The organism is Bacillus multifaciens, from assembly GCF_030756675.1.
Taxonomy (GTDB): domain Bacteria; phylum Bacillota; class Bacilli; order Bacillales; family Bacillaceae_G; genus Bacillus_A; species Bacillus_A multifaciens.
On the sequence record NZ_JAVBXD010000027.1, the window covers coordinates 1 to 52,500 of the forward strand.

Here is a 52,500-nt window from a genome sequence, read left to right on the forward strand (position 1 = left end):
GCCAGGATCAAACTCTCCAATAAAGTGTTTGTCTAGCATCATAAATAAAAATTGACGTTTCACGTTGTTTGTTTCGTTCAGTTTTCAAAGAACTCATCTGCCGCTCAAAGCGACTTTATCAATATAACATTTCGTTACTTCTCTGTCAACAACTTTTTTCATTTCCAAGTTGTTAACCTCGTTGCCGTTCGTGACAACGAATATAAATATACCAGTTCATAAATTAAAATGCAATAGCTTTTTTATAATTTTTTTCACCTTATAAAATAATATAAAAAAAGCTTTGGAGAAAACTCCAAAGCTTAGTCTTGTTTATGTCTCATTGCCGGGAATAATAATACGTCACGAATAGACGGCGCATTCGTTAATAACATAACAAGACGATCAATACCGATTCCTAACCCACCTGTAGGAGGCATACCATACTCAAGCGCTTCAATATAATCATCATCCATCATGTGTGCTTCATCGTTACCTTGTTCACGCTCTTTTAGCTGCGCTTCGAAACGTTCTTTTTGATCGATTGGATCATTTAATTCTGTAAATGCATTCGCATGTTCACGAGCAACAATAAATAACTCAAAACGATCTGTAAAACGTGGATCTTCTTCATTCTTTTTCGCAAGAGGAGAAATTTCCACCGGATGTCCATAAATAAATGTAGGTTGAATTAAATGTTCTTCTACTTTTTGCTCAAAGAACTCATTAATAATATGACCAACTTCCATTGTATCCTTAATTTCTACACCGTGTTCTTTCGCTAATGCACGAGCTTCTTCTACACTCATCGGGTTCCAGAAATCTGCTCCAGAATGTTGTTTGATTGCATCTACCATGTGCAGTCTTGTCCACTCTGGCTCTAAATTGATTTCATATTCACCATATGGAATCGTCGTTGTACCTAAAACTTCTTTCGCAATATGAGCAACCATGTTTTCTGTTAACTTCATAATATCCTTATAGTCTGCATACGCTTCATATAATTCAATCATCGTAAATTCAGGATTATGACGAGTTGACACACCTTCATTACGGAATACACGACCAATTTCGTATACTTTCTCTAATCCACCCACAATCAGGCGTTTTAAATGCAACTCAATTGCAATACGCATATAGAATTCCATATCTAACGCATTGTGATGTGTAATAAACGGACGCGCAGATGCTCCGCCCGCAATTGCATGCAGCATCGGTGTTTCTACTTCTAAATAGCCATTGTTATCTAAGTATCTTCTCATCTCACGAATGATTTTACTACGAGTTACAAATGTTTCACGACTTTCCATGCTCGTAATTAAATCTAAGTAACGTTGACGGTAGCGCTGTTCAACGTCTTTTAATCCATGATATTTATCAGGAAGCGGACGAAGAGATTTTGTTAGTAAAGTAAAACCAGTTGCTTTAACTGAAAGTTCTCCAACTTTCGTTTTAAATACTTTCCCTTCAATCCCTACTAAGTCGCCTAAATCAGCTGTATTAAATAGTTCATACTGCTCATCGCCAACTGTATCTTTACGAACATAAATTTGAACTTGGCCATGTAAATCTTGAATATGTGCAAAGCCCGCTTTTCCTTTACCGCGTTTTGTCATAATACGACCAGTAATCGAAACAGGGATTTCTTTCTCTTCTAATTCTTCTTTAGAAAGTTCTCCATACAAGCTTAACAATTCTTTCGTTGAATGCGTACGCTCAAAACGTTTACCAAATGGATCGATTCCTTGTTCACGTAAGTTATGTAGCTTCTCGCGACGAACGAGCAATTGGTCATTTAATTCTTCGTGGTTCATGTTATCCATAGTATTGATATCACTCCAGCTCTATTAAAATTTACAATATATACAGTATATCATTTTCTATCCAACTAGAAAAACTGCCAGCAACGTGCTGGCAGCTCTTATTTCTTAGACGTAATTATAGGTAGTAAAAACAGGAATGTCAAACACTCCTTCTACCACTTACTATTATCCAACTTGGATAGATTTTTGCTTCACTTCTATCTCTTCTACAAATGCCGTCAATAAAGAAGCAAGATCTTCACGTGTATTACAACCGTTAATGCCGTTACGTACTCTTGCATTACCACGAACACCCTTTAAATACCAAGCTGCATGTTTACGCATTTCTCGAACTGCGATGTCTTCATTTTTCAAGTCAATGAGACGATCTAAATGCAACATACATACATCAATTTTTTCACGCACAGATGGCTCTGGCATTAATTCACCAGTCTCTAAATATTTTACAGTACGGTAAATCATCCAAGGGTCACCAAGTGCCGCACGGCCAATCATTACACCATCTACACCAATTTCATCAAGCATACGTTTAGCATCTTGCGGCGTTTCTACATCACCGTTTCCGATAACAGGGATATTAACAGCTTGCTTTACTTGCTTAATAATATCCCAATCTGCTTTTCCTTCATACATTTGAACACGAGTACGACCGTGAACAGCAACCGCCTGACCACCCGCACGTTCAACTGCCTGAGCATTTTCAATCGCAAAAATGTGATCTTCATCCCAACCGATGCGCATCTTTACCGTTACTGGCTTCTCAACCGCATCTACAACTGCAGCTACCATTTCGTACACTTTATCCGGGTCAAGCAACCATTTTGCACCAGCATCACATTTTACGATCTTCGGCACTGGACATCCCATATTAATATCGATAATATCAGCTGTTGTATTTTTATCTACATATTTCGCGGCTTCGACAAGCGTTTCTTTTTCCCCACCGAAAATTTGCAGACTTAATGGTTTTTCTCTTTCATCAATATATAGCATGTCTAACGTTTTTTGATTGTTAAATAAAATCGCCTTATCACTTACCATTTCCGCACATACTAATCCTGCACCAAATTCTTTTACCGTTAAACGGAATGCAGAGTTACATACCCCTGCCATCGGCGCTAGTACAACTGGATTTTTCATTTCAATGTTTGCAATCTTTAACACTTAATTACCTCCCTTCTTTATCCCTACTTCGGCATTAATTCTTCTATTGAAACTTTTAACGTTTTTGCAACCTCTGCAACAAAATCTCGAGACGGAACTCGATTCCCTCTCTCAACTTCACCTAAAACCGATACAGATACCCCTAATTCTTTCGCAAATCCTTCTTGCGTATAGCCTTTTAGTTTACGAAAAGCGCGAATGCGTCTTCCCCATTTCTCTGCTTCCATACCGTTACTCCCTCTCGCCTTTTCATTTCTTCTACTTGTGAACGTGAAATGTTTCGGTTAATTTCTTGATTAACTTCCATCAACGGAACGATAACAAAAGCTCTTTCAAACATCCGCGGATGCGGAACAACAAGATTCTCTGCTTCAATATTTTCGTGATTATAGAGCAAAATGTCAAGGTCAATGGTACGCGGTCCCCATTTGACTTCCCTTTTTCTTCCTAGTTCATCCTCCACTTTTTGCGTCACCATTAATAATTCTTGAGGCAATAAATTGGTAGAAATTTTTATAACTAAATTTAAAAACTGATCTTGTTCTGTATATCCAACCGGGTCTGTCTCATAAACAGATGATACATCCTCAACCTCCATACCCGGATGTGACCGCAACAACTCTATCGCTTGTAATAAATACGTATAGCGATCACCCATATTCGAACCTAAAGCAATATAAACTACATTATTCATGAGCGCCCTCTCTCAATCTCCACCGCTACCGCACGGTAATGTCCTGGAATTGGCGGATCTGGTTTAATAACTTTTACAATACAATTCATAATACAATCGTACTGTTCTAATATATCCGCCGCAATATTTTCCGCAATACTTTCCACAAGTTTATACGTTTTCTCTTCTACCACACATCTACATAACTCGTATAATTCTCCATAGTTTACGGAATGCTCTAAGTTATCACTCGTTCCAGCTCGCTTTAAATCTAATTCTACAGTTAAATCCACTTTAAAACGCTGTCCTAATTTATTTTCTTCAGGAAATACACCATGGTAACCGTAGAACTCCATATCATGAACAAAAATTTTATCCAAATCTTTTACCCCCTTAACATAGCATCCATCATCTTCGCCATGCGGGACATCTCTTTCACATCATGAACGCGTACAATTTCAAAACCTTTTTGAATGCCAAGACAAACCGTTGCACCAGTTCCTTCTAAACGTTCTTCTACAGGCAAATCTAACGCATGACCAATAAATGATTTTCGAGAAGTTCCAAGAAGAAGCGGATACCCTAACACTTTCAACTGTTCTAGATTTCGCATTACTTCTAAATTTTGTTCAAATGTTTTTGCAAACCCTATACCTGGATCTAAAATAATATTCTCATCACGTACACCTGCACGTTTCGCAATTGTAATACTCTCATACAAATCAGCAATCATATCCGCCATCAGATTTCGATAATTAGTATTCTCGCGGTTATGCATTAAAATAATCGGTACATTATAATGCGCCGCTACTTTTGCAATTTCCGGTTCTGCTTTCGCTCCCCAAACATCATTAATAATATGGGCACCAGCTTCAATAGCTTGTTTTGCAACTTCCGCTTTGTACGTATCAATAGATATAGGAACATCTACCGCCCCTGATACAGCTTGAAGGATTGGTACAACACGTTGCAACTCTTCTTCTTCTGAGACTTTAGCAAAGCCAGGACGAGTAGACTCTCCGCCAATATCAATAATATGCGCGCCGTTCATTACCATCTCTTTTGCATGACGAACAGCTGTTTCCACTTCATTATAATTACCACCATCAGAGAAAGAATCAGGTGTAGCATTCAAAATCCCCATAATGAACGTCTTTTCATTTAAGTTCAATGTATATTCACCGCATTGCATATTAGACATCTCCTTTTCACAATTCATTTTTACTCCAAAGCTTTTCACGATACGTTTCATATACACGCAAAAGCTTGTTCGTAATCAATCCTTCTTTACCTGGGAAATGCGCTTCTCCAATGCACCCAATCGGGACAATTTCCTGAATGGAATTCGTAACAAATACTTCATCAGCTGCAAGTAACTCTTCATGTAAAAATAGTCCCTCTCTTACTTTGAGCTCCAGCGTTTCAGCTGCTGCTATTATAAAAGCACGAGTAATCCCATTTAAAATTCCAGTTTGTAGTGACGGTGTATACAATATGTCATTTTTCACAAAAAAGATGTTCGAAACAATCCCTTCCGCAACATACCCTTCTTTTGTAAGAAAAATCCCTTCTTTCGAAGTTGTATTTCCGACCTCACGTTTCCCCAAAATATTATTTAAATAATGATGTGACTTTAAACGAAACTCTCCTTCTGGCGTATTGCGTGTTTGTTTTAAAATGACTCCTTCTTTTTCTATTACCTCACAATCCGCTGGTAAAGACTTTATAAAAACAATAACAGAAGGCTCTTCATACATATCTGTCTGCAAGCCAATTTCTCCGCTACCTGCAGATACATTAAAACGAACATACGCATTTTGCAAATGATTTCTTTCCATTAACTCGTTTAAAATACTTTTCACATCTTCTTTTGTCATTTCCCACGCAATATGTAATGACGAAAGAGCGGTCATAAGCCGCTCATAATGATCATCTAGTAAGAAAGGGTGCCCATTGTAAATACGGAACGTTTCAAATACACCAAGACCATATAAATACCCATGATCATAAGGAGAAATTTTAGCTTCACTCGCCTCTACAAATGAACCGTTCACATAAATTAACATACAGAAGTACTCCGGCTGTAATGACGGATGAAGTTTTGCAGCAATCCCTTACCATGGGAAGTCATAATAGATTCTGGATGGAATTGTACCCCTTCGATTGGTAATGTTTTATGACGAAGCGCCATAATTTCTCCTTCCTCTGTCCAAGATGTTACTTCCAAACACTCTGGTAATGTTTCTTTTTTTACAATTAAAGAATGATAACGCGTTGCTGTAAATGGATTTGGAATATCAGTAAAGATTGTTTTCTCATCATGGTGCATTAGGGACGTTTTTCCGTGCATCAAACGGTCCGCACGAACAACATCCCCCCCAAATACTTGAGCGATCGATTGATGCCCTAAACAAACGCCAAAAATCGGAATCTTCCCTGCAAAATGACGAATCACATCCATACTAATCCCAGCTTCATTCGGACTACACGGCCCTGGAGAAATCATTAAGAAATCAGGCTGCATGTTTTCAATATCTTCAATTGTAATTTCATCATTACGTTTGACGATAAGTTCTTGTCCTAGCTCTCCAAGAAATTGCACTAAATTAAACGTAAAGGAATCATAATTATCAATCATTAATATCATTTCTCTCACCTAACCGTTTCTTCGCTACTTTCTTTCGCACGCCATAATGCTATTGCTTTCTTTAACGACTCTTTATACTCATTTTTCGGATTGGAATCAATAACGATTCCTGCACCTGCCTGTACATACGCTTGTCCATCTTTCGCAAGCAACGTACGAATGACAATATTTAATTCCATATCTCCTGAATAACCAATCCAACCAATTGAGCCTGTATAAATACCACGGCGAACTGGTTCTAACTCTTCAATAATTTCCATCGTCCGAATTTTCGGCGCTCCAGTAATCGTCCCACCCGGAAATACAGCCTTCACACCATCAAAAGCATCTTTCCCTTGCTGTAATTCCCCGCGTACATTTGAAACAATGTGCATAACGTGGGAATATTTTTCAATCACCATAAATTCATCCACTTCTACTGTCCCATACTCACAAACACGCCCTAAATCATTTCTCTCTAAATCAACAAGCATAACGTGTTCCGCGCGCTCTTTTTCATTTTCAATTAGCTCTTTTGCAAGCTTTTGATCTTCTTGTTCATCTTTCCCGCGAGAGCGTGTCCCCGCAATCGGACGTGTACTTACTTCATTATCTTGCTTTTTAATTAATAGCTCTGGTGAAGCACTTACAATTTGAAAATCTCCAAGCTCTAAATAACCCATGTATGGAGAAGGATTAATTTCACGAAGCTTCGTATAAATTTCCAGAGGATGCGTTTGCAATGTTTTTTCTTGTCTTGTAGACAAATTCACTTGAAATACATCTCCCGCGCTAATATAATCCTGAATTCGCTCAACAGCTTCAACAAACTCTGCTTCTGTGAAGGAAACTGCTTCTTTATTTGTTTTAGGTCGAATAAATTGCATTGTTACTTCTGGCACATCTTGTAACCAAAGCTCTTTTAATTTATTTAAGTGTTGCTTCGCTTGCTTCTCATCATTTGTATAATGCGTAATAATCCATAACATTTGTTCTTTCTGGTCATAAACAAATACATCATCAAACAATAAGAAAAATATATCTGGTACATTTACATCATCTTCTGCAAGAGAAGGTATTTTCTCAATATAGCGTATACAATCATAACTGAAATAACCAATTGCGCCACCTTGAAATGGCGGATACGCATCATTATGTTCTGTTTTCCATTGTTCCATATACTGTTGCGTTAGGTGCAATGGATTCCCCTTTTCTATTGTTCCCTCTCCATTTTCCCATATATGTAGTGTTTCATCTTTCCCGCGAACAATCGCTACAGGATCAAGCCCAACAATACTATAACGTCCCCCGCGGCCACTTTCTAAAATGATATGATGAGGTTTATTTTGCGAAAGGAACTTATACTGTTTAAAAAGGTCTAACTGATACGGAACTGAAATAGCTAAAGATTTTCGTCGCTGCATATAAACACCTCGTCTTATTTTATCCTGTTCTAACGATCGGTTAAAAATATTGAACCGTCCGCAGAAACCCGATTGGGTTCAACTAACACTTATTTTACATGAAGTTTTCTAGTCGTTCACTCTTTTCCTATTTTCAAACGAAAAAAGAAAAAGCATCCCTTTTTTAAGGAATGCTTTCCATATATTAAAACTTATGATTCAAACTGATAAAGCGGTGTACTTAAATAACGCTCACCATTACTCGGAATGATGACAAGTACTTTCTTGCCTTTTCCAAGTTTTTTTGCAACTTCTGCCGCCGCATAAATAGCTGCTCCAGATGAAATACCAACTAAAATTCCTTCTTCGCGCGCTACTTTTCTTGCATATTCAAATGCTTGTTCTGCTTTTACTTGAATAACTTCATCATATACATCTGTATCTAACGTTCCAGGAACAAATCCAGCACCAATACCTTGAATTTTATGAGGACCCGGTTTTCCACCTGATAATACCGGCGAATCAGAAGGCTCCACAGCATAAATTTTGATATCTTTATACGTCTCTTTTAATACTTCACCAGCACCCGTAATTGTTCCACCTGTACCAACACCTGAAACGAATGCATCTAATTGATCACCCATCTGCTCAACAATTTCCGGACCTGTAGTTAAACGATGAATTTCTGGATTTGCGTCATTTTGGAACTGTTGAGGCATAAAGTATCCATGTTCTTTCGATAACTCCGTTGCCTTACGAATTGCTCCGCCCATCCCTTCTGATCCTGGCGTTAACACTAATTCTGCTCCATAAGCACGCAATAAATTGCGACGTTCAACACTCATCGTTTCTGGCATAACTAAAATCGCATTATACCCCTTTGCTGCCGCTACCATCGCTAAACCAATCCCTGTGTTTCCACTTGTCGGCTCAATAATCGTATCGCCCTCTTTTAATAATCCTTGTTTCTCAGCAACTTCAATCATCGCTAAAGCAATACGATCTTTTACACTACTCCCAGGGTTCATGAACTCTAATTTCAAATAAATATCTGCACTATCCTCTTTTGCAATGCGGTTTAACTTAACAATCGGCGTTTTTCCGATTAATTCTGAAATTGATTGTGCCACTTGCATCTCCGTCACTCCTAACACCGAGTATTTTCATTGGATTTATGTACATTTTGTCAAAAAGAAGGTTATTTGTCAATCTATTTGGATGATTTAAAATAGACAAATAACCTTTTTCTTCCTTACAAACTTTCTATTAATTTTGTTATATCTTCTTTAGAAAAGTTATATCGTTCATTACAAAAATGACAATGTACTTCTGTCTCTTCTTCTTCATCACGCACTTGCGTTAATTCGGTTTTCCCTAAGCTTATTAATACGCCTTCAATACGCTCACGAGAACATGTACAATTAAATTGCACATCCATTGTCTCTAAAATTTTTACATTTTCCTTTCCTAACAACTCATATAGCAACTCTTCAGGAGTTAGACCTTGCTCAATAAGCTTAGAAACAGGCGGGATTTTTTGCAAACGCTCTTCAAGAGCCGAAATTGTCTCTTCTTGTGCACCAGGCATAATTTGTAAAATAAATCCACCCGCTGCTAAAACACTATCATCGCCATTAACAAGAACGCCAACACCAACAGAGGAAGGCGTTTGCTCAGAAACAGCAAAATAATACGTGAAATCTTCTCCTAATTCCCCTGAAACAAGTGGAACTTGACCAATAAACGGCTCACGCATACCGATATCTTTAATAATTGTTAAAAATCCTTCTGTTCCTACAGCCTGATATACACGTAGCTTCCCTTGTTCTGTTGCTTCAAAATCAACATGCGGATTTGTTACATAACCACGTACATCCCCATTTGCATGTGCATCTATTAAAATTGGACCGAGAGGACCGTTACCTTCAACTTTAATTGTAAGCTTCTGATCACCCTTTAACATCGCACCCATCATTGTACCTGCTGTTAAAGAACGACCAAGTGCTGCAGAAGCAGTTCTCCATGTATCATGACGTCTTTGTGCTTCGCTCACTGTATTTGTTGTGTGAACACTATAGGCACGCACTTCTCCATTAAACGCTAGCGCTTTTACCAAATAATCTTTCATTTTCATTTATTCACCTTTCTCTTGTTGTAAATTCGCATTACGCTCATATAACATATATAAACCTTTAAGTGTTAAAAATGGATCGACAATATCAATAACGTTCGATTCCTCTGCAATTAATTTCGCTAACCCACCTGTTGCAATAACAGTCGGTTCTTGTTTAGCTTCCTCTTTCATTCGCTTTACAATACCTTCTACTTGTCCAACATAACCATATAAAATCCCCGCCTGCATTGCACTTACTGTATTCTTTCCAATGACACTACTTGGTCTTGTAATTTCAATACGAGGAAGTTTTGCCGCTCTACTGTATAATGCTTCTGCTGAAATCATGATACCAGGTGTAATTACCCCACCCATATAATGCTTATTCTCGTTAATATAACAATATGTAGTTGCTGTTCCAAAGTCGACAATAATAAGAGGACTTCCGTATAACTGAATACCAGCTACCGCATTTACAATACGATCAGCCCCTACTTCACGTGGGTTCTCATACTTAATATTTAAACCCGTCTTAATTCCTGGTCCAACTACAAGAGGTTTAATTTTAAAATACTTCTCACACATACGCTCTAAAGCAAACATAATAGGCGGGACAACTGACGAAATAATAATTCCTTTTATATCATGAAAACTAATTCCTTCGTGTTCAAGCAATTGTTTTACGAGCATCCCGTATTCATCTTCCGTTTTATGACGATCTGTTTCCATACGCCAATGCTGAAGAAGTTTACCATTTTCAAACACACCAAGTACCGCATTTGTATTCCCTACATCCAATACAAAAATCATATTCTCACCACTTATCTTATTTAATGTATATTTGTGCAATATGTACAAAATTTATCCCGCTATTCGCGGGCAGTAAGATCCCCCACCTCATGATTCAGAGAAAAGCGAAGAAGATAGGTGTGGGACAACTGCCCGTAAAAGCCCGATTGGTTCAACTAATAATCAGTGGGGGATGAAGAAAACCCCCACTGATTAAAGTTTCACTTTATCCCGCTGCTAGAAGTTTTACTTTATAACCTCATCATACCATATTTATACACATGTTCAGCTTTCCTATCCTCACCATTTTACAAAAATCCATTTCCTTTTTTCAATGTTTAAGCCCGGCTATACCGCAAAGAAAAAAAGGAGCGACAATTGTCACTCCTTCGGTTCTTCTTTATCTTCTGGTACTTCATCTTCTTTTTTCATTGTGATGTTTACCTTTACATCACTTTCAGAAGATGTTTTACGCTCCGGTAATGTACCGTGTTCACATAAATGATTGATTTGCTCTGCATCTAACGTTTCTACTTCAAGCAACGTATTTGCGATAATATCAAGCTTATCACGGTTTTCAGTAAGAAGTTGTTTTGCACGAGCATAACATTCTTTCATAATGCTTTGCATTTCCATATCAATTTCATGTGCAATTGCATCACTATAGTTTTGCTCAGAATGGAAGTCTCTTCCTAAGAACACTTGACCGCCTTGTGAGCTACCGAATTGCATTGGTCCGAGCTTATCACTCATACCAAACTCAGTTACCATGCGTCTAGCTATTCCAGTCGCACGTTGGAAGTCATTATGAGCTCCTGTACTTACTTCTCCAAATACAATTTCTTCAGCCACTCGCCCACCTAGTAGACCCGTAATTTTATCAAGCAATTCTGGCTTTGTCATGAAGTAACGATCTTCTTTCGGAAGCATTACTGCATATCCACCAGCTTGACCACGCGGTACAATCGTTACTTTATGAACAATATCCGCTTCATCAAGCACTACCCCAATTACAGTATGTCCCGCTTCATGGAATGCAACGATATTACGTTCTTTCTCAGAGATAACACGACTTTTCTTAGCTGGACCCGCAATAACGCGATCCGTTGCTTCATCAATGTCACTCATATCGATCTTCTTCTTATCTTGTCTCGCCGCTACAAGAGCCGCTTCATTTAATAAGTTTTCAAGATCAGCACCAGAGAAGCCTGGTGTACGCGTTGCAATAGCACGTAAATTAATATTTTCATCTAACGGTTTATTGCGCGCGTGTACTTTAAGCACCGCTTCACGACCATTTACATCTGGACGATCCACTGTAATTTGACGGTCAAAACGTCCTGGACGTAATAACGCTGGATCAAGAATATCAGGTCGGTTTGTTGCAGCAATGATAATAATACCTTCATTTGCTCCGAAACCATCCATTTCTACAAGTAATTGGTTTAATGTTTGCTCACGCTCATCGTGGCCACCACCAAGACCTGCCCCACGCTGACGACCTACCGCATCAATTTCATCAATGAAAATGATACAAGGTGCGTTTTTCTTTGCATTTTCAAATAAGTCACGTACACGAGAAGCACCGACACCGACGAACATCTCTACGAAGTCAGAACCACTAATAGAGAAGAATGGAACACCAGCCTCACCTGCAACAGCACGTGCAAGTAATGTTTTACCTGTCCCTGGAGGTCCAACTAATAAAACCCCCTTCGGAATACGAGCACCAACCTCCGCAAACTTACGAGGGTCTTTCAAGAACTCTACAACCTCAACAAGTTCTTGTTTTTCTTCATCCGCTCCAGCTACATCTCTAAAACGAACCTTTTTCTTATCATCATTGTATAACTTCGCTTTACTTTTACCGAAGTTCATCACACGGCTACCGCCGCCTTGCGCTTGGTTAAGTAAGAAGAAGAATAAAATGAAAATAATTACAAAAGGAATGATGGAAGTGAAGAATGTTACCCAAGCACTTGTTTCTTCTGCAGGTTGATATTTCACTTCTGTACCTTGTGCTTTGTCATTAATTTTCTTTTGCAATTCTTCAGTGTTAGGTGCATAAGTTACAAACTGTTTTTCCTGACTATCAGTACTTAGTTGTCCTTTTACTTCAAATACACCATTTTTCGGTTGAAGTTGTACATTACGAACCTCACCCTTTTCAAGTTTAGCAATGAATTTATCGTAGCTAATTGGCGTTGTTTTTTGAGTTGAACCATTAAAATAGCTCACAATACCAATTACCACTAAAAATATAAGTAAATAAAAGATGGTATTACGGAAGATCCGATTCATCCCTAACCTCCTCTCACAGCATACAAACTATAATAGTAAATAGTACCATAGAAAAACTTTCCTATCCAATTGTAATGCTTAATATTATTAATTGGAATATACGCTTGGTTTTAATACACCGACATAAGGAAGGTTACGATATTGTTCCTTATAGTCTAATCCATATCCCACAACAAATTCGTGTGGAACAGTAAACCCAACATAATCCGCTTTAAGATCCACTTTTCGACCAGTTGGCTTATCTAATAACGTTACAATCTTCACAGATTTTGCTTTACGATATTTAAATAAGTCTACTAAGTAGCTTAATGTAAGGCCGCTATCGATAATATCCTCTACGATTAAAATATCGCGCCCTTCTACAGAAGTATCTAGATCTTTTAAAATTTTCACTTCACCAGTTGAAACAGTAGAATGACCGTAGCTAGATACAGCCATAAAGTCCATTTCAAGATATGCATCTGTGCGCTTTAATAAGTCCCCCATAAATGGCATTGCACCTTTTAGTACACCGATTGCAAGAGGTACCGTGTTTTTATAATCCTCTGCAAGAATTGCACCTAGTTCTCTTGCTTTTTCTTGTATTTGTTCTTCAGAAATTAATACTTTTTCAATATCTTGATTCATCATTTCATTATCCTCCTGGAAGACTCCTTGCTTTTGTAATGAATAATAATATATGTATCCTTATCTACTGTTTCTCGCGAAATAGCAAATGCAGATCGTTTCAACAACGGAATCCAAATAATATTTCCACTCGCATCACAAACAATTGGCCAGTTTGACCTTTTTTCCTTCGGCACTTTTGCCTCAATAAAAATAGACTTTAACTTCTTTGTACCATTCATACCTTGAATTGACATTCGATCGCCATCTTCCCTCGGACGAATAATAAGTGGAGATGTTATTTCATTATATTTTGCAACAAACATCATCTCATTCACCAGATTAGGTACACAATCGCTAATTTCTACTTCAAACTCATCACCGTTTACTAATGTTACCTTTCCTGGCACTTGTAAAACACGAGGAGAAAAAATAACTTTTTCTTCCACAAACCGAAAAATACACTCTTCGTATGTACGAACAACCTCTAATCCACCTGGAAAATGAAGTACACCAGAAGGATGCGTTCGTTTAAGAAAATCGATCACCTTGTCAATATGTACAGAAGAAAGCGAAGATGGGATTTTATATTCATAAAGATAGTTTAATATTAGTTGAATCCCTCTCCTTTGTAAAGGTATAGGCGTAGATTCAAATGCAGGAATTGATACGACAACTCTTTTTGTATCCTTTTTCTTAATTACTTTATTCATTTTTTCAAAAGCTAATTCCTGCAAATACGCTTCATCCTCTTGCATAAACTTACTAAAAGCTTGAAAGCGTTCATGAACATTTGGATTCTCCTGCTTTAAATGAGGAAGAACATACTTTCGCAATCGATTCCTTGTATACGTTTCTTTTGTATTACTAGGGTCAATACGAGGGACAACATCCTTTCTCTTACAATAAGCAAGAATCTCTTCTTTCGTTACTGCCAGCAAAGGTCGAATCAAAAAACCTTTATCAAAAGCTCGTTTCGCAGAAATTCCAGAATAACCTTTTGAAGTGCTACCACGCACAAGACGCATTAAAACTGTCTCAATTTGATCGTCACCATGATGACCAAGAGCTACATATTGTGCATTATGTTTTCTCATTATTCTTTCCAAAAATGCATATCGACATTCTCTTGCCGCAACTTGCGCACTCATTCGATTTTGTTTCTGATACTGCCTTACATCAATTTGTATCACTTCACAGATAACATTAAGATTTTCACACAATTGTTTCACAAATCGTAAATCTTCTTGCGATTCCTCACCGCGAAACATATGGTCAACATGAGCTACTACAATTTGCAATTTCTTCTCTTCACGCTTCTCTAACAAATAGAAGAGGAGCGCTAAAGAATCAGGTCCTCCTGATACACCAACAACAACCGTAGAATGTACCTCTAATAAATTATGCCTTTCTACAAAAGCATCTACCTTTTTAACAAATTCATCTTTCAATGCTGCAATCACCTTTCATTGAGCTAAAACGATAGCATACCTTGATATAATGGTACAACTTTTACAAGTTTTCTGCAAAACAAAGATGTATAAATTTCACAATTTATCTTACATATGCATTTGTTGTTTGAATACAGAAATAAACAAAATTAAATATTCCATGTATAACAAATAGGCCTCAGGTATATTCCTAGGCCTTATCATTTCCCTCTTTTAAATCAAAAAACAGTAAGAGATACTGATATTTCTACTTTTCAAAATTATAACAAACGAAAAGAGAAACGTAGAGAATAACTATCCACACTTTTCATCAAGAGAGAATGGAGTCCAGAGGAGCTTAATTGGTCCAACTAATAATCAGTGGGGGATGAAGAGCCCCACCTCAAAATTCGGCGAAAGCAAAGAAGTTAGGCGGGAGATAAACTGCCCGTAAAAGCCCGATTGGTTCAACTAATAATCAGCGGGGGATGAAGAGCCCCCCACTGATTAAAGTTTCACTTTATTGCGCTTGTTTACTAACAATAGGAATTGTAGCCCACTTCGGCATATTCTTTTTTACTTTTGCGACCACAATTGTCATGTCATCATTAATATATCCATTATCGGTACGAATAACATCTTCCATAATAATATCAGCAATTTCTTGTGGATCTTCCGTTTCTAATTCTTTAATCTTCCGTTTCATCCACACCTCATGATTCTCTACATGTTTTGCACCTTCAAAAATCCCATCGCTCATCATGATTAAAATATCACCAGATTTTAATTGTTCACCTACAACATCTACTTCAAAGTCTTCAATAATTCCCATCGGTAAATTACTCGCCTCTATTTTAAACACTTGATTGCCACGCTTTACAAAACTTGGCGTAGAACCAACCTTTAAAAACTTAGCATTTGCATCACGTAAATCAATCATCGCTAAATCTAATGTTGTAAACATTTCTTCAGTTGTTCGCAGCGAGAGAATGGAATTAATCGATTTTATTGCAATCTCCTCATCAATACCTGATTGCAATATTTTTTGCAACAGCTTCACTGTCTCTTTACTTTCCATGTGAGCTCGTCTTCCATTTCCCATTCCATCACTAATAGCCAGTGCATATTTCCCCACACTTAACTCCATCATGGCATAGGAATCACCAGATACAAATCCCCCTCCTTTAGCCGCTGTAGCAAGGCCTGTATCAACAATAAACGTTTTAGCTGAACCAAAAGACACTGTACTGTAACCATTTGGATACGCTGATTGGTCTTCATGTTTCACGACAACTGTCTCGTGTAAAATATCAGACAACATCGGAGCGACAAGCTTTTCACATTCCCCGTGTTTATTACACGAAGCAGGAATCATCATTTCAATATCAATGTTCCCCCGATCCAAACAATAAATATCGACATGTTCAACCTCTACACCAAAATCACGAAATGCTTGTAAAATTTGTTCCTCTTGCACCTGATGATTCTCTCTTTCCTTTTGAATCTCTTTTGAGAAATCTGCCATTACTTTCGAAACACCCATAAGTTGCTCAGCGACAATTCTACGATTATCACGCATTTGCTTCCTTAACTTTTGCCCTGCATAAAAATGCTCTAATTCATCATCTATCAAACCTGTTACCTTCGTTCCTCTCACACAATATTTTTCAAAATCACGGAGCAATTTACGGTTATTTTGCAATGTACCTTCCTCTGTTTCGTTCATAAGTTGCTTCATATAATCATACGTTTTATCAAAATTCACAACCCAACACTGATCCTTTTTAAAGCACGTCTGACATGTCTTGGCGGTAATTGTGCTTAAAAATAAATCCGTCTCTGTGTCCTTATCCTCATCTTCCACATACCCATATATAGAAAAACTATTAGACAATGCTTCAAACACATTTGCAAACTGATTAATTTTATTTGCCGTAACATCACGCATTCTTCTTAAATATTGTTGTTGATCATTCGCATGTTCTTGTGTGCCTGGCATATACTTGGAAAGACGTTCAACGATTAACTTAGGCGTTAATAAAAACAACGCAATCGCAGCGCCCGACTCCAATAACGTCATTACAATACTCGTTTGTTTATCTACGTATAGCGTAATTAAACTTGTTCCAATTAACAAACCTAAACTTACCCCTATTCGCTTCCCCTCTTTCAACAGGCCACCTAACAATCCAGAGAACGCCAGTAAACTTAATTGATATAAACTTGCTACATTCGCTAAACTTAAAATTAAACCTGTCACAACTCCTACTGTAGAACCTGTTGCCGCTCCTGCCACAAATGCAAACACTAATACTAAATATCTCGTGAAAATATGCTGAACTGATAAGTCATAAATAAACCAATCTGTTGTACCCGTTAATACAGATGCTAGCAATATAATCAGGCAAACAATTTCTTCCGTTTCTAATGATTGTTGTTTTCCTTTTCGTTCCATTAAAAGAGGAACACTTTGTAAGAAAATCATTGTTAACACGAAGCTTAATCCTGCTTCAATTGTACTAACAAGCAGATCATACATACCAATTGATCCTTGCGCGAAATAAACAACGATAAGATGAGCGGTTAATGCGGAAATAAATACTTGAAATGGTACAAGTCCAATCGTCTTACTTGTAAAACGACTAAAGAAGATATTATAGATGAAGAATGTAAATATAGATGCAAAGGCAAAAAATAAATTTTCTAATGAAACCGAAAATGCACCTGCCATTACAGCTAAGAATGCAAGGGCCATTTTATCGCGTTTCATCACATATACAGCAGCAAAAAATGGCAAAGCAAACGGTAAAATGTTCGTTAAAATATATGCTCGTCCCAAAAGAAAACCAACCAACGCAACCACAAATCCCCAACGAAAGAAAATTTGTTCCAGTTTCACCCTTAATTTGCTTGTCCACTTTTCAGCTGTCATTTGCCCACGGCCTATAGCAAGCGCACTAGAATTTGGATTGACAGTATTCCTTCCTGCTCTTGGCATATTTTGAACACCACCTGCATATTTTATTACTTGTAATTATAAAATGTATGTTGCGGAGTTTTTGTCAAAATAACAGTTTGCAACACAATAATTGTTCGACTTTTTATACAAAATAGCACCATATATATACAGAGTTACACGTAAATCCTTTAATAAATTATTGAATTTTCAAAAAATATTAGTTGTTTTTGTAGAAGAAGCGCACAACTTTACAATTCCTTAACATAAAATAAAACTTTAAACATTTTTATCACCGATTGAAATTTGCCAACAATTATCTCAAGCTCAAAGTTGTGAAGCATAAAATAACCATCCACAATAACAAGACAAAAAAAGATCATGCATAATTTGCATGATCTTTTCAGCGATGACCCGTACGGGATTCGAACCCGTGTTACCGCCGTGAAAGGGCGGTGTCTTAACCACTTGACCAACGGGCCGTTAAAATATATAGCGGCGGAGGGGATCGAACCCCCGACCTCACGGGTATGAACCGTACGCTCTAGCCAGCTGAGCTACACCGCCATGTCGTATTTAACGGACAATTAATATATTATCTTAAACAGCATTTTAAGTCAATATGTTTTTAAATGTTTTTTATCATTTTTTCTATACGCTGTTTTCACCATAAAAAAGCACCCTGAGTGAACACTCTGGGTGCTTCTCTTTATTTTAAAATAAACAGCAAGTTTTATCCGCGACGAGCGCCACGGCCGCCACGTTTTGACTCCGTATTACGCTTTAAAGAAGTTAAACGATCTTCACTGTCTTTTAAAAAGCGAGCCATCTTTTGCTCAAATGTTTCTTTTTGATTGCGGTTGTCGCCGCCACCTCGGTTGTCTCTGTTAAAAGAACGATTACGCCCAGCAGGGCGTCCAGCGCGTTGATTATCACGTTGATTATCGCGTTGCTCACCTTCTGTTTTTTCACGTTCTTTCGCTTTTTTAATAGATAAACCAATTTTACCGTCTTTCTCAACGTTAATAACTTTTACTTCTACTTGATCGCCTACTTTTAAGTGATCATTAATATCTTTTACATAATTATCAGCAACTTCACTAATATGAACAAGACCAGTTAATCCCTCTGGCAGCTCTACAAAAGCCCCAAAATTCGTAATACCTGTTACCTTACCCTGTAACTTGCTGCCTACCTCGATTGACATAAAAAAAACGCTCCTCCTTAGTGGTTAAAAAGTCAAATTTTACTTCATTATATATAATCTTAAAATATAGTGTCAATACAACACCTACTACTTAGAAATAGGAAAAATTATCTCCCCAGGCTTTGAAAAGTAATAATCCCTTCTAGCAATCTCTAAAACATAATTCTCATCTTGCAATTTTTGGATTTCATCTTTCAGCTGTTTTTCATTCGTCGTTAATACATTTGTTTCTTTTTCTAACTCTTTTACTTTTGCTTCTTTAGCGTTAATCGTACTATTTTGTTGATAGAATGTAACACCAAGACTTACAGTAACTACAAAAGCAAATGCCAAAAATAAAGCTAATCGACGATAAACGCGCCTTCTACCTTCGTTCGATTGTATTATATGCTCTTTAACAGAATTTGGATTCTGTTCCAATACATACTTTTGCTTTAGTTCCCTCATTTCCGAGGTCCCCCTAACTTCTTTTTTATAAGTTCCCAAATTCGGAATATATGCTTCTTCATTTTCTTGAAATATTTTAAAAGTCCTGCTTGTCTCTTTATAAAAATTTTAACATGGCTAGGGAGAAGTTTCCATATAACAAAACAAACAAATCGAACAGGGATCAAAATAATTTTCCACACTAACCGCAATATCGCTACAATAACTTTCCACAACCCGGTTCCAACCCCAACTACAAGACGAAATAAAAATAGCATAAACGTTATAATTAAATGAATCAAAATCGTAATTGGCTTAATAATAAATAACTGAACAACACGAACGCAAAAATAAAATGTTTGAACAAAAATGTAAATCAAAAAATTTAATACTTTCATGTATAATGACTTTAACAAACTTTGATATGCAGCAAAACCACACAACAAAGCTAAAAATACATACATACGTAACTCTGCTTCATTGACAAGCAACAATACATAAAACACAACAAGAGCTTGGACAATCCAAAATAAAATATCATAGATAAATACGAGCCAACGCTTTCGCTCCCCGCGCTTCAAAAAGCGATGGTATGTATCTAAAGCTGCTCCTAGTGAAGCGCCCATCCCAATCATTGAAAGCATTGTATATAATTGAACCGTTAAGCTCATTTAAACAACTTGCTAAAGAATCCTTTAGCTTTCTCCCCTTGATGCTCATCAATGTAAGCCATCTCATATATTTTCCCTTTAATGGACACAAGTCCTTTTTCAACATCAAGGTTTTTCATTTGTAAATTTTGACCGCGTATTGTTAAAAAGCCCATGACTGTTTCTAACAAAAATTCTTCACTATCAAAACTCTCTACCTGCTTGACTCCTGTAATATCAAGAACGCGCCTTCCTCTCATTACAACGTCATGTTCTACAGTAACATTTTGTTGATTAGAAGACGACATTGAATACCCTTTGTTCACGTCCATCCCCCCATAACTTTATAACTAGTATCAATGTATGAGAGGACAAAATCATTTAGAACAAGCTATCTTCTGCTTTTACTTCAACTTTCTCTTCACGAACAACGGTATATAAGTTTGCCGCATCTTCTTTTTTTGTCGTTTCCTTTAATTCATTAATTTTTACCGTAACAACTTTTTGACCGAAACGAATCGTTAATTCATCTTCTGCCTTTACAGTTGAGCTTGCTTTCGCAACTTGACCGTTAATCATAATTCGTCCTTGATCTGCAACTTCTTTTGCTAATGTTCTTCTTTTGATAAGACGAGACACTTTTAAAAATTTATCTAAACGCACAACAACTCCCCCTTATTCATTCTCTATTCGCTTTGCTTCTTCCCATAATGCATCAAGTTCTTTTAAAGAAAAATCTTTCATTTCCTTCTCCATACTAGCAATCTTTGCTTCCATATATAAAAAACGGCTTATAAATTTTTCGTTTGTTTTGTGAAGTGCTTCTTCCGGATTGATTCTATAATAGCGAGCAATATTCACAAATGCAAATATTAAATCCCCAAATTCCGATAACATTTTCTCTTCATCCATAACCGTCACTTCACGTTGAAATTCTTCCCATTCCTCATCTACTTTTTCCATCATTGGCTTAATATGATCCCAGTCAAAACCAACCTTTGCAGCTTCTTTTTGAATTTCATAAGCACGCATTAACTGAGGTAAACTTTTCGGAATACCCGATAAGATAGACTCTTTTACATTTCCTTTTTCCTGTTTCTTAATTTCTTCCCAATTCGTAACAACATCAGCAGCCGTCTCTACACTAACATCTCCGAATACATGAGGGTGACGACGTACCATTTTCTCAGACAACGTGCGAATGACATCATCAATCGAGAACCAACCTTCATCTTCACCAATTTGCGCATGAAGCATAACTTGCAACAGAACATCACCAAGTTCTTCAACAAGATGATCGTCATCTTCCTCATCAATAGCTTCTAATACCTCATATGCTTCTTCAATTAAATATTTCTTTAATGTTTGGTGCGTTTGCTTTTTATCCCACGGGCATCCGTTTGGTCCGCGTAGCTCCGCGATAATATCACGTAATACAGCAAATTCTTGATACAATGATTGTCGATTTAACACCGGCGGCACATACACACTCGTTAAATTATTAAGCTCCGCCTCATGATCCAATAAATAAAGCGGTACTTTCTTCACTTGTTCAAATGATGTTCCTGCCGCAGTCACGATATATACTGCATAATCATCTGGAAGCATTTCCATTAATGTTAGTTTGACCTCAGATGCAATAAATGCATCATACACTTGGCAGAAAATTAAGTGCTGACGAAGCTCTAATTGTCCTCTTTCAAATGACGTCGCATCAATTAACTGAAACCCTTCAATTGGATCAATTTTCAAACTTGTAAACATTGGGTCTAAAAAGCTTTGTCCACCCTCGATGCGCACCTCAATATTCTCTTTTTCTCCTTTTTGTAGCAAAAGTTGTACAGTACGCTCTGCCACAAGTGGATGACCCGGAACCGCATATAAAATATTAGCTTCCTTGGCTTTTTGAATCAATGTGTTAGAAATTGTTTCATACACTTCTTCAAATGTATCATACGCTTCATATACAGCATCAAAAGATGTGTATAATACACCTTCTTTCTCGAGCTCCGCTATAACTGGATGCTCTTTTGTTCGAACGTACATGTGCGCCGCTTCTTTCACTTTTCGATATACGCCCATTGTAAGCTGGTCTAACTCACCGGCTCCTAATCCTAAAATCGTAATTGTTCTTTTCATAACGCCCACCTCTATCCACTCTTCTTCAACGAAGTTTGTACTTTTTCTTGTTTCATAACCGTCCCAAGTTCCTGCGCTGTAAATACTTGTAGCTTTAAAATTAAAAATACATATAGTAAACCACCAACACCGACACATAGTAATGCTTGAATCGCTGCCAATCCTCTATGCTCCGCGTTAGCTTGTAATCCAAACCACTCAAACATATACATACACCCAGCAAGTACTAACACCATACTTAATGCTCCAATTGTCACACCTACAATAGGTTTTTTCTGTATAAGTGGTTCATTAACAACCCGAATCAGTAATACACTATTCAATACAGCAATACACAACAGTGCAATCACAGTTGCAATCGCTGCACCGATTACACCAAAATGCGGCATGAATATATAATTGAGTAACAATTTCACACATGCACCAATTACAACAAATAAAGCCGGTTTTACAGTTTGTCCTACTCCTTGCAAAATAGATGCAGTTGTAATTGCTAATGAACTAAACAGAATCGAAATAGATAAAATCCCCAATACAACAGAACCATCGCTATTTGCAAATAACATAATATTTGTTGGACGAATGATACTCGCGAGTCCTAATGATGCAGCAAGCCCAATTACAAATGTAATTTTAATTGCTAACTGTACTTTTTCGCGAATAAATACGTGATCTCCTCTCTCTTTTGCAGCTGTAATCATCGGAATTAAAGAAAGTGAAAACGATGTTGTCACAACCGTCCCAAGCTGCATAAGAGGAATGCTGCGATCGTATATCCCCTTTAACGTTTTTGCTATTTCTACTGGCTCTCCATTCTGCACAAGTAAGCTATAAAGTGAAATAGAATCTGCCATTTGTATAAAAATTAACACTAAATTACTAACACAAATTGCAATCCCTTGCCAAAATAACGTACGAATAATGGTCTTTTTATTGGAAATTCCTTTAAAACTTCGCACAAAAATAGAACCAAAATCCTTTCGCAAATAAAACAGCAATACAACCACACCAATAAAACTACCTGCTATTGAGCCAAACATAGCACCTGCTCCCACCGTATATAAATCAAACCCTTTTTTGATAAGGAATAATGATAAGAATACGATAATGGATACGCGAATCGTTTGTTCTATTACCTGTGATATAGCTGTTGGCATCATATTTCCAAACCCTTGAAAATAACCTCGTGCTACCGAAAGAAATGGCATTAATAAAAAAGAAAATGCAATAACGCAAATTAGCTTTTCCAAATTCGCATCTCCCATTAAAGATGCAATTGTATGCGCACCAAAAAACAATACACTACATCCTACAATCCCAATAGCTAATAAAAACCAAAAAGAAATACATATTATGGATTCTGCTTCTTTTCGCTCTCCTCGCTCTAATCGTTCTGCAATCATTTTTGAAATAATGATTGGAAAACCATATGTCGCTAAAATTAAACAAAACCCGTAAAACGGGTAAATTTGCTGATAAATATAAAAACCAATATCACCAGCTATATTTTGATATGGAATACGGTAAAAGGCGCTTAATACTTTTGTAACAAAGCTCGCAATTGTTAATATAATCGCTCCGCGCCAAAAAGCTTGGTACTTATTCGTCTCCATAACCATACAATCTCCCTTTTTTCTTATACTCATCCTACGTATTATATCACAAAGAAAAAAACAGCCTTCCACTTTCAATGTGATCATATAAAAAAAGGTAGCAAAGCGCTACCTTTACATAAATATATAATTCCGCGGTACATTGCATTAACCGCCCGTAGGATTGGCTCAGCTAACCATCTGTAAGGAAGTACTCACTGATGGTTAGGTTGGGCTTTATTGTTCCATTTGTTTTGCTAGGAAGCTTGCTGCTGTCTCCACAGCTTTATGTTCTACATCACTAATGATTGCTTCTTTTGAAAAAATAATAACAGCTCCAATCGGATCGCCATTTGCGATAATCGGACCGATTGTATAAGATTGTACCTTTTCGGCCACTCCATCAATAATCGAAATTTCACTTTCGTCTGTCATGATAACCGATTTACGTTCTTCCATCGCTTTCTCAACTAAATCTCCAACGCTTTTATTTAAGTATTCTTTTTTGGACACGCCGGCGACAGCAATAATTGAATCGCGGTCACAAACAAGTACGTTATGCCCTAAACTATCATACAAAGCATCTGCATATTCTTTAGCAAAATCACCCAACTCGCTAATTGGAGAATATTTCTTTAAAATAACTTCTCCATCGCGATCAACAAAAATTTCTAATGGGTCACCTTCCCGAATGCGGAGAGTCCTGCGAATTTCTTTCGGAATAACAACCCTTCCTAAATCATCAATTCGACGTACAATTCCAGTTGCTTTCATTCTAATGCTGCCTCACTTTCTACTGATGATAAAAGTGGTGTTTTACCTGTTCATGTAAAAATCACCAACTATTAAGCATAGTATTTTACACATTAGTTCTTCTATACACGTCGAATGGTATTTTTTATTCTCATTTAAGCATTTATCTCTTCTTTTTTCACATCTTTTAAACCTTTTAATAAATTTTCGGCGATTGTAAGCCACTTTGCTACTTCTAGTTCACGCACATTCATCACAATTTTCAGGCGTGAACCTTCCATACCAAGACCAATCATGCGCCCAAAACTGCTTCCAAGCATAAATAGTTTTCCACCATCAATATTTTGACTCGCCTTTTCTGAAAACAGCAGTGTCACTTCTTGTTTCGTTTGCTTAATCAATTCGATTCCTTCTTGCGTTGCTAACACTTTAATATTTGCAATTTGTAGTAAATATCCAACTTCTTGTGGATAGTCACCGAAGCGATCAATCATCTCTTCTTGTAATTCTTCAATATCCTCAATAGCAGAAACGCCCCTAAATTGCTTATACATCATGATTTTTTGTTTGCTATCGGAAATATACGCATCCGGTAAGTATGCATCTACTTCTAGATCAATCTCAACATCAATCGTTTGCTCTTCTGTACCCGCACCTCTTCGCTGTTCAATTGCATCTTTTAACATTTGTGAATATAAATCAAAGCCAACGGAATCAATAAATCCATGTTGCTCTGCACCTAATAAATTACCTGCTCCGCGAATAGACAAATCACGCATCGCAATTTTAAATCCAGAGCCTAGCTCTGTAAATTCTTTAATGGCTTGCAGGCGTTTTTCCGCAACCTCGGATAACACTTTATCACGCTTATATGTGAAATACGCATAGGCAACACGATTAGAACGTCCTACTCGGCCACGCAACTGATACAACTGCGATAATCCCATACGGTCTGCATCGAACACAATTAATGTATTTACATTCGGAATATCAACACCTGTTTCAATAATCGTTGTACTTACAAGTACATCGTGCTGACCTTCTAAGAAGGAAAGCATAACAGATTCTAATTCACCTTCATTCATCTTTCCGTGCGCAAAAGTTACACGTGCATCAGGAACAAGCATTGAAATTTCATCTACTTTTCGCTCAATATCTTCAACGCGATTGTATAAGAAATACACTTGTCCGCCTCGTGCAAGTTCACGTTCAATCGCTTCTCTTATTAACGCTGGATTATATTCCACAACGTACGTTTGCACCGGGAACCGATTTTCTGGCGGTGTTTCGATAACAGATAAATCGCGAACACCTAACATAGACATATGAAGCGTACGGGGAATCGGCGTTGCTGTTAATGTTAATACATCGATATTAGCTTTTAACTGCTTAATTTTTTCTTTATGCGTTACACCAAACCGCTGCTCTTCATCAATAATAAGTAATCCTAAATCTTTATATATGACATCCTTTGACAGAAGACGATGTGTACCGATAACAATATCAACAGTACCATCTTTTAACCCTTTAATTGTTTCATTTTGCTGCTTTCTCGTGCGGAAGCGACTTAATAGCCCAATATTAATAGGATAATCTTGGAAGCGTTCTCGAATTGTTTCATAATGCTGCTGTGCTAAAATCGTTGTTGGCACTAAAATCGCAACTTGCTTTTCATCCATAATCGCTTTAAAAGCAGCTCGAATCGCAACTTCAGTTTTTCCATATCCAACATCGCCGCAAAGCAGACGATCCATCGGACGACCGCGCTCCATATCCTTCTTGATTTCTTCAATTGAGCGTAACTGATCTTCTGTTTCTTGATAAGGAAATAACGATTCAAACTCCTGTTGTTCAGATGTATCTGGAGTAAAACCATAACCCTTTGACGCTTCGCGCTCTGCATACAGCTTAATTAAATCATCTGCAATATCTTGAACGGATTTTTCTACCTTCGTCTTAACCTTCTTCCAATCATTTCCGCCAAGTTTATAAACTTTAGGGTCTTTCCCCTCGGATCCCACATACTTTTGCACTTGATCAATTTGTTCGATTGGAACGTATAACTTATCATTCCCTTGATACTTGATATGCAAATAATCTTTATGGACACCATTAATTTCTAATGTTTCAATTCCTAAAAATTTACCGATACCATGATTTACGTGAACAACGTAATCACCAACTTTTAATTCAGAGTAGCTTTTAATTCTCTCTGCATTCGAAAGTTTTTGCTTACGCTGTGATTTTTTTACCTTTTTATTAAATAATTCTTTTTCGGTAATAATTGCAAGCTTTTGCATCGGCATTTCAAAACCTGCATGTAAGTCACCCACCGCAATTTGAATACGACCTGGGAGCAATACATCTGTTCCTTCAATAATATCTGCTTCAATATCATAATCATTTAAAATGTGCTGCAATTTCTTTGTTCGTTCCTCATTTGCACCTAATACAACTGTTGTAAACCGACTTTTCGTCCATCTATCAATTTCTGTTTTTAATAAATTCATTTGACCGTGAAAGTCTTGCATTGTTTTACATGTCAAATTCACAATATTTTGCGGATTCGTATGCGGAATATGACGTAAAAACAACGTTAAGTATAAGAAATTTCGTTTTTTATGGTTCAAAAATTGGGCAAAATTATGAGAAAAAGTTAAATCTTGAACAATCGCTCCTTCTCCAAGAAGCGATATATACCATTCTGCTTCTTCTGTTTCTAAATGATCTGCTGTTTCTTGAATTCGAGAGACCTCGTCTAGAATAACAACACCATTTTCCGGTAAATATTCTATTAGACTAGCAGGTTCCTTATAAAATAAAGATAAATATTTGAACATCTGCTCAATGGTCTGTCCATTTTTCAATAGTTCTAATTCATATGTAACAGTTTCTAATATCGTTGTTTTTAATTTCTCATCAGATACTTTTTTTAATGTATTAGCTAAACCTAATTCTAACTTCCCAATTCCAACTGCTAGCTCTTCTTTAGAAAATACAAATTCAGTGGCTGGGCCAAATGATATGCTATCCATCTTCTCTTGCGAACGTTGTTCTTCTACAGTAAAGGAACGGATGGAATCTACTTCGGTATCAAAAAATTCAATACGAATTGGCAATTCTTCTGTTAATGGATAGATATCTAATATCCCACCACGAACACTAAATTCACCCGGTGCCTCTACCATAGATTTACGTTCGTAGCCCATGGTCGTTAACACGCGCAGTAATTCAGCAAGATCAATTTCTTGCCCCATTTTTAATTCAATTTGCTGTTTCTTCCACATCTCTTTTGTCGGTAGAAAACGCCGCAAACCAGCAACAGGAGCCACAATAATTCCACTTTCTCCGGCCGCTAAGCGGTTCAACACTTCAATGCGCTGTGCCTTCAGTTCCGGGCTCGCAACACCGATTTCTGATGCAATAGATTCATTTACAGGATATAACCAAACATTCTGCTCTCCAAGTAATGAAACTAAATCCTCATACACTTTTTGCGCCTGATATAAATTATGCGTTATAACAAGCTGTGACTGCTTTGTTTTTTTATATAAACTAGCCATTAATAATGAACGAGAAGAAGTTGCCATACCTGAGATAAGCTGTTCTTTTAAACCTTCTTCTAAACCATCTATAATTGATTGTATTTCTTTATTTTCGTAAAATTGCTCTAGTAAACCTATCATTTTTCAAAACTCCTCTCAACATAAAGAGCAAGCTACTATATTTTATGCAAATATTTCGGAAAAAGAAAACAGAAAAATGCTTTGGACAAGCCAAAGCGAAGCCGTACATCCTATCCCTTATCACTGTAAGTCTCTCATCTTCATATTTAGAAAAGAGAAGGATGAAAGTTCCCCCCATCATCAAGGAACAATGTGTTTAGCTAACTATCAATAAGAAAAACATGCTCTAACAGAAATTTTTTCATTGTAAGAACAGTTCATATTCATAATACTCCGGATAGGATGCGAGCGTTTTTTGACACGATTCACAAATTGTTTTTATATATATATTTCCATTTCCATCAAAATGAATCATTTCTAACCGCTCTTGCTCTGTTAGTTGACCTAGCACAAAGCCGTATACTTTTTCCGCTGTAATACTACCTATCCTATACCCACAATGTCTGCAGTAATAATGTCCGTCCATAACTTCCTCCTAGTCGCACAATTATTACTATTATGGATATAAGTATAAAAAAATATTCCGTTTTGGAAATGTTAATTATTGAAAGTATTCATAACTTGTAAAAATGGAGTTTTCAACCATTCTTCACACGCATCTGCACTTTTTTCAATTGCTCGTTTAACCTCAGGCATCTCATCTGCCGTAAAACGTCCTAATACATAATCGACTACTTTCATGCCATTTTTAGGACGATCAATTCCCATGCGAACACGTTGGAATTCCTGTGTTCCTAAATGGGCAATTGTTGATTTCACACCGTTATGTCCACCCGCACTGCCTTTCATACGAAGACGCAATTTCCCAACCGGAATATCTAAATCATCATACATTACTATAAAATCTTCAACATCAATTTTATAGTAATCCATAAGTGGACGAATACTTTCTCCAGATACATTCATATATGTAAGCGGCTTTAATAAAATGACTTTCTCTCCATTTACAAAACCCGCACCGAATAACCCCTTAAACTTTTGTTCATTTAATGGGATATTCCAGCGTTTAGATAATTCATCTATCGCCATGAACCCAATGTTATGCCTTGTTAATTCATATTCTCTGCCTGGGTTACCAAGTCCTACTATTAATTTCATTGTAACACCACTTTCTTTTTTCGATACGAAAAGACGTAACCAACACTGGTTACGTCTCATTCTATCCAATTAATTAAATAGTACACTTACAGATTCTTCTTCGTAAACACGAATAATTGCTTCTCCAATTAATGGAGCAACAGAAAGTTCTTGTACTTTATCAATTTTCTTTTCTTCTGGTAATACGATAGAGTTTGTTACAACTAACTCTTTAATATTTGAATTTTGAATGCGTTCAATTGCTGGACCAGATAAAACTGGGTGTGTACAGCAAGCATATACTTCCGAAGCACCGTTCTCTACAAGAGCGTTTGCTGCTAATGTAATTGTACCAGCTGTATCAATGATGTCATCAATTAAAATTGCTGTTTTACCTTCAATATTACCTACGATATTCATTACCTCCGCTACATTTGGACGCGGACGGCGTTTATCGATGATAGCGATTGGCGCTTTTAAACGATCTGCCATTTTTCGAGCACGTGTTACACCACCATGGTCTGGAGATACAATTACAATATCTTTAAGACCTTTCTTCTGAAAGTAGTCAGAAAGAATAGGTACACCCATTAAATGGTCAATTGGAATATCGAAGAATCCTTGAATTTGTGGAGCATGTAAATCTAGAGTAATTACACGAGTAGCACCCGCTGTTTCAAGTAAATTTGCAAATAATTTCGCTGTAATCGGCTCACGAGAACGCGCTTTACGATCTTGGCGTGCATAACCATAGTAAGGGATAACAATGTTAATTGTTTTCGCAGATGCACGTTTTAATGCATCGATCATAATAAGCAATTCCATAATATGCTCGTTTACTGGGAAACTTGTAGATTGGATGATAAATACATCGCAACCACGAATACTTTCTTCAATGTTAATTTGAATTTCTCCATCACTAAAACGTGCAACAGAACATTTTCCTAATTCTACTCCAATGTGCTTTGCAATTTGCTCAGCAAGCGCCTTGTTAGAGTTTAAAGAAAATACTTTCAAATTAGAATTTAGATATTGAGTCGACATCTAGATTAACCCTCCACATTATGAATTTTTCTTATTCAGCAATTGATCAACATAATCTTCTTTGTTTGTTTGACGTGCACGTGCAATTGATAACGCTTTTGCTGGTACATCTTCTGTAATGGTAGAACCTGCTGCAACATAAGCACCATCTTCAACTGTTACGGGAGCAACAAGGTTTGAGTTACAACCAATAAACACACCATCGCCAATTACAGTTTTAAATTTATTCTTGCCATCGTAGTTTACCGTAATAGAACCACAACCAAGATTCACATCTTCTCCCACTTCTGCATCACCAATATAACTTAAGTGAGAAGCTTTACTTCTATTTCCGAAAACAGTCTTTTTAATTTCAACGAAGTTTCCAACACGAACTTCATTACCAATAACAGATTGCGGACGGATATGAGCGAACGGTCCAATAGCAACATCAATACCAATCTTACTATCATGAACAGTAGACTGACGAATTGTTGTATTATCTCCCACTTCACTATCACGTATAACTGTATGCGGTCCAACTTCACAATTTGATCCAATAACAGTATAACCTTCAATCATTGTTCCCGGATAAATAACCGTATCATTACCAATTTTTGCATCAACGGAAATATACGTGTTATTCGGATCAATAATCGTAACACCATTTACCATATGTTGATGGTTAATACGTTTTTTCATAATGTCTTCCGCTTGCGATAGAGCGACCCTGTCATTAACTCCTAACGTTTCATCAAACTGCTCTGTTTGATAGGCAGATACAATATGACCTTCATTTTTCAAAATCTCAATCACATCTGGAAGGTAATATTCTCCTTGCACATTTTCATTGGAAACTTTGGAAAGGGAAGTGAATAGCGCTTTATTATCAAAACAATACGTACCTGTATTAATTTCTTTAATCGCTCGCTCTACTTCATTTGCATCTTTATGTTCAACAATTTTTTCAACGTGACCGTTTTCATTGCGAACAATTCGTCCATAACCAGCAGGCTCTTCTATGTAGGCTGTTAATACCGTTGCCTTTGCCCCTGACTCTTCATGTTGCTTTAATAAAGCTTCCATTGTTTCTGCTGTAATAAGAGGTGTATCACCACAAATTACTAATGTTGTTCCTTCCTCGTTCCCCAGTGCATCAGCTGCTTGCATAACAGCATGTGCTGTTCCTAGCTGCTCCGTTTGCAATGCAAATTCACTTGCACTTCCTAATTGATCCTGTACCTTTTCAGCGCCGTGTCCAACAACCGTAACAAGTTTCTGTACTTCTAGCTGAGAGACTTGATCAACTACATGCTGTACCATGGGTTTCCCGCATACAGAATGTAGCACCTTGTATAAACTTGACTTCATACGTGTGCCTTTTCCTGCAGCAAGAATCACTGCAAATCTTTTTGACATATAGACCCTCCATCGCAACCTATTTATCCATTAAAGATATTATCCTAAATAACTATATATTTCAAGAAACACCTTACAACTATTAAATTTTACCATAACTTTTATATAATGTTTTAATATTTCATATCTTTTTATGAAATAAGCTATACTATTCCTTTTTCATGAAAAATTGAGGTAACTATTATAGATACAAATAGAAAAAACGACATAAAAACCCTTTATTTCCCAAGAAAAACACCTTGTCATATACAAGTGTGAAAACAAAGATAAAAAAGCAAATACAGATTAGTTATTTCTGCATAGCGGCGACTTACATGTTGAAAAATCAAAATCGATTTAGATTATATAGAAACAACAACAAACTCCTGTAAATGCTTACAGGAGTTTGCCAAAATTATAGAGCTCTTCTTTTAGAGCTCTTCTTATTCGAATTTTACGAAGCTCCAGCTTCTTCAAACTCAACTTCTTCTAACTCGCCTAAACGGTGATACTCAGCTAAAACCGCATCTTGAATCTTAGAACGAGTATTTGAATTAATTGGATGAGCAATGTCACGGAACTCTCCATCTGGAGTACGTTTACTTGGCATTGCTACAAATAATCCATTATTGCCATCAATTACACGAATATCATGAACAACAAATTCGTGGTCCAGTGTAATAGAGGCAATTGCTCGCATACGGCCTTCTGTGTTTACGCGGCGTAATCTTACGTCAGTCACTTCCATCTTGTGTTCACCACCCTTTTTCTAAATAAGCGATATATTTCTATAAATTCCACAAATGTTCCATTTTTCCTTCAATTTTTCAAAAATTTTTAAGATAAAAATTTTTATATAAGTGAAATATATAAATGAACATAGGTTACCGCTTACAATTCCTTATTTTACAAAGGCAATAACTTCAATTTCAACGGATACATCTTTCGGTAATTTCACTACTTGTACACAAGAACGTGCTGGTTTATTTGTAGAAAAATATGTACTATATACTTCATTTACTGCATCAAAATCATTCATATCTTTTAAGAATACGGTTGTTTTTACCACCGTCTCAAACGATGCTCCCGCTTCTGTTAATACTGCCTTTAAATTTTGAAACACTAGTTCTGTTTGGTCCTTTATATCTCCAGTCACAACTTCACCATTTACTGTTAAAGGAATTTGTCCAGAACTGTAAAACATATTATTTACAATCATACCTTGTGAATATGGACCGATTGCATGCGGCGCCTCATTTGTTTGAACTACTTTCATTATTCCTCACCCTTTTATATTTTTTACCCTGCTTTTACAAGCTGCCCCTAACAAGAAACCTATTGTTTTAGCAGGTGGTAAACCTCCAAAGTTGGAAGCTTACCACCTGCTAAAACTTACTGCTCGGAAATAACATGTCAAAGTACCCAACTGATAAAAGCTTATTATCAATCAGTATAAAAAAAGATAAAGCAGTTGCTTTATCTTTTCCCCCGCTCTGACGAACAGTATCTCCTTTAAAACAATCTACTAAAAAGATTGCTTCTCTTATTCAACTTCTACAATGACGTCAGCAAATGGACTTAAAGAATAATTTCCTTTTTCCACCTGGATCGTCTTTTCTCTCACATCTACCTCAGACAAGCGAATTAACGAAACAAATTTATCGACAAGTCTTTCCTCAATATCACTTGATTCCACTAAAACTCCAATGCCAACAACATTTGCATTAAACTCCTCAAGCATACTCATCATACCTTGTACGGTTCCGCCGGCCTTCATAAAATCATCGATGATTAATACATTCGCACCCTCTGGAAGACTACGTTTTGCTAATGTCATCGTTTGAATACGCTTAGAAGATCCTGATACATAATTAATACTTACTGTTGGACCTTCCGTTACTTTATTATCTTTTCTAGCAATTACGACCGGGACATCCAAGTAATTGGCTACTGCATACGCCAAAGGAATCCCTTTCGTGGCAACCGTCATAACAGCGTCAATCGGCTGTCTTGCGAATACAGAAGCAAAAAGCCTCCCTGCACCATTAATGTAACGCGGGTTACTTAAAAGATCCGTCATATATAAATAACCGCCCGGAAGAATACGATCAGGATTCTCAAATAATTTACAAAGCTCATTAATAATTTGTTTTGCTTCTTCCTGACTTATATATGGGATATATTTCACTCCTCCTGCTGCACCTGGTACCGTTTGTAATGTGCCGACTCCTTGTTGTTCAAACGTTTGTTTAATAATAACTAAATCTTCACTAATAGAAGATTTAGCAGACTGATACCGTTCAGCAAAAAAAGTGAGAGAAACTAACTGACGAGGGTTTTGAAGCAAATAATAAGTCATATCGACTAACCTTGTACTTCGTCTAATTTTCATGCTCTCACCTCAAATTACGAATATTTTAAACAAATCATAACTTATTATACGTCTTTATTCAAGACCTTCTCGCTCTCCTAATAAGCGAACTGCGTATACTTGATCACAAAATCCTTTTAAACCGTTATAAATACGGTGCATACGTGAATCATGGCGAACTAAACCAAAAACGGTTGGACCGCTACCGCTCATTAAAACCGCATCTGCACCGAAACGTTTCATCTGAGCTTTAATATGCGCAACTTCAGGATGCATAGAAAATGTTACATCCTCTAACACATTGCCAACAGCTTGACAAATTCCCTCATAGTCACCATTTTGAATCACTTCAACCATACGATTTACATCTGGATGTGTTACACGATTTAACTTTAAATTCCCATATACGTCAGCTGTTGATACACCAATATGTGGCTTGGCCAAAATAACCCAGCAAGAAGGAGGGGTCTTTATATGTTCAATTTTCTCTCCACGACCTGTTGCAATAGCAGTTCCGCCATATACACAAAATGATACATCTGATCCAATCTCGGCACCTAACTCTGCAAGCTCATCAATTGTAAGTCCAAGATTCCATAATTGATTTAGACCTCTTAATGCTGCAGCTGCATCACTGCTTCCACCTGCTAATCCCGCTGCAACCGGAATCGTTTTTTCAATTGCAATAGATACCCCTTTTTTTACTTGAAAGCGTTCCTTTAACAATTTTGCCGCCTGATAAGCTAAATTTCTTTGATCGTCTGGCACATAACGGTTATGGGATACAATTTCAATCCGGTCTTCAGATAACTCTGTTAGTTCTAACCGATCTGCTAAATCAATTGTTGTCATAATCATTTTAACATCATGGTAACCATCCGGTCTTTTTCCCAGTACATCTAACGACAAATTAATTTTTGCTGGTGCTTTAACTAGTAGCTTCAATCTATTCACCTACTCTATGTACTCAATCTTTTATCGTTTATTTTACCATAAATTTATAGTAGAACGATGACACTTTCCTAATTATAACGAAAAGCATCAAGAATGAAACTACTTATACACTACGAATACAACTTTTTCGCGTGCAAAAAGCCGAGGAATATCTCCTCGGCTACCGTAGCATAGAAGTATCTTACTGTTACTGGTTTTGTTTCATTAATTGCTGCTCTGCAATTTCAATTGCACGCTTAACCATATTACCAGCATCTTTCGCACGAATTCCGCCCCATCCTTCTTTTTGCACGACATCATAAAATCCAAGCTCTTTTGCAAGCTCTTCTTTAAATTGATTCGACATGACTCCTTTTCGTCTACTCAACGCAAGGCCCCCTTTATTGCTACGGTACATTTAGTATGTGACACTACGAATTTATTCAAGTCTGGAAAATATATGTAACAAAAACCCACCCTTAAACAGATTGTTCACCTAACATAATTTCATTATCTTGTGCATCATAAAATGTAAGCTCAACAGTTTCTGTTAATACGTCTGCATAGCTATAAGAAACGCGCTGTAATGTATCTTCTTGTTGATCCAGTTGAACTACAAAAACAGAACGGTATGTTTCTGCTAACACACCAGATCGTTCTATTGTCTTTCTTCTTCCGCTATTTGCTTTTAGCATAAGCCTCTGACCAAGATGATGGTCCAAAGCACTTTTAATTTCATCTAAACGTTTTGACATATCATGCTACACCTCGCTGTAATTAGGATGGAAAGTATAAAAATACAAGTCATACATATATAGTCTGTACTTTCTTATACTTTTTTATCCAATTTCCAAAAAGCGCGTACATAAAAAGCAAGGCAAATACTTACCTTGCTCACTCTTCATAGTATTGAAAAGGCAATCCTGTTCGTAAAATTCCCTTTGTTTCAATTCCGCCAAGCCCCTTCTCACCAGTTACTGTATTACGCACTACATCCCAAACATTAACTTGTTCCATAAAAGATGTAAAGCTCACTTTTGCTACAACATACACTGGATCTAACGCATGAATATTAACGCGGGACGGAGAACTTGCAAAATTTGCTCCGGCTCGAATGAGGGCTTCAAAATGCGATTGACACGCCCCAGCAAAAATAACAGGGTGATCTAATGAAGGATACTTTTTTCGTACTGTGCGTACAGCCTGTACAAAATGCTTAGAATGACGATAAGCTGCCAAATTTCCCATTTCTCCTTTTGATTTTGTATAAGCATCATGTCCGGTAATCACTAAGATATCTGGACGAACATGTTCAATTAAATCTAGAACCTTCTCTTGCATCTCCGTTTCTTTACAATGAATTCCCTGTACAGGCACACCTATTTTCGTATATAAATCTAAGCATTTTCTTAAATATAAAGGATCCCCATCAAGATGAAGCACTTTACCTGGCATTTGAAAATAATTTACTTCATTTGCATAGCCGCCTGTTGACTGATATTCTTGGCGCTCTCTCATTAATACATAATCTTGGTGAAATAAGCGATATGTCTTTTCCATTGTTTCTCGTTCCTGCTTCACTCTTTTCGTATAATCTCGTTGATCGACAAGAACTAAATCCTCTATTGGTGCATCTGCTACGAGCCGAAATTCTTCCCCAAACAAAATTGCGATTGTGTCTTTTATTTCTGTTACTCGAAAAAGAAGGTCGCGCTTATAAGACTTTCTCTCCACTAAATCTCCAACATGTACAGCCATCCTTTTACCTCCAAACTCGTAGGGACATATAACTCACTACGTTCTGTTTTAGCCTATGAACTTATAGGAAAAAGGTGACAAAAAAGGTAGCTCAAAACGAGCTACCTTTTACATTTTATACAAAAATAAAGCGTTGCTTAACTTTGCAAATTCTTCAATTGATAATGTCTCGCCTCTTCGTTTCGGATCAATTTCAACTTCCGCTAGTATACGCTCAAGTAATATTTTATCCTTTGGAAAACCATTTAAATTATTAGATAGATTATTCATCAATGTTTTACGTCGCTGCGCAAAGCTAGCACGCACTACTTCAAAGAAGAACGCTTCATCTTGCACTTCCACAAGCGGCTTTTGACGTCTGAGTAAACGAATAACTGCTGAATCTACATTTGGCTGTGGTACAAATACTGTACGCGGAACCGTCATCACCGTTTCTGGTTCTGTATAGTATTGAATGGCAATTGACAACGAACCATAATCTTTTGTTCCCGGGCGAGCCGCTAGGCGATCTGCTACTTCTTTTTGCATCATCACAACAAAGCCACGCACTGGTAATTGTTCTTCTAATAGCTTAAATAAAATTGGTGTTGTCACATAGTATGGTAAGTTCGCTACCACCATTACATCTTGACCTTCTTCAAACTGCTCTTGAAATACGGTATTTACATCTGCTTTTAAAATATCCTTATTGATTACCGTTACATTATTATAAGGTGCTAATGTCTCTTCTAAAATCGGTAAAAGGCGTTGGTCGATTTCAAACGCTACAACTTTCTTAGCGCGCTTTGCCAACTGCTCTGTTAACGCTCCAATACCAGGTCCAATCTCAATTGCCCCGCTCTCAGGTCCAATCTCTGCATAATCTACAATCCGATTTAATACATTTGTATCAATTAAAAAGTTTTGTCCTAAGCTCTTTTTAAATGAAAATCCATACTTTTCAACAATATCTTTCGTACGATTTGGCGTTGCGATATCTTTCATTTCTTTTCCTCCTGTAATACTTGCTTATACGCTTTTGCAAAATCCTGCTTTGAAATTTGGAACATTTGCAAACGTTTATGTAACTGCTTTGCATTTGTATAACCGATCTTTAATAGCTTACCCATTCGTTCTCTGCGGCTTTTTGCTTTTTCTCCGCCAACAAGCCCCGCTTCTACTAAGTCAATCCAATGAATTTCGCTCGTGTACTCTTCCATCTCCCCATGTAAACTTTCCAAAGCGCGCCTGATAGATTCGTTAGAGGCATGTTCAATTCCAATGCCCTTCTTTCGCTTCGCTAATGCTTCTTCTTTCGGTAAGAATGCGTGCTTACAGCCTGGTACTTTCTCAGAAATAATTTTACGAATACGCTCTCCTGGATAATCAGGATCTGTAAAAATAATAACACCTCGTGTTTGTTGCGCCAATTTCACCTGTTCAATCACATGATTCCCAATTGCCGAACCGTTTGTTTCAATTGTATCTGCATCTACTGCACGCTTAATGGCAACCGTATCATCTTTACCTTCTACAACAATTATTTCTTTAATCTTCATAACTTCCTCCACACTCATTTCACATCTCTAATTAGTAAAACAAAAAAACGCCTACTTTTCCATTATTATTTTCCTAGTTCATACAATTTAAAAAGCAGAGGAGAAAAAGTTCCTCTGCTTACCCTATTATTGTAACACTTTAATCTTTACTTGTTTTCTTCCCCAAGCTTCTACCTGTGATTCTGTCGGCATAAGAACATCAATACGATGCCCTTTAATCGCCCCGCCCGTATCACCAGCAACTGCATATCCGTATCCTTCCACCCATACCTTTGTTCCAAGAGGAATAATCCGTGGATCTACTGCAATTAATTTCATATTTGGATTTTCCTTATAATTATAACCGCCTGCACTTACACCTTGGCATCCGCCGCAGTACGGGGAATACGCCGTTGCTTGCACATAAAATTCATTAGCAACTACACCTTCTGCATCACCTAGAATATTCTCTTCTTCTTTTGTGCCAACAGCTACAATACGATTTTTTTCTTCTTGCACGATTTCTTCTTTCTGTAAGTTTCTTAAAACTTCATTTCCATCCTCTTTGATGACTGCAAATACTTTCTTCTTTTTTCCTTCTATTCCTTCTTGAATCACTTTTTCTGCTCCCTTACGGAGTGAAGAATCTTCTTGTCTCACTTCAGTATAGGGAATTGGTTCTTCCACTGCATCGCTTACTTTTTCTACTCGAACCACTTTGACCTTCATATTTTGCTGCATCACTTCCTGTAAATCTGGTTCCACTCTATCGATTTCATTTAGTGACACTTGCCGTTCTTTCAAAAAGTTAGCGACAGTAGTCGAAGTTGACCATACTTGCTGCTCTTGACCGCCAACATGTAATGTAACCGGGAATGCTTTTTGAATCATAATTTTTTGCGTACCTTCTAATGATGCATACAAACTAGGATATACTTTATCGTGCTCACTAATTTTAATATGTTCTTCTGCCAACAAGTCTTTTACTGTCTTTGCTGTCGATCGTACTTGTTTCTCTTTTCCATCCACCACCACACCAAATGGACGTGCCTTTTCTACAACTATTTTCATTTCACCTGTAATTTTTGTAGAAGGTGCTGGATATATATGATCTTTTTCCGTTACTTGAATCCTCTCATCCTGCAATAACTCATCTATCGTATTTGCATGTGTATAAATCTCTTGTTTCTTTCCATCTACTTCAATAATTATTTTATCTGTTGTTCCCGCATACGCTACGGTCCCCACAGACCCTGAAATAATTAATGCACTCGTAAATCTTACTACTATTTTTTTGCTCACTTCTAACCTGGATAATAAATGTTTAGCATTTGTAATCACAATAAAGTACCCTCCCTGTCTAGATCAGAATTATTAACTCTCATTCTCCTACTATTTCTAGTAGTGTTACTCATCTGAAGATAAACATAGGTGAAGGAAGAAAGAGAGGAGGAATCCCCCTCTACTTCTCATTATTGAATGCCAAATAGTTTTTTTGCATTTTCTGTTGTTTTGACCGCTACTTCTTCATAAGATAGTCCTTTTAATTTTGCAATTTCCTCCGCAACAAGCTTTACATAGCTTGGTTCATTTCGTTTTCCACGAAACGGATGAGGAGTTAAATACGGACAATCTGTTTCAATTAGAAGTTGTTCCATTGGAATTTCCATCGCAACTTCTTTTGGTTTCTTTGCATTTTTAAAAGTTACTGGACCGCCTAATGAAATGAGAAAATTCATCTCCACACACTGTTTGGCAACTTCAACACTACCGCTAAAACAATGCATGATTCCTCCTACTTCGGATGCATTTTCTTCTTTTAAAATATCTACGATGTCTTGTGTTGCATCTCGATTATGTATAATGATTGGTAAATTTACCTTTCTTGCTAGCTTAATTTGTTTACGAAATACTTCTTTTTGCACTTCTTTCGGAGATTTGTCCCAATGATAATCTAAGCCCATTTCGCCAAGCGCAACAACTTTTGGATGAGCTGCTAACTCTTCCAACCATTTTAAATGTTCTTCTGTCATATCAATCGCATCAACAGGATGCCAACCAACGGCTGCATAAATGAAATCATATGTTTCTGCCAATTCAATTGCCTTTTTGATGGTCATTTCATCAAAACCAACTACAACTGTATAAGAAACACCCACTTCTTTCATTCTTGCAATTACTTCCTGTAAATCCTCTTTAAATTGCTCTGCATTTAAATGTGAATGTGTATCAAACAGCATAATAATAACTCCTTTTATTTGAAATAAATTCTATCATAAGGAAAAATTACTTTCCTAACACCGCAATAACAACTATATTACAATTTTGATACAAAAAAGGGAATTTTAGAAAGATTTTCGACAAGAAAAAAGATGCTTCACGAATGTTACACGTGAAACATCTCTCGTTTTGTCGTTATTACTTAATTTTTGTACCATTTGGTAAGTTTTGGTCGACCGTTGCTAACGACAATTTTCCGTTTTCTTCACCCGCTAAAATCATACCTTGTGATAACTCACCGCGTAGTTTTACTGGCTTTAAATTTGTAACACAAATGACTTTTTTCCCTTTTAACTCTTCTGGAGAGTAAAATTTAGCAATTCCAGAGACAACTTGTCGTTTTTCTGTGCCTAAATCAAGTTGGATCTTTAACAGCTTGTCTGCTTTTTTTACAGGTTCTGCATCCAATACTTCTGCTACGCGTAAGTCTACTTTAAAGAAATCATCAATTGTAATTTCTTCTACCTCTGGCGCCGCTTCTTTCTTTTCTTCTACTTTTGGAGCAGATCCTTTCATTTGTTCTTTTATATATTCCACTTCTACTTCTACTTCTAAACGTGGGAATACAGGTTGTCCTTTCACAACTTTTGTACCAGCCGGAATGCAACCAATTGTAGAAAGGCTATTCCACGTTTTATATTCTTCATCTGTAATTCCAATTTGTTCAAAGATCTTCCCTGGTGTTTCTGTTAAGAATGGCATTAACAAAATTGCTGTTTGACGAAGCATTTCTGCAAGGTGCGCCATAACAGAAGCCAGTTTCTCGCGATTGCTTTCATCTTTTGCTAGTACCCATGGCTGTGTTTCGTCGATATATTTATTTGTACGGCTAACAAGCTGCCAAATTGTGCTTAGCGCTACTGAAAACTCCATGTTTTCCATTGCATCTTCTACTTTTTGTAGTGTGTCTTTTGCAAATGTTACTAAAGCCTCATCAAAATCCGTTTCATTTGCTTTGTAGGCTGGAATTTCTCCGTCAAAATACTTATCAATCATCGCTACTGTACGATTTAATAGATTTCCTAAATCATTTGCAAGATCGAAATTAATACGCTCAACAAATCCTTCTGGTGTAAATACGCCATCTGATCCAAATGGTACTTCACGAAGAAGATAATAACGAAGTGCATCTAAACCATAACGATCAATTAACGTAACCGGATCTACTACATTCCCTTTTGATTTACTCATTTTTCCGTCTTTCATTAAAATCCAACCATGCGCAAATACTTTTTTCGGAAGTGGTAAATCAAGAGCCATTAAGATAATTGGCCAATAAATTGTATGGAAACGAACAATTTCTTTTCCTACTAAATGAACATCTGCTGGCCAATATTTTTTATACTTTTCTTCATTCGCTGTTCCATAACCTAATGCCGTAATATAGTTAGATAATGCATCTACCCATACATAAATAACATGCTTCGGGTTACCCGGTACACGAACACCCCAATCAAAAGAAGTACGAGAAACAGCTAAATCTTCTAATCCTGGTTTAATGAAATTATTAATCATTTCATTTTTACGTGATTCTGGTTGCATGAAGTTTGGATTATCTTCATAAAACTTTAACAGTCGATCTACATATTTCCCCATTCTAAAGAAGTAGGATTCTTCACGAACAAGTTCTACTTGATGACCACTATCCGGGCTCTTCCCACCAACTATTTTTCCATTTTCCATCACTGGATCAACAAGTTGGTGCTCTGTATAAAACGTTTCATCTTGTACAGAATACCAACCTTCATATTCATCAAGATAAATATCACCTTGATCAACAAGTTGTTTAAAGATTTTTTCTACAACTTCTTTATGACGATCTTCGGTTGTACGAATAAAATCGTCATAAGAAATATCCATTTTACCCCATAGGTCTTTAATTCCTGATACGATGTTGTCAACGTATGCTTGTGGTGTAACATTTAATTCTTCTGCTTTTTTTTGAATCTTTTGTCCGTGTTCATCAGTGCCAGTTAAGTAGTACACATCGTATCCTTGCATACGTTTATAGCGCGCCATTGCATCTCCCGCTACTGTCGTATAAGCATGCCCAATGTGAAGCTTTCCACTTGGATAATAAATCGGGGTTGTAATGTAAAAGGTCTTATTTTCCTCTGTCATTATTTTAAACCTCCCAAATGACCTCATATTATGTATTTTTATAAACAGTATATCAAAAACTTACGTATAAAGACGAGTTTATGTACTATATCTTTATCATCTATTGCTCATATCAATAAAAAATATACATTTCTATATTTCGACACTATGAATAAAATTCCAAGAATAAAATAAATCCTTCTATACATCTATTATTTTTTAGTATATATAATAAGTATATAAATCCGTTTTACTTTTCGACATATAAGTCGCTGCTATGCATGGCCAGATACTCTTGCCTACCTAAAAAGAATGATTTTATGTCGTTTTTTAATTTGGATTTATATAGATGCGAAAATCTACAAAACTTTTATAAATTTTATAATTAAAGAATTGACGGAAATGTAAATGATTGGTATCATATGTTCATAGGGTATTTTGTCGAAAAATGGCGAATTAAAATAGACTTGCAAAATATGAGGAGGAAAAACAAATATGAAATCTACTGGTATCGTTCGTAAAGTTGATGAATTAGGCCGCGTTGTAATTCCAATTGAATTACGTCGTACATTAGGTATTGCAGAAAAGGATGCTCTTGAAATCTACGTTGATGATGAAAAAATCATCCTAAAAAAATATAAACCAAACATGACTTGCCAAGTAACTGGTGAAGTTTCTGATAGTAACCTTTCATTAGCTGAAGGTAAAATCATTTTAAGCCCAGAAGGCGCAGAGCAAATCTTAAATGAACTACAACAATTTATCGCAGCAGCAAAATAAAGCTTCTCTTTTAGAGAAGCTTTATTTTTTTTCAACGTGATATGCTTGATATACGTCTCTTTTCGACATATTCCGCTCTTTTGTAACAGCTTTAATTGCTTCTTTAGAAGAAAGACCTTTCTCCTCTATGTAGTATTCGACATGTCCCTCAACTGTTAATGATTCCCACCACGCTTCTTCACTAATTGCTTCTTCTGTAGAACCCTCTACTAAAACACAAAATTCTCCACGCACTTCATTTTCCTTTGCCCAATGAATCACTTCTTCTAAAGAACCGCGAATAAACTCTTCAAATTTCTTCGTAAGCTCACGACATAATACAACGTTTCTATTCCCTAATACCTCTTTCATTGAGACTAATGTTTCTCCTAATCGATGCGGTGCCTCATAAAACATCATTGTATCTGGAATATAACGTAGCTTTTCTAATTCTACTTTACGTCCTTTTTTATGACGCTGTAAAAACCCGTAGAAATAAAAGTGTTTTGTTTCTAATCCTGATGCAATTAACGCTGTAAGTGCAGCATTTGGGCCTGGAAGGGGTACAACCGGGTACTGCTCCGCTACTGCTTGGACAACAATGTCATAGCCGGGATCAGAGATACATGGCATTCCTGCATCGCTGACAAGTGCTACTGTTTTCCCTTGCTCTAACATATCTAAGATTTTTTGTCCGCTCACTTCTTTATTATGCTCATGATAACTCATTACTGGTGTTTCAATTTCAAAATAATTACATAGCTTTTTCGTTTGCCTTGTATCTTCTGCTGCAATAAAATCTGCTTCCTTTAACATACGAATTGCACGAAATGTCATATCTTCCAAATTACCAATTGGAGTTGGAACTAAATATAATGTTCCTCTCTCATTCATCTGAAAACTTTTTTGCTGCCACATAATAATCTCCTTTTTGTATATACTCATCTTTTTGTTTCCGTTTTAACTGCTTGAAACGATACTCTGCCTGCATCGCGGTTCTTTTTTCTTCATAAGTTTCAAAGTATTTTAAGATAACAGGACGTCTGGCTCTTGTATAACGTGCTCCTTTCCCGCTATTATGAGCTTTAATTCGCTTCTCTAAATGGTTTGTATATCCTGCATAATAGCTTCCATCAGCACATTCAACAACATAAAAATAATGTTTATTCTGCTCCATATAAAATTGCATTCATTTCCTTCGTATATTTATTATTCTCTTCATATACAAAAAGAGGTGGCAAAATTTTTAAATCTGCATTCCCGTCTTTAATACCTTCAATTAATAATGTATTAGCTTCTTTCCCTGCTTTTGGATACACAAATTGGAGGCGCTTTGGCTCAATTTTATATTTTCTCATAAGAGTTACAATATCAAGCAAACGGCCAGGTCGATGTACAAACGCAACTTTTCCTCCTTGCTTAACAAGTTGACTGCTAACACGTACCACATCTTCTAGTGTGCACATAATTTCATGACGAGCAATTGCTAAATGTTCATTTAAATTTTGCTCAGATGGTTTTGGCGTTTGAAAATATGGCGGGTTACATGTAACAACATCAAACTGATGTCGTCCCAATTGCTCTGGCATATGTTTTAAATCACCATGAATAAGCTGTATTCTCTCTTCTAAATCATTGTATTGAACACTTCTAACACCCATATCATAAATACGCTCTTGTATTTCAACCCCCGTAATCCTCCCTTTCGTACGGGAACTTAATAAAAGAGGAATCACTGCATTGCCCGTACACAAATCTAATATATTGCCTTTCTGAATGGGCAGCCATGCAAAGTTCGCCAATAACACTGCATCTAATGAAAAATTAAATACTGATGGGCTTTGAATAATTTTCATATCTTTTGATAGTAAATAATCTAAACGTTCATCTCCATACAATTGCATATCGTTCTTTCCTTCCTTATCATTCAAACTATATTTTAGCAAACGTTAAGACAATTTACCTATGTCAACAGTCTAACGTCCATTACTTCTATTTTGGTTATATGTACAAAAAATTACCTTTCCAATTTATTGGAAAGGTAATTTTATTTTTTATTCAAAAATGATAAACAGAATAAGCAATCCCCTTCTTTACGTACACTTCCATAATGCAAATTGCAAATATGAAAACCCTCGTGGTACAGGCGTGCTAGATTATCATATCCTTCACCGATATCTATTTTAGGTTTTATTTCTTTTCGTTTATTCGATTTCTGTTTCTGCTTATTCTGAACTTCTTCAAAACGCTTCCGCAAATTTTCATTTTCCATTTTAATATGTTGGTTTTCTTCAAGTAGCTCTGCGAGATGCTGCTTTAACTCTCCCAACTGTTTATAGAGATGTCCAATTTGCTCTTCCATACTGGAAACCGCTGCAAAAATATCTTTTTTCTCCACAAGCACCCACCTCATTAATCTGTGGTTTGACTCGAAACGACCCCTTTATTCATTAATTCATCTAACGTATATTCTACTATCCGTTCCTTGTCTATTAATTCCACTTGAATTAATCTTTCTAAAATATTTAATCCGATTACACGACCAAGACCATGCGGTGTTTGTATCTTCTCATCTAAATCTGGAAGCTGCTCTTTTGCTGCTTCATATTCATCGTTTTCATACTTTAAACAACACATTAATCGCCCACATAACCCTGAGATTTTCGCAGGATTTAATGATAAATTTTGATCTTTTGCCATTTTTATGGATACAGGTTCAAAATCTCCTAAAAAAGTAGAACAGCAAAGCATTCGACCACACGGGCCAATACCACCTAGCATTTTTGCTTCATCACGAACACCAATTTGTCTTAATTCGATTCTTGTCCGGAAAATAGCTGCCAAATCTTTTACAAGCTCGCGAAAATCAATGCGGCCGTCTGCCGTAAAATAAAAAATAACCTTATTACGATCAAATGTATATTCTACATCAACAAGTTTCATATCAAGGTCATGCTCGATTACTTTCTCCTGACAAACTTGATACGCTTCTTTTGCTGCACGTTTATTTTCCTCAACAATTGTACGGTCATTTTCATTTGCAATCCGAATAACTTTCTTTAGTGGTAAGACAACATCATTTTCATCGACTTGTTTCTTCGTGATGACAACTTTCCCATATTCGATTCCTCGCACTGTTTCTACGATTGCAAACTCATTTTCTGAGATATCAAATTGATTCGGATCAAAGTAATACACTTTTCCGGCCTTCTTAAATCGAACACCTACTACATCATACAAACGGTCATCCCTCCTGCAACCGCAACACTAACTGCTCGAACACAAGCTGCGCATTTACATTAGCGTTGATTCTATTTTTTGCTTCTAATATATTGAAAAGAGCCGATACAATGCGCTTTTGAGAATAGGAAAAAGATTGGAATAACTCTTTTTGGTCTTGAAAAACGAGCCGCTCTTCTTCTTCCAATTGAACATATAATAAATCCTTATAAATAAGGAGCAACATATCTAATCCTAGCTGTAGTTGTTCTTTCTCTCCAAAATGCTTTACCCACTTCTCCTGTACAAAAAAAAGAGACGTGGCATCTTTCTCTAGGGCTTCACATAATTTTATCACTAAAGCTCGTGCTTGTGCAAACCATTCATCATTACAAAACGATAGTGCCTCATCAAAACTATTTGTAAGTTCTGCTGCAAGATTCCCTAAAGAAATACTTACTTTTTCACTTTCTAAACGGTTAACCAAAGCGCTTTTCGGAAGCGGCCTAAATGTAACAATTTGACAGCGAGATAAAATAGTACTTAAAATTTGATGACTTTGCTCAGTTAACAAAATTGCTGCTGTGTCACTACTTGGTTCTTCTAAAAATTTAAGCAATGTATTTGCAGCATTTGTTGTCATCTTATCGGCATGCTCAATAATATATATTTTTTTAGTTGCTTCTAGACCTGTTTTCGAAAACTCTTCTTGTAATTCATGAATTTGTTGTTTCTTAATGGATAGACCATCTGGTGTAACAATATATACGTTTGGGTGATTGCCCGAATCAATGCGTCGGCAATTCGTACATGTATGGCAAGGTTCCACTCCATTTCGTTGTAAACAAAGAAAGCTTTTCGTCATTTGCATAGCTGTTTCTAACTTACCTGTTCCTTTTGGCCCTTCTAACAAATAAGCGTGGGATATACGCTCTTTTGCAATACTATTCATTAACATTTTTACAACAATGGGTTGAATAAGAGACAGTTGTTCCCACGTCTTCGTCATATTCTATACCTCACTTTTTATACTTTCTTCTATTATACCAATTTTTGTTCAATAAGCTGAGTAACTTCTTCTACAACAGCTTCCATTGGTTGATCTGCATTTACAACGACGATACGATCTGCGAATCGATCTACTAATTGTAAATATCCTTTACGAACACGTTTATGAAATTCCATGCTTTCTAAATCTAAACGATTCACTTCTCTATTATCATCTTTTCTAATGCGTGCTAAGCCAACCTCTGGTTCAATGTCCAAATAGATTGTAATATCCGGCATACAATCTTCTGTCGCAAAACGATTAATTTCAAATACCTTATCAACGCCAAGGCCCCTTGCATACCCTTGATAAGCAAGAGAGCTATCTATGAAGCGATCACATATTACAATATAATTGTCTTCTAAGGCTGGCATGACCTTCTCTACTAAATGTTGTCTGCGTGCTGCAGCATACAATAATGCTTCTGTACGTGCTTCCATCATTGTATGCTCTTTTTTATGTAAAATGGTACGAATTTCTTCTGAAATCGTAATCCCACCTGGTTCACGTGTTGCCACTACCTTTTGTTTCTTATTCTCAAAATACGGCAATAATTTTGTAATTAATGTAGACTTTCCTGATCCTTCTGGCCCTTCAATTGTTACAAACAATCCCTTCATTCATAAAACCTTCTTTCTCTATATATCGTATACAGTAATATTTTTTATATTTCCTTGAAAACGGGCACCAATCTCTTCTAAAGCGGAAATTTGATTTATATGCTCTACCGTAATTTCCTCCCCATACACGAGTAATGGAATCCCTGGTGGATACGGTATAACCATCTCGGCCGCAATCATGCCTAACGCATCGCGTAATGGTACAACTTTTTTCTTATATTTCTCCAACTGCTTATATGTAAATGACAAAGAAGATAAATTTTCTTTATAAGGATAACGAATAAGTGGCTTACTATCTTCTACATTATATGAGCATAATGCAGCTTGTAGTTTATCAATTACTTTTATATAATCTTCATTTACTTGGAGGGGTAAAATAAGTAAAACATTATATGGGTCTGCCATTTCAACATAGATACCTATCTCTTCAAATACACGTTGTAATTCATATCCAGAGAGCTCACAGCGTGTTTGTACTGTTACTTTTAGTGCATCTTGTATTGGATAGTCTAAAACAGCAAGTTGCGGAATACGCTTTAATGCCTGGCGAAACCGCTGAGTAAATGCAGCAATCTCCTTACATCCCTCTTCTTTTATCTTCGCTAATACAAAACGAGCTATATCTAGTGAAGCCATAATTGGATAAGAAGGACTACTAGATTGCAACATATTTAAATAAGAAGAAACTTTCTCTTCGTCAACGAGCGAACTATTTACGTGTAAGTATGAACCCATTGTCATCGCTGGCAATGTTTTATGTGCCGAATGAACAACAATATCAGCCCCATACGTAAGCGCTGATGCTGGAAAAGGGGCTCCGACACAAAAATGCGCTCCATGTGCCTCATCTACTAAAACAGGAATACTATTTTTATGTGCTAATGCAATACTCTTTTCTAAATCTACACCCATACCATAATAGTTTGGATGCGTTAAAATAAGAGCTTTCGTTTGTGGATATTTCCGAATGGCATCTTCAATCGCTTCATACGGGACACCAACTGGTACACCATATTTCTCATCAATCCATGGCTCTAGAAAGACAGGACGCACTCCACTTAATTTAAGGCCATTCATAATCGATTTATGAGCGTTCCTTTGTACAAGAACTGTATCATGTTCATTACAGCACGCTAACAGCATAGCTAAATTCCCAACCGTTGAACCATTAATTAAAAAGTAACTTTTTTGTACTTCATATAGCTCTGCTAATAAACGCTGCGCTTCTTCTATACATTCAAACGGACTATGAAGATCATCAAGTCCAGTAAGTTCCGTTACATCAATAGAAAGTATATCATGAAAATACTTTTTTGCTTCATGAGGAAAGTTTGTTCCATTTTTATGACCCGGAACATGAAAGGATACAGGTTTCTTACTTCCAAAAGTATTTAACGCTTCATATAAGGGCATTTTTCTTTGATCCATATTCACTCTTCCTTACTATTCATTCTCTCTATATTATACAGAGATTTTTACAAAAAAAAATAATAGGCAAATATGCCTATTTTCCTATATAAACCCATTTTAATTTCCAAACATATAAATTGCTGCTTTACAGAAAAAATAACTCATACTCCCTTTGTTTTAACTCCTACATGTGACAAGGAAAAATTCTGACTGCTTCTATACATGTCAGATGCTCTTGCCCACCTAAAAAGAAAATGGGTTTAGCTCAGTTTTTCAATTTGTATTTTTCGTAATTGCTGTAAATAAAACATATACTTTGGATCATTTGTATGTGTTCCTATCATTTCTCGTTCACATGATTCACATATGAAACTCGTATACAAATGAATTCCGCTATCCCTCTTATGTTCACACACAATACAAACTGCTTCTTTTGTTGTGACATGCCCCATATGATTCGCCTATTTATCGTATTCTATCTAACCATTACTATATAAATTTAGAACAGCGATAAATAAACTATTCCTCCCCTCTATACGAAATGAAAACATACATCTATAAGCGTTAACAATTTTCCAAAATATATACATCCTTTACACTTTTAGTGTATGAATCATTTCTAGGCGAAGTGTCTGTCTAATCCTTAGTCAAGCTTGTACCCCAAAATAAGATAAAAATAAAAAGACGAGTCCGCTGACTCGTCTTTCGTTTGCCTGGCAACGTCCTACTCTCACAGGGACAAAGTCCCAACTACCATTGGCGCTAGAGAGCTTAACTTCCGTGTTCGGTATGGGAACGGGTGTGACCTCTCTGCCATCATTACCAGACTTATGAAGGTATATTCCTTCAAAACTAGATAACATTTGCTTCATATTATATGGTTAAGTCCTCGATCTATTAGTATTCGTCAGCTCCACGTGTCACCACGCTTCCACCTCGAACCTATCAACCTGATCATCTTTCAGGGATCTTACTAGCTTAACGCTATGGGAAATCTCATCTTGAGGGGGGCTTCATGCTTAGATGCTTTCAGCACTTATCCCTTCCGCACATAGCTACCCAGCTATGCCCTTGGCAGAACAACTGGTACACCAGCGGTGCGTCCATCCCGGTCCTCTCGTACTAAGGACAGCTCCTCTCAAATTTCCTACGCCCACGACGGATAGGGACCGAACTGTCTCACGACGTTCTGAACCCAGCTCGCGTACCGCTTTAATGGGCGAACAGCCCAACCCTTGGGACCGACTACAGCCCCAGGATGCGATGAGCCGACATCGAGGTGCCAAACCTCCCCGTCGATGTGGACTCTTGGGGGAGATAAGCCTGTTATCCCCGGGGTAGCTTTTATCCGTTGAGCGATGGCCCTTCCATGCGGAACCACCGGATCACTAAGCCCGACTTTCGTCCCTGCTCGACTTGTAGGTCTCGCAGTCAAGCTCCCTTATGCCTTTGCACTCTACGAATGATTTCCAACCATTCTGAGGGAACCTTTGGGCGCCTCCGTTACTCTTTAGGAGGCGACCGCCCCAGTCAAACTGCCCACCTGACACTGTCTCCCGGGTCGATAAGACCCGTAGGTTAGAATTTCAATACAGCCAGGGCGGTATCCCACCAGCGCCTCCACCGAAGCTAGCGCTCCGGCTTCAAAGGCTCCCGCCTATCCTGTACAAGCTGTACCAAAATTCAATATCAGGCTACAGTAAAGCTCCACGGGGTCTTTCCGTCCTGTCGCGGGTAACCTGCATCTTCACAGGTACTATAATTTCACCGAGTCTCTGGTTGAGACAGTGCCCAAATCGTTACACCTTTCGTGCGGGTCGGAACTTACCCGACAAGGAATTTCGCTACCTTAGGACCGTTATAGTTACGGCCGCCGTTTACTGGGGCTTCAGTTCAGAGCTTCGCTTGCGCTAACCCCTCTCCTTAACCTTCCAGCACCGGGCAGGTGTCAGCCCCTATACTTCGCCTTACGGCTTCGCAGAGACCTGTGTTTTTGCTAAACAGTCGCTTGGGCCTATTCACTGCGGCTTTCCGTTAAGAAAGCACCCCTTCTCCCGAAGTTACGGGGTCATTTTGCCGAGTTCCTTAACCAGAGTTCTCTCGCACACCTTAGGATTCTCTCCTCGCCTACCTGTGTCGGTTTGCGGTACAGGCACCTTTTATCTCGCTAGAAGCTTTTCTTGGCAGCGGGGAATCAAAGACTTCGCTCCATAAGGAGCTTCCCCATCACAGCTCAGCCTTCGCGGTAAGCGGATTTGCCTACTTACCAGCCTAACTGCTTGGACGTGCACAACCAATCGCACGCTTCTTCTATCCTTCTGCGTCCCTCCATTGCTCAAACGATAAAGAGGTGGTACAGGAATATCAACCTGTTGTCCATCGCCTACGCCTGTCGGCCTCGGCTTAGGTCCTGACTAACCCTGAGCGGACGAGCCTTCCTCAGGAAACCTTAGGCATTCGGTGGACGGGATTCTCACCCGTCTTTCGCTACTCATACCGGCATTCTCACTTCTAAGCGCTCCACCAGTCCTTACGATCTGACTTCACAGCACTTAGAACGCTCCCCTACCACTGATACCATAGGTATCAATCCGCAGCTTCGGTGGTGTATTTAGCCCCGGTACATTTTCGGCGCAGAGTCACTCGACTAGTGAGCTATTACGCACTCTTT

At 37.2% G+C, this 52,500-nt stretch carries 51 protein-coding genes, 2 tRNA genes and 2 rRNA genes (1 of these 55 only partly in view); 1 reads left to right on the forward strand and 54 read right to left on the reverse strand.

Going from position 1 to position 52,500, the window contains the following annotated elements; translation table 11 throughout:
- Positions 1 to 302 precede the first annotated feature (302 nt).
- The 43 genes from lysS to metG all read right to left on the reverse strand — a co-directional run bounded on the left by lysS (position 303) and on the right by metG (position 42,794).
- Complete coding sequence (gene lysS, locus Q9306_RS16350) at positions 303 to 1,802, reverse strand: lysine--tRNA ligase (protein WP_306200408.1); 1,500 nt, start codon at positions 1,800 to 1,802, stop codon at positions 303 to 305.
- A 165-nt stretch (positions 1,803 to 1,967) separates the two neighbouring features.
- Positions 1,968 to 2,966 carry a tRNA dihydrouridine synthase DusB gene (dusB, locus tag Q9306_RS16355; protein ID WP_306200409.1) on the reverse strand — a complete coding sequence of 333 codons (999 nt, stop codon included), beginning with the start codon at positions 2,964 to 2,966 and terminating at the stop codon, positions 1,968 to 1,970.
- Positions 2,967 to 2,989: 23 nt separating this feature from the next.
- Positions 2,990 to 3,193 carry a helix-turn-helix domain-containing protein gene (locus Q9306_RS16360; protein ID WP_098917460.1) on the reverse strand — a complete coding sequence of 68 codons (204 nt, stop codon included), beginning with the start codon at positions 3,191 to 3,193 and terminating at the stop codon, positions 2,990 to 2,992.
- Positions 3,145 to 3,660 carry a 2-amino-4-hydroxy-6-hydroxymethyldihydropteridine diphosphokinase gene (folK, locus tag Q9306_RS16365; RefSeq protein ID WP_306200412.1) on the reverse strand — a complete coding sequence of 172 codons (516 nt, stop codon included), beginning with the start codon at positions 3,658 to 3,660 and terminating at the stop codon, positions 3,145 to 3,147. The genes Q9306_RS16360 and folK overlap by 49 nt, the downstream gene beginning before the upstream one ends.
- Positions 3,657 to 4,019, reverse strand: coding sequence for a dihydroneopterin aldolase (gene folB / locus Q9306_RS16370; protein ID WP_306200414.1), 363 nt, complete (start codon positions 4,017 to 4,019; stop codon positions 3,657 to 3,659). The genes folK and folB overlap by 4 nt, the downstream gene beginning before the upstream one ends.
- Before the next feature lie 5 nt (positions 4,020 to 4,024).
- A complete protein-coding gene (folP, locus tag Q9306_RS16375; protein ID WP_306200416.1) occupies positions 4,025 to 4,858 on the reverse strand; it encodes a dihydropteroate synthase in 834 nt (277 codons plus the stop codon).
- Positions 4,848 to 5,705, reverse strand: coding sequence for an aminodeoxychorismate lyase (gene pabC, locus Q9306_RS16380; protein ID WP_306200417.1), 858 nt, complete (start codon positions 5,703 to 5,705; stop codon positions 4,848 to 4,850). Before pabC ends, folP begins: the two co-directional genes overlap by 11 nt.
- Positions 5,699 to 6,286, reverse strand: a complete 588-nt coding sequence (gene pabA / locus Q9306_RS16385; RefSeq protein WP_306200419.1) for an aminodeoxychorismate/anthranilate synthase component II — start codon at positions 6,284 to 6,286, stop codon at positions 5,699 to 5,701. The genes pabC and pabA overlap by 7 nt, the downstream gene beginning before the upstream one ends.
- A gap of 5 nt (positions 6,287 to 6,291) precedes the next feature.
- On the reverse strand, positions 6,292 to 7,689 hold the full coding sequence (gene trpE / locus Q9306_RS16390) for an anthranilate synthase component I (protein WP_306200421.1): 1,398 nt from the start codon (positions 7,687 to 7,689) through the stop codon (positions 6,292 to 6,294).
- A gap of 191 nt (positions 7,690 to 7,880) precedes the next feature.
- Positions 7,881 to 8,804 (reverse strand): cysteine synthase A, encoded by a 924-nt coding sequence (cysK, locus tag Q9306_RS16395; protein ID WP_306200423.1) that lies wholly within the window; start codon positions 8,802 to 8,804, stop codon positions 7,881 to 7,883.
- A 116-nt stretch (positions 8,805 to 8,920) separates the two neighbouring features.
- A complete protein-coding gene (gene hslO, locus Q9306_RS16400) occupies positions 8,921 to 9,796 on the reverse strand; it encodes an Hsp33 family molecular chaperone HslO (RefSeq protein WP_306200425.1) in 876 nt (291 codons plus the stop codon).
- Positions 9,797 to 9,802: 6 nt separating this feature from the next.
- Positions 9,803 to 10,591: a type III pantothenate kinase gene (locus Q9306_RS16405; RefSeq protein ID WP_098917468.1), complete on the reverse strand. Its 789-nt coding sequence runs from the start codon at positions 10,589 to 10,591 to the stop codon at positions 9,803 to 9,805.
- A 360-nt stretch (positions 10,592 to 10,951) separates the two neighbouring features.
- On the reverse strand, positions 10,952 to 12,871 hold the full coding sequence (gene ftsH, locus Q9306_RS16410; protein WP_306200427.1) for an ATP-dependent zinc metalloprotease FtsH: 1,920 nt from the start codon (positions 12,869 to 12,871) through the stop codon (positions 10,952 to 10,954).
- A gap of 87 nt (positions 12,872 to 12,958) precedes the next feature.
- Positions 12,959 to 13,501 (reverse strand): hypoxanthine phosphoribosyltransferase, encoded by a 543-nt coding sequence (gene hpt / locus Q9306_RS16415; protein WP_306200429.1) that lies wholly within the window; start codon positions 13,499 to 13,501, stop codon positions 12,959 to 12,961.
- Positions 13,498 to 14,928 (reverse strand): tRNA lysidine(34) synthetase TilS, encoded by a 1,431-nt coding sequence (tilS, locus tag Q9306_RS16420; protein ID WP_306200431.1) that lies wholly within the window; start codon positions 14,926 to 14,928, stop codon positions 13,498 to 13,500. Before tilS ends, hpt begins: the two co-directional genes overlap by 4 nt.
- 499 nt (positions 14,929 to 15,427) lie before the next feature.
- A complete protein-coding gene (gene spoIIE, locus Q9306_RS16425) occupies positions 15,428 to 17,905 on the reverse strand; it encodes a stage II sporulation protein E (protein ID WP_306200433.1) in 2,478 nt (825 codons plus the stop codon).
- A 368-nt stretch (positions 17,906 to 18,273) separates the two neighbouring features.
- Positions 18,274 to 18,345, reverse strand: a tRNA-Glu gene (locus tag Q9306_RS16430).
- Positions 18,346 to 18,356: 11 nt separating this feature from the next.
- Positions 18,357 to 18,430 (reverse strand) — tRNA-Met (locus Q9306_RS16435).
- 166 nt (positions 18,431 to 18,596) lie between these two features.
- Complete coding sequence (locus Q9306_RS16440) at positions 18,597 to 19,070, reverse strand: S1 domain-containing RNA-binding protein (RefSeq protein WP_306200435.1); 474 nt, start codon at positions 19,068 to 19,070, stop codon at positions 18,597 to 18,599.
- Positions 19,071 to 19,157: 87 nt separating this feature from the next.
- A complete protein-coding gene (locus tag Q9306_RS16445) occupies positions 19,158 to 19,517 on the reverse strand; it encodes an FtsB family cell division protein (RefSeq protein WP_306200437.1) in 360 nt (119 codons plus the stop codon).
- Positions 19,514 to 20,167, reverse strand: a complete 654-nt coding sequence (gene yabQ, locus Q9306_RS16450; protein ID WP_306200439.1) for a spore cortex biosynthesis protein YabQ — start codon at positions 20,165 to 20,167, stop codon at positions 19,514 to 19,516. The genes Q9306_RS16445 and yabQ overlap by 4 nt, the downstream gene beginning before the upstream one ends.
- Positions 20,164 to 20,472, reverse strand: coding sequence for a sporulation protein YabP (gene yabP, locus Q9306_RS16455; protein WP_020062142.1), 309 nt, complete (start codon positions 20,470 to 20,472; stop codon positions 20,164 to 20,166). The genes yabQ and yabP overlap by 4 nt, the downstream gene beginning before the upstream one ends.
- A gap of 55 nt (positions 20,473 to 20,527) precedes the next feature.
- Positions 20,528 to 20,809, reverse strand: a complete 282-nt coding sequence (locus Q9306_RS16460) for an RNA-binding S4 domain-containing protein (RefSeq protein ID WP_098917476.1) — start codon at positions 20,807 to 20,809, stop codon at positions 20,528 to 20,530.
- 12 nt (positions 20,810 to 20,821) lie between these two features.
- Positions 20,822 to 22,285, reverse strand: a complete 1,464-nt coding sequence (gene yabN, locus Q9306_RS16465) for a bifunctional methyltransferase/pyrophosphohydrolase YabN (RefSeq protein ID WP_306200442.1) — start codon at positions 22,283 to 22,285, stop codon at positions 20,822 to 20,824.
- An 11-nt stretch (positions 22,286 to 22,296) separates the two neighbouring features.
- A complete protein-coding gene (locus Q9306_RS16470; RefSeq protein ID WP_306200444.1) occupies positions 22,297 to 23,898 on the reverse strand; it encodes a putative polysaccharide biosynthesis protein in 1,602 nt (533 codons plus the stop codon).
- 216 nt (positions 23,899 to 24,114) lie between these two features.
- Positions 24,115 to 24,651 carry a stage V sporulation protein T gene (gene spoVT / locus Q9306_RS16475; RefSeq protein WP_306200446.1) on the reverse strand — a complete coding sequence of 179 codons (537 nt, stop codon included), beginning with the start codon at positions 24,649 to 24,651 and terminating at the stop codon, positions 24,115 to 24,117.
- 134 nt (positions 24,652 to 24,785) lie between these two features.
- On the reverse strand, positions 24,786 to 28,316 hold the full coding sequence (gene mfd / locus Q9306_RS16480) for a transcription-repair coupling factor (protein ID WP_306200449.1): 3,531 nt from the start codon (positions 28,314 to 28,316) through the stop codon (positions 24,786 to 24,788).
- A 241-nt stretch (positions 28,317 to 28,557) separates the two neighbouring features.
- Positions 28,558 to 28,782 carry an anti-sigma-F factor Fin family protein gene (locus Q9306_RS16485; RefSeq protein ID WP_306200451.1) on the reverse strand — a complete coding sequence of 75 codons (225 nt, stop codon included), beginning with the start codon at positions 28,780 to 28,782 and terminating at the stop codon, positions 28,558 to 28,560.
- Positions 28,783 to 28,853: 71 nt separating this feature from the next.
- The gene (gene pth, locus Q9306_RS16490) at positions 28,854 to 29,414 is read right to left on the reverse strand and encodes an aminoacyl-tRNA hydrolase (protein ID WP_306200453.1); all 561 of its coding nucleotides are present in this window, start codon (positions 29,412 to 29,414) and stop codon (positions 28,854 to 28,856) included.
- A 69-nt stretch (positions 29,415 to 29,483) separates the two neighbouring features.
- Positions 29,484 to 30,437 carry a ribose-phosphate diphosphokinase gene (locus tag Q9306_RS16495; RefSeq protein ID WP_020062150.1) on the reverse strand — a complete coding sequence of 318 codons (954 nt, stop codon included), beginning with the start codon at positions 30,435 to 30,437 and terminating at the stop codon, positions 29,484 to 29,486.
- An 18-nt stretch (positions 30,438 to 30,455) separates the two neighbouring features.
- Positions 30,456 to 31,835, reverse strand: coding sequence for a bifunctional UDP-N-acetylglucosamine diphosphorylase/glucosamine-1-phosphate N-acetyltransferase GlmU (gene glmU, locus Q9306_RS16500; RefSeq protein ID WP_306200458.1), 1,380 nt, complete (start codon positions 31,833 to 31,835; stop codon positions 30,456 to 30,458).
- 433 nt (positions 31,836 to 32,268) lie between these two features.
- The gene (spoVG, locus tag Q9306_RS16505; protein ID WP_002174553.1) at positions 32,269 to 32,562 is read right to left on the reverse strand and encodes a septation regulator SpoVG; all 294 of its coding nucleotides are present in this window, start codon (positions 32,560 to 32,562) and stop codon (positions 32,269 to 32,271) included.
- Positions 32,563 to 32,715: 153 nt separating this feature from the next.
- Positions 32,716 to 33,090 carry a RidA family protein gene (locus Q9306_RS16510; protein WP_306200463.1) on the reverse strand — a complete coding sequence of 125 codons (375 nt, stop codon included), beginning with the start codon at positions 33,088 to 33,090 and terminating at the stop codon, positions 32,716 to 32,718.
- A gap of 267 nt (positions 33,091 to 33,357) precedes the next feature.
- Complete coding sequence (gene purR / locus Q9306_RS16515; protein ID WP_306200465.1) at positions 33,358 to 34,206, reverse strand: pur operon repressor; 849 nt, start codon at positions 34,204 to 34,206, stop codon at positions 33,358 to 33,360.
- Between the two features lie 54 nt (positions 34,207 to 34,260).
- A complete protein-coding gene (gene ispE, locus Q9306_RS16520; protein ID WP_306200467.1) occupies positions 34,261 to 35,130 on the reverse strand; it encodes a 4-(cytidine 5'-diphospho)-2-C-methyl-D-erythritol kinase in 870 nt (289 codons plus the stop codon).
- Between the two features lie 196 nt (positions 35,131 to 35,326).
- The gene (gene sspF / locus Q9306_RS16525; RefSeq protein WP_371932392.1) at positions 35,327 to 35,506 is read right to left on the reverse strand and encodes an acid-soluble spore protein SspF; all 180 of its coding nucleotides are present in this window, start codon (positions 35,504 to 35,506) and stop codon (positions 35,327 to 35,329) included.
- A 91-nt stretch (positions 35,507 to 35,597) separates the two neighbouring features.
- Positions 35,598 to 35,873 carry a biofilm formation stimulator Veg gene (gene veg, locus Q9306_RS16530; RefSeq protein WP_306200469.1) on the reverse strand — a complete coding sequence of 92 codons (276 nt, stop codon included), beginning with the start codon at positions 35,871 to 35,873 and terminating at the stop codon, positions 35,598 to 35,600.
- A gap of 139 nt (positions 35,874 to 36,012) precedes the next feature.
- A complete protein-coding gene (yabG, locus tag Q9306_RS16535; RefSeq protein ID WP_306200471.1) occupies positions 36,013 to 36,876 on the reverse strand; it encodes a sporulation peptidase YabG in 864 nt (287 codons plus the stop codon).
- 108 nt (positions 36,877 to 36,984) lie between these two features.
- Positions 36,985 to 37,860, reverse strand: coding sequence for a 16S rRNA (adenine(1518)-N(6)/adenine(1519)-N(6))-dimethyltransferase RsmA (rsmA, locus tag Q9306_RS16540; protein WP_306200473.1), 876 nt, complete (start codon positions 37,858 to 37,860; stop codon positions 36,985 to 36,987).
- Positions 37,857 to 38,414 (reverse strand): ribonuclease M5, encoded by a 558-nt coding sequence (gene rnmV, locus Q9306_RS16545; protein WP_306200475.1) that lies wholly within the window; start codon positions 38,412 to 38,414, stop codon positions 37,857 to 37,859. The genes rsmA and rnmV overlap by 4 nt, the downstream gene beginning before the upstream one ends.
- 126 nt (positions 38,415 to 38,540) lie before the next feature.
- Complete coding sequence (locus Q9306_RS16550) at positions 38,541 to 39,734, reverse strand: resuscitation-promoting factor (protein WP_306200477.1); 1,194 nt, start codon at positions 39,732 to 39,734, stop codon at positions 38,541 to 38,543.
- A 131-nt stretch (positions 39,735 to 39,865) separates the two neighbouring features.
- On the reverse strand, positions 39,866 to 40,633 hold the full coding sequence (locus tag Q9306_RS16555) for a TatD family hydrolase (RefSeq protein ID WP_306200479.1): 768 nt from the start codon (positions 40,631 to 40,633) through the stop codon (positions 39,866 to 39,868).
- A 178-nt stretch (positions 40,634 to 40,811) separates the two neighbouring features.
- The gene (gene metG, locus Q9306_RS16560; protein WP_306200481.1) at positions 40,812 to 42,794 is read right to left on the reverse strand and encodes a methionine--tRNA ligase; all 1,983 of its coding nucleotides are present in this window, start codon (positions 42,792 to 42,794) and stop codon (positions 40,812 to 40,814) included.
- Between the two features lie 474 nt (positions 42,795 to 43,268).
- On the opposite strand from metG, the gene abrB reads away from it, so the two are divergent.
- Positions 43,269 to 43,553, forward strand: a complete 285-nt coding sequence (gene abrB / locus Q9306_RS16565; protein WP_020062162.1) for a transition state genes transcriptional regulator AbrB — start codon at positions 43,269 to 43,271, stop codon at positions 43,551 to 43,553.
- Between the two features lie 21 nt (positions 43,554 to 43,574).
- Here the strand turns inward: abrB and rsmI are convergent, their stop codons facing one another.
- The 11 genes from rsmI to Q9306_RS16620 form a co-directional block, all read right to left on the reverse strand.
- Positions 43,575 to 44,450 carry a 16S rRNA (cytidine(1402)-2'-O)-methyltransferase gene (rsmI, locus tag Q9306_RS16570; protein WP_306200483.1) on the reverse strand — a complete coding sequence of 292 codons (876 nt, stop codon included), beginning with the start codon at positions 44,448 to 44,450 and terminating at the stop codon, positions 43,575 to 43,577.
- Positions 44,419 to 44,709, reverse strand: coding sequence for a GIY-YIG nuclease family protein (locus Q9306_RS16575; protein WP_090918170.1), 291 nt, complete (start codon positions 44,707 to 44,709; stop codon positions 44,419 to 44,421). Before Q9306_RS16575 ends, rsmI begins: the two co-directional genes overlap by 32 nt.
- Positions 44,696 to 45,436: a tRNA1(Val) (adenine(37)-N6)-methyltransferase gene (locus Q9306_RS16580; protein WP_306200486.1), complete on the reverse strand. Its 741-nt coding sequence runs from the start codon at positions 45,434 to 45,436 to the stop codon at positions 44,696 to 44,698. The genes Q9306_RS16575 and Q9306_RS16580 overlap by 14 nt, the downstream gene beginning before the upstream one ends.
- Before the next feature lie 143 nt (positions 45,437 to 45,579).
- Positions 45,580 to 45,930: a DNA replication initiation control protein YabA gene (yabA, locus tag Q9306_RS16585; RefSeq protein ID WP_306200488.1), complete on the reverse strand. Its 351-nt coding sequence runs from the start codon at positions 45,928 to 45,930 to the stop codon at positions 45,580 to 45,582.
- A 14-nt stretch (positions 45,931 to 45,944) separates the two neighbouring features.
- Complete coding sequence (locus Q9306_RS16590) at positions 45,945 to 46,772, reverse strand: PSP1 domain-containing protein (protein ID WP_020062167.1); 828 nt, start codon at positions 46,770 to 46,772, stop codon at positions 45,945 to 45,947.
- Between the two features lie 4 nt (positions 46,773 to 46,776).
- Positions 46,777 to 47,760: a DNA polymerase III subunit delta' gene (gene holB / locus Q9306_RS16595; protein WP_306200490.1), complete on the reverse strand. Its 984-nt coding sequence runs from the start codon at positions 47,758 to 47,760 to the stop codon at positions 46,777 to 46,779.
- Positions 47,761 to 47,792: 32 nt separating this feature from the next.
- Positions 47,793 to 48,419, reverse strand: a complete 627-nt coding sequence (gene tmk, locus Q9306_RS16600) for a dTMP kinase (protein ID WP_306200491.1) — start codon at positions 48,417 to 48,419, stop codon at positions 47,793 to 47,795.
- An 18-nt stretch (positions 48,420 to 48,437) separates the two neighbouring features.
- Positions 48,438 to 49,847, reverse strand: a complete 1,410-nt coding sequence (locus tag Q9306_RS16605; RefSeq protein ID WP_306200492.1) for an aminotransferase class I/II-fold pyridoxal phosphate-dependent enzyme — start codon at positions 49,845 to 49,847, stop codon at positions 48,438 to 48,440.
- 242 nt (positions 49,848 to 50,089) lie between these two features.
- Positions 50,090 to 50,281: a sigma factor G inhibitor Gin gene (locus Q9306_RS16610; RefSeq protein WP_306200494.1), complete on the reverse strand. Its 192-nt coding sequence runs from the start codon at positions 50,279 to 50,281 to the stop codon at positions 50,090 to 50,092.
- 259 nt (positions 50,282 to 50,540) lie between these two features.
- Positions 50,541 to 50,656, reverse strand: a 5S ribosomal RNA gene (rrf, locus tag Q9306_RS16615).
- A gap of 50 nt (positions 50,657 to 50,706) precedes the next feature.
- Positions 50,707 to 52,500: ribosomal RNA gene (locus tag Q9306_RS16620) — 23S ribosomal RNA — on the reverse strand (it continues 1,129 nt past the right edge of the window).

What these genes read in the sequence shown, in the direction of transcription:
- lysS (WP_306200408.1), bottom strand. Translation starts at nt 1,802, where the DNA reads ATGGATAACATGAACCACGAAGAATTAAATGACCAATTGCTCGTTCGT.
- Q9306_RS16360 (WP_098917460.1), bottom strand. Translation starts at nt 3,193, where the DNA reads ATGGAAGCAGAGAAATGGGGAAGACGCATTCGCGCTTTTCGTAAACTA.
- folK (WP_306200412.1), bottom strand. Translation starts at nt 3,660, where the DNA reads ATGAATAATGTAGTTTATATTGCTTTAGGTTCGAATATGGGTGATCGC.
- folP (WP_306200416.1), bottom strand. Translation starts at nt 4,858, where the DNA reads ATGAATTGTGAAAAGGAGATGTCTAATATGCAATGCGGTGAATATACA.
- pabC (WP_306200417.1), bottom strand. Translation starts at nt 5,705, where the DNA reads ATGTTAATTTATGTGAACGGTTCATTTGTAGAGGCGAGTGAAGCTAAA.
- pabA (WP_306200419.1), bottom strand. Translation starts at nt 6,286, where the DNA reads ATGATATTAATGATTGATAATTATGATTCCTTTACGTTTAATTTAGTG.
- trpE (WP_306200421.1), bottom strand. Translation starts at nt 7,689, where the DNA reads ATGCAGCGACGAAAATCTTTAGCTATTTCAGTTCCGTATCAGTTAGAC.
- cysK (WP_306200423.1), bottom strand. Translation starts at nt 8,804, where the DNA reads ATGCAAGTGGCACAATCAATTTCAGAATTAATCGGAAAAACGCCGATT.
- hslO (WP_306200425.1), bottom strand. Translation starts at nt 9,796, where the DNA reads ATGAAAGATTATTTGGTAAAAGCGCTAGCGTTTAATGGAGAAGTGCGT.
- Q9306_RS16405 (WP_098917468.1), bottom strand. Translation starts at nt 10,591, where the DNA reads ATGATTTTTGTATTGGATGTAGGGAATACAAATGCGGTACTTGGTGTG.
- ftsH (WP_306200427.1), bottom strand. Translation starts at nt 12,871, where the DNA reads ATGAATCGGATCTTCCGTAATACCATCTTTTATTTACTTATATTTTTA.
- hpt (WP_306200429.1), bottom strand. Translation starts at nt 13,501, where the DNA reads ATGATGAATCAAGATATTGAAAAAGTATTAATTTCTGAAGAACAAATA.
- spoIIE (WP_306200433.1), bottom strand. Translation starts at nt 17,905, where the DNA reads ATGCCAAGAGCAGGAAGGAATACTGTCAATCCAAATTCTAGTGCGCTT.
- Q9306_RS16440 (WP_306200435.1), bottom strand. Translation starts at nt 19,070, where the DNA reads ATGTCAATCGAGGTAGGCAGCAAGTTACAGGGTAAGGTAACAGGTATT.
- Q9306_RS16445 (WP_306200437.1), bottom strand. Translation starts at nt 19,517, where the DNA reads ATGAGGGAACTAAAGCAAAAGTATGTATTGGAACAGAATCCAAATTCT.
- yabQ (WP_306200439.1), bottom strand. Translation starts at nt 20,167, where the DNA reads ATGAGCTTAACGGTTCAATTATATACAATGCTTTCAATGATTGGGATG.
- yabN (WP_306200442.1), bottom strand. Translation starts at nt 22,285, where the DNA reads ATGAAAAGAACAATTACGATTTTAGGATTAGGAGCCGGTGAGTTAGAC.
- Q9306_RS16470 (WP_306200444.1), bottom strand. Translation starts at nt 23,898, where the DNA reads ATGGAGACGAATAAGTACCAAGCTTTTTGGCGCGGAGCGATTATATTA.
- spoVT (WP_306200446.1), bottom strand. Translation starts at nt 24,651, where the DNA reads ATGAAAGCAACTGGAATTGTACGTCGAATTGATGATTTAGGAAGGGTT.
- mfd (WP_306200449.1), bottom strand. Translation starts at nt 28,316, where the DNA reads ATGATAGGTTTACTAGAGCAATTTTACGAAAATAAAGAAATACAATCA.
- Q9306_RS16485 (WP_306200451.1), bottom strand. Translation starts at nt 28,782, where the DNA reads ATGGACGGACATTATTACTGCAGACATTGTGGGTATAGGATAGGTAGT.
- pth (WP_306200453.1), bottom strand. Translation starts at nt 29,414, where the DNA reads ATGAAATTAATAGTAGGACTTGGTAACCCAGGCAGAGAATATGAATTA.
- Q9306_RS16495 (WP_020062150.1), bottom strand. Translation starts at nt 30,437, where the DNA reads ATGTCGACTCAATATCTAAATTCTAATTTGAAAGTATTTTCTTTAAAC.
- glmU (WP_306200458.1), bottom strand. Translation starts at nt 31,835, where the DNA reads ATGTCAAAAAGATTTGCAGTGATTCTTGCTGCAGGAAAAGGCACACGT.
- spoVG (WP_002174553.1), bottom strand. Translation starts at nt 32,562, where the DNA reads ATGGAAGTGACTGACGTAAGATTACGCCGCGTAAACACAGAAGGCCGT.
- Q9306_RS16510 (WP_306200463.1), bottom strand. Translation starts at nt 33,090, where the DNA reads ATGAAAGTAGTTCAAACAAATGAGGCGCCGCATGCAATCGGTCCATAT.
- purR (WP_306200465.1), bottom strand. Translation starts at nt 34,206, where the DNA reads ATGAAAATTAGACGAAGTACAAGGTTAGTCGATATGACTTATTATTTG.
- veg (WP_306200469.1), bottom strand. Translation starts at nt 35,873, where the DNA reads ATGTCAAAACGTTTAGATGAAATTAAAAGTGCTTTGGACCATCATCTT.
- yabG (WP_306200471.1), bottom strand. Translation starts at nt 36,876, where the DNA reads ATGGCTGTACATGTTGGAGATTTAGTGGAGAGAAAGTCTTATAAGCGC.
- rsmA (WP_306200473.1), bottom strand. Translation starts at nt 37,860, where the DNA reads ATGAAAGATATCGCAACGCCAAATCGTACGAAAGATATTGTTGAAAAG.
- rnmV (WP_306200475.1), bottom strand. Translation starts at nt 38,414, where the DNA reads ATGAAGATTAAAGAAATAATTGTTGTAGAAGGTAAAGATGATACGGTT.
- Q9306_RS16555 (WP_306200479.1), bottom strand. Translation starts at nt 40,633, where the DNA reads ATGCTGTTTGATACACATTCACATTTAAATGCAGAGCAATTTAAAGAG.
- metG (WP_306200481.1), bottom strand. Translation starts at nt 42,794, where the DNA reads ATGACAGAGGAAAATAAGACCTTTTACATTACAACCCCGATTTATTAT.
- abrB (WP_020062162.1), top strand. Translation starts at nt 43,269, where the DNA reads ATGAAATCTACTGGTATCGTTCGTAAAGTTGATGAATTAGGCCGCGTT.
- rsmI (WP_306200483.1), bottom strand. Translation starts at nt 44,450, where the DNA reads ATGTGGCAGCAAAAAAGTTTTCAGATGAATGAGAGAGGAACATTATAT.
- Q9306_RS16575 (WP_090918170.1), bottom strand. Translation starts at nt 44,709, where the DNA reads ATGGAGCAGAATAAACATTATTTTTATGTTGTTGAATGTGCTGATGGA.
- Q9306_RS16580 (WP_306200486.1), bottom strand. Translation starts at nt 45,436, where the DNA reads ATGCAATTGTATGGAGATGAACGTTTAGATTATTTACTATCAAAAGAT.
- holB (WP_306200490.1), bottom strand. Translation starts at nt 47,760, where the DNA reads ATGACGAAGACGTGGGAACAACTGTCTCTTATTCAACCCATTGTTGTA.
- tmk (WP_306200491.1), bottom strand. Translation starts at nt 48,419, where the DNA reads ATGAAGGGATTGTTTGTAACAATTGAAGGGCCAGAAGGATCAGGAAAG.
- Q9306_RS16605 (WP_306200492.1), bottom strand. Translation starts at nt 49,847, where the DNA reads ATGGATCAAAGAAAAATGCCCTTATATGAAGCGTTAAATACTTTTGGA.
- Q9306_RS16610 (WP_306200494.1), bottom strand. Translation starts at nt 50,281, where the DNA reads ATGGGGCATGTCACAACAAAAGAAGCAGTTTGTATTGTGTGTGAACAT.